Genomic DNA, 57,671 nt, shown 5'->3' on the forward strand with positions numbered 1-57,671 from the left:
TCTGTTAAAATAGATCTATAACTTATCTATTACATTACTTAATCTATCCGTAATTTCGTCAATACCTCCCACTCCATCAACTCCGAAATACTTATCTTGTTTTTGATAATAATTTTTTAGAATTGCTGTTTCGTTATAATATACTTTAATACGATTTCTGATCACACCTTCATCTGCATCGTCAGGACGACCCGATGTTTTTCCTCTTTCTAACAAACGCTCAACCAGTACCTCATCATCTACTTCTAAAGCAACCATAGCACTAACTTCTGATCCTTTAGAAGATAATAGCTCTGCTAATGATTCTGCCTGAGCCTCCGTTCTTGGAAAACCATCAAAAATAAAACCTTTAGCATCTGAATTTTTATCAACTTCAGCATTCAACATATTAATTGTCACTTCGTCTGGCACTAATTGCCCTTTGTCAATATATGATTTTGCTAAGGTTCCTAAATCAGTAGCATTTTTTATATTATATCTAAATACATCTCCGGTAGAAATATGTATTAGATTATATTTTTCTTTTAAAACTTCAGCTTGTGTTCCTTTTCCTGCTCCCGGAGGTCCGAATAACACTAAATTTGTCATGTTGTTTTGTTTTAATTGGTAAACTTCTGTAAGATTGCGACCTAAACCATCATAATCTAGTCCGTATCCCACAATAAATCTATTTGGGATCTCAATCCCTATGTAATCTATAGTATGTTTTTTAGTATATGCTTCAGGCTTAAAAAATAAAGTAGCAATTTTCACCTCTTTACACCCTTTATCTCTGAATATTTTCAATAACTCTACAACCGTATTTCCAGTATCTACAATATCTTCTAGAATTATAACTGTTCTATTGGTAACATCTTCCTTTAATCCAATAAGTTCTTGAACAGAAGAAGTAGTTTCGATCCCTTCATAAGAAGCTAATTTCACAAAGCTTACTTCACAATCATGATCAAATCTTTTCAACACTTCGGACACAAACATAAATGCACCATTAAGAACCCCAACAAAAAGAGGCCTTTTATCAAACAAATCTTTATTAAGTTCATTAGATAATTGATCTATTGCTTTAGTTATTTTATCCTCTGCAATAAATGGCGTAAACTGTAAATCATGTAGTGTAATCATTGCTTTATAAGATTATCACAGTAACCGTTTCGTTTTCAAAGGCGCAAAGATAGTGATTACAAACAACACTTATAACAGATATCTACTGCATTTGCCATACAATATTGAGGTTTTTACTTATTAAAAATTTATTTTTGTCCTTTAAGGCAAAATAAGATACTCCAAAAAATGACAAACTATTTTTCGTCAGACTTTAAGTTAGGTATCCTGGGTGGTGGTCAATTGGGCAAAATGATGCTCTACGAAACTCGGAAATATGATATCTGTACATATGTTCTGGACCCCAACCCCGATGCTCCATGTAGAATTGCATGTGATCACTTTCAACAAGGTGATCTAATGGATTATGACACTGTATATAACTTTGGCAAGAAAGTAGACGTACTCACTTTTGAAATCGAAACGGTCAATACGAAAGCATTAGCCAGACTAGAACGAGAAGGTAAAAAAGTGTATCCTGATTCTAAAACATTAGAAAAAATTCAAAATAAAGGCAAGCAGAAGTTATTCTATAAAGAACAAGAAATACCTACTGCTCCTTTCGTTCAGTTTTCTAACAAAGCACATTTAACGGAAGGGATTACTAGTGGAAAAGTAAAACTTCCTTTTGTTTGGAAAAGTACACAAGGTGGATATGATGGTAAGGGAGTTTCTATTATTAGAACAGGCGCAGACATTGCAAAATTACCAGACACAGAATGTATTGCAGAAAAACTGATTGATTTTAAAAATGAACTAGCAGTAATCGTAGTTCGCAATCCTCAGAATGAGATTAAAACTTATCCTGTAGTAGAAATGGAATTTCATCCAGAAGCTAATCAAGTAGAGTATGTTATTTGTCCTGCAAGAATAGATGATGAAATTGCCGATAAAGCAAGAACAATTGCGGAAAATGTTTCTAAAGCTTTTACACACGTTGGTTTATTAGCTGTCGAAATGTTTCAAACAAAAGATGATGAAATTTTAGTTAATGAAGTAGCCCCAAGACCTCATAATAGTGGACACTACAGTATTGAAGCTAGTTATACAAATCAATTCGAACAGCATATACGAGCAATTCTTGATTTGCCTCTTGGGAACACAGAAAGCAAGGTGGCTGGAATTATGGTAAACCTAGTAGGAGCCGAAGGATATACTGGGAATGTGGTGTACGAAAACATAGATACCATTATGAAGATGAAAGGAGTTACTCCTCATATCTATGGTAAAAAACAAACACGCCCATTTAGAAAAATGGGGCACGTAACCATTATCAATGAGGACATTTCTGAAGCCAGAAAGATTGCTGAAAAAGTAAAAGAAACAATAAAAGTAGTCAGCAAATAGATTGGTACGAAAACCAAGTGTCTTGTATAAAATAACTGGATAAATACTAATCAAATATTTACAAATAAAACAATAACAAGAAGAAATAAACATAAGCAATGAGCAAAGTAGGAATCATCATGGGAAGTACAAGTGATATGCCAGTGATGGAAAAGGCAATCGAAATTCTTCAAGGTTTTGATATTGAAGTAGAAGTTGATATTGTATCAGCACATCGTACTCCTGAAAAATTATTTGATTATAGTAAAAATGCTCATACCAGAGGGATTTCTGTTATTATCGCTGGAGCTGGTGGCGCTGCTCACCTTCCTGGAATGGTGGCTTCTTTGTCTCCACTACCTGTTATAGGTGTTCCTGTAAAATCAAGAAATTCAATTGATGGATGGGACTCTGTTCTTTCCATATTACAAATGCCTGGAGGAGTACCTGTGGCTACTGTAGCACTAGATGGCGCGATGAATGCAGGTATTCTCGCTGCACAGATCATCGGAGTCTCAGACACTTGTGTATTGGATAAAATCTTAGTTTATAAAGAAGGGTTAAAACAAAAGGTAATAGAAGGAGCTAAACAGATAAAAAAGTAAAAAATATAAGGACACAAAAAAAAGAGTCGCTCCTCAGCGACTCTTTCCAATATCAGGTCTTACAATAGAATATAACAATATTTATTAACCAACTTAAATATATTACACAAAAAATTCATCGTAAGACCATACTCTTAAAACCTGATACAAAGGTAATCCCTTACTTTAATTACGCAATAATTATCTGTCAAAACTTATTAACATTTTCGATAAATTACATATTTTACCGTTAAAACGCTTAAAAACTGCTTTTATTGCATGGTTTTTTTAGAAAAAACATACATTTTTCAATATTCTCTATCTAAATAGTAGGTTGTAAACCAAAAATCAACAAAAAAGAGCTACAATAATTGTAGCTCTTTCAATATATTTGGTCTTCACAAAGCATATTATTGATATCCATACCCCTGATTACAATAATGCGTTTATTACTTTGTTTAGACCATTACTAATAAACCTAGACAAATGTAATTGTATCACAGATGTGGATATCAAAAAATTAAACAAATAGAACAGCATTTATCGACAACGAACACAGTTTTTCGACAAAAGCACACATTATTCATAAAAAATATAGATAAATAATGAAAAACCCATTATTAGAATTATTCGACCTAGCTCCTTTTTCTAAAATAAAATCTGAACATTTTTTACCAGCTATTAAAAATGCAATTTCAATTGCTAAGGAAGAAGTAAACACCTTAGTTAAAAACCCTGAGACCCCTTCTTTTTCTAATACAATCGAAAAATTAGAATATAGTGGCGAATTATTAGACAGGGTTACTAGCATATTTTTTAACCTAAATAGCGCGGAAACTAATGACGAGATTCAACAGATTGCGCAACAAGCTTCTCCATTACTTTCTGAATTTAGAAATGATATTGCGTTAAATGAAGATCTTTTCAAAAAAATTGAAGCTGTATATAATACTAAAGGTAAATTAGATCTTTCTTCTGAGCAAACTACTTTACTCGAAAAAAGATATAAGTCCTTTTCTAGAAACGGAGCAAACCTTCCAACTGATAAAAAAGAACAATTAAGAGAAATTGATAAAGAACTCTCTCAGTTAAGTTTAAAGTTTGGAGAAAATGTACTAGCCGAGACGAACAGGTTCGAAATGTTATTAACCAAAGAGTCTGATCTCTCTGGTTTACCAGAAGGAGCAAAAGAAGCAGCAAAAGCTCTTGCAGAATCAAAAGAAAAGCAAGGATGGATGGTCACTCTTGACTACCCTAGCTACATCCCTTTTATGACATATGCCGATAATAGAGAATTACGAAAAAAATTATCATTAGCATTTGCTTCTAAAGGATTTAATAATGATGAATTTGATAATCAAAGTACTGTTCTTAGAATAGCTCAATTGAGGCATGATCGTGCGCAAGTTTTGGGATACTCCTCTCACGCTAATTATGTTTTAGAAGAACGCATGGCAGAAACTCCAGAAAGAGTGTTCTCTTTCCTAAATGAAATTCTTGATAAAGCTAAACCAGCTGCAGAAAGAGAATTTAAGCAATTAGAGAACTTCGCCAAAGAATTAGACGAAATAGATAAATTACAAAAATGGGATGGAGCTTACTATTCAGAAAAATTAAAACAAAAACTTTTTGATTTAGATGATGAAAAGCTAAAACCGTATTTTAAACTAGAGAATGTTATTGATGGTGTTTTTCAAGTGGCTTCGAATTTATTCGGTCTACAATTTGAAGAAACAGATCAGGTAGATACATATCACGAAGAAGTAAAGACCTATAATGTAACTGACAATCAAGGTAATTTTATTTCTGTTTTTTATGCAGATTTCCATCCTAGATCTGGAAAACGAAATGGAGCTTGGATGACTTCTTATAAACCGCAAATGAAAAAAGATGGTAATAATGTAAGACCACATATCTCTATCGTTTGTAATTTCACAAAACCTACCCCGAGTAAACCATCTTTATTAACCTTTAATGAAGTTACCACTTTATTTCATGAATTTGGACACGCGTTACACGGAATGTTAGCTGACACTACATATCCTGGTTTATCAGGAACTAGTGTATACTGGGATTTTGTAGAATTACCAAGTCAAGTTTTAGAAAACTGGTGTTATGAAAAAGAAGCTCTAGAATTATTTGCTAAACATTACGAAACAGGAGAAGTGATTCCGATGGAGCTAGTACAGAAAATAAAAGAATCCTCTACTTTTATGGAAGGAATGGCTACGATGAGACAATTGAGTTTTGGGCTATTAGATATGTCATGGCATTCGCAAGATCCTAGTAATATCAAAGAAGTAAAAGCACACGAAAAGAAAGCCTTTGAAGGAACTTCATTATATCCGGATGTAAAAGAAAACTGCATGAGCACTTCTTTTTCGCATATTTTTCAAGGAGGTTATTCAGCCGGATATTATTCTTATAAATGGGCAGAAGTTTTAGATGCAGATGCTTTTGAATATTTTAAAGAAAATGGAATATTTAATACAGAAGTAGCTACTAAATTTAAAAATCATGTATTATCACAAGGAGGCACAGAAAACCCAATGACCTTATACAAACGCTTCCGAGGACAAGAACCAAAACCTGAAGCTTTATTAAAGCGTGCTGGTTTAATTAAATAACAATTTTTTCGCAAATTAATCATAAAAAAGGTGCTTCAAAATTCATAGAAGCACCTTTTTTGGATTAAGGTTCTGAGGGTATATATCTCTTTATTTTATACTTATTGAATTACTAGTTTACGAACAGCTAACTTCTCTCCTGCACCTTCTACTTTAATCAAATATATTCCGGAGCCTAAAGATAGATTACTAGCAGAAATTGTATTCACTCCGTGATTTAACTGGATGCTAGATGCTTTTTTCCCTAAAATCGTATATATAGTAGCTGTTATATTTTTATTAGTAGCACCAATAACATTTAAGGTAAAACTATCCTTGGTAGGATTAGGAGTTATTGTAACCATTGATGTCCCTAATTCATCTTCATCACCTAAAACTGGAGTTTTAGTACCAAAAGCTATTACTGAACTAGCCGCTCTATTACATGACCCTTCATAAATTTTTACATTAGAAAAAATAGAAGTATTTCCGCTACCGGCATCATTGTCGTTAACAAATACTAGTCGATCCATAGCTCCGGTATAAAAATCTCCAACTGGGATTACATAAGATGCTGTACCTCCAGAGTAATTATCATAATTAGTCACTCCATAATTCTGAGTACCGTGTACTTTAAAATACCTACTAGAAGTTAACGTATTATCATTTTCAAAACCAATTCCGTGAATCTCACCTTCTGAACTACTACTAAAATCAAATTCTAAAACTGTAGAAGATGTTACCGTATAATCTAATAGTATATATTTCCAAGTATTATTTTCCATAGAAACTCCAGCTCCTGAATTTACAACAGTAAAATCACCAACTGAATCTTGATTAGAAAAAGCAGTAATAGCATATGTATTAAAGTCTAAAGCTACACATACATCTGGATTAGGATCCGAACCAGTTTCTCCTATTATAAAATCATCTATCGCCACATCTCCCTGCCAACTAGAGCCTGTTACTGTATTAAATCTGATTTGTATCCCTATTCCATTATAAGCTCCCAAATCTATATCTGCGGTATTCCAATCACTACCTTGAGATCCAGATTTACTAAAAAGACTTGTCCAATTAGCACCATTATCTGTACTGAGATCTAATGATAAGTTACCGATGGCACTTCCTTCCATATGATATTTAAAACTGATTCCTGGATTTGTCAATCCACCTAAATCATAACAAGGAGAATTTAATATTGCTCTTTTATTTGGAAACCCTGTTCCATTTCCCGAAGCTTCTACAAAAATATAAGACGACCCTGCTGCTGCTGCTGCTGGCCCAGTACCATTAGAAGGTGTACCATTAGAATCAACTGTCCAATTAAGATCTTCAGTTGTAGATTGTGTCCAAGCCCCAATAGATCCTTCAAAACTTTCTGTATTAGGGAAACTAGTAATACTGATATTACATTCATCTCCGCCACCTCCAGTGTTTACTCCATTACCTATCTCAATTAAGTATTCTAAAGCTAGCTTACAAAACTTAGCCGCGTGTGTAGCATTTGGTGTCGGTGATCGATCAAAAGTATCTCTGGTAGTATGAATATTAGGGTTGCTTTGATTAAAAGTTGCTTCAAACGGAAAAGTTACATCATATCCTTCCTGTGCCCAACTATAATGATCTGAACAACCATAATTACATCTCGATGTCCCATAAGTAATTTGATGAGCTCCCGAAGCATTGTAATAATCCATTAGCTCAATTAAGAAATCATTTAATGTCTCATCATTATATGAATCGGTAGAAACATATACATCATTAGTAGATCCTTTATAATTAGTCATATCTAATTGCATGTAACTTACTACGTTCACATTTCGGCTACGATAATCTTCTGCAATTTCTTTCGAACCTCTTAGTCCAACTTCTTCTGCAGCAAATGCCATAAACTCCATGGTTCTTTTAGGTCTAAAATTCATCTCAAATAATACTCTTGCGGCTTCCGTAATCGTAGCAATACCGGATGCATTATCATCTGCACCGGGAGCATCGTCATTGTTTCCTCCAGAGGTAGAATCTATATGTCCTCCGATAATAACAAATTCATCTGGATTATCTGTTCCGGTAATAGTCATAACCACAGAAGGCATATTTGTACTAGTATGATTTACTATTCTTACAGATACATCGCTTCTGCCGGCCGCAAGATTCTCCCATTTTGTTTGCAGGTCTAAAACCGCTTGTGTAGCGTTGCTCTTGGTATGATATCTAGTACCATAATTTTCTAGCTCTTGGATTTGATTTGCAATATTAAGATTATTCACCAAATCAAGACTTTGTAGTACCAATTGATCCTGAGTAATAGAAAATCCTCCTGCAAGTTTCTGAGACAACCTTCTTTGTTGAATTGAAGACAATGCCTTCTTTTTAGAACTCTGATAAATAAAACCAGGACCGTGAACTAATACTTTATGATGAAGTTCGTGCGCAGCTTCATCACTTAACATTACGGCACTATACCCGTTTTTTGATTCGATAATTTGTATATCTTCTGGATGATCTTTTTGCAACTCAAAAGCATCTTTTGTTTCCATTGTGGCATAAAACATATCGGATGTTTCTTGTGCATTAACGATATTTATAAAAAGACATAAGAATACCGATGAAATGATTAGGTTAATTTTTTTCATTTTTAAGAGTTTGTGTTAGTGATATAACTTACACAAAATCATATCATTATAAAAGCGGCTTCTCCGCAAAAAAATAACTGTACTAACATCTGTTAGTTTATGGTTTTAGCATAATGAAAAAATTAAACTTTCAAAAATTACTGAAAGTTTAAAATTTATTATATATTTGCTATATGAATTATACAGAAGCAAAAGATAAGTTTATATCCACTTGGGGATCCTTAGGAACTTTGTGGGGCATTAATAAAGCAATGGCGCAAATCCATGCATTATTATGGATCTCACCAGAACCTCTTTCTATGGAAGATATTATGGAAGAATTACATATTTCTAGAGGAAACACAAGTATGAATCTACGTCAGCTTATGGATTGGGGTATTGTTTTTAAAGAAAGTAAACCTGGTGAAAGAAAAGAATATTTTGCTTCAGAAAAAGATGTACAAGAACTTGCAAGACAGGTAGCAAAAGAACGAAGCAGACGAGAAATAAAACCTGTAATAAAGGTATTAAGAGAAGTATCAGCCATTGAAGGTGATGGAACCAAAAAAACTGAAGAGCTTATCAAGCAAACCAAAGCTTTATATGAATTAGCAGATAGCGCAGATACGATGATGAATAAGATAGTAAATCAAGAATCTAATTGGATTACTAAGACCCTAATGAAACTGATCAAATAAAAATAAAAAAGCACTGACTAAGATGAAGGAAGAAATTCCTTTTCTTTTTCAAATTATATTTCAAAAATTATTGAAACTTTAAAACTATTAGAATTATGAAAACAATACATAACATTAACAAATGGAGTTTTATTATCACGTTAGTTCTATACATAACAATTATAGGCGGCTTATTGGCTCAGATAGCGCTTGGTGCTATTCAAATTGTCCTAGGAATAATAATATTATTTCATTGGAAAAAACTTAATATCAAAACAAAACGACACCTTCTACTGTATTGGTTCATAGTTTTGATGTATGGGCTTTTATGGGCGACTGATACATTTAATACTTGGAAAACTAGTTCTATGGTTTTGGATCCTTATATTTTATTTATCTGTATTACACCTATGTTAATTGCCTCATACTCTGTATACATTACTCACCAAAGCAAAACAATCATTTATGAACTTAAACCTAGTTACTTATAGCATATACATATTGATAACTGTTTTTATCATTATAAAAGTAGGATTAATTTGCTATCGAAACGGAAACATTTTTGTAACCCATTTGGTTCCTAATGATGAAGATTTTTGTTTACGAGTAAACAATATACTATTAATGGGATACTATCTGATAAACATAGGATATACAATAATTACTTTATCAGATTGGACCACTATTAATTCCATCCCTCAAATGATAGAAAGCTTATCTAGAAACACAGCTACTATAGTTTGCATATTAGCAATTTTGCACTATTTCAATCTATTTTGGATTACAAAATTTATCAAAAACATTAAATAATTATAAATATAACTTTATGGAAACTTCTAAAATTTTTATTGGATATATCATCTACCTACCTATTGTAATTGCTCTTACTTATTTTGTATCAAAAACGCTTTTTAGAAACGGAAAAACTTTTATGATTGATATTTTTAAAGGTAAAGATGATATAGCAATTGCTACCAATCGCCTTTTTGAAGTTGGATTCTATCTTTTAAATATTGGTTGGGCACTACTAATTCTAAAAATTGATGGCTACCATTTTAATGATACCTATCAGAATCTAGTAGAAATATTGAGCTCTAAAATCGGTGGATTCTCAATTTATTTAGGCCTAATGTTATTCTTAAATATGTATTTGTTTTTTAGAGGAAGAAAAAAATCTAAACAAAAGCCACAAGTTGTAACTCAAGTTATAAGACCTCAAGGTCCACAAGTCTAACAATTAAATCAAATCGTTATGAGTACTACATTTCCATTATTACATAAAATTAGATTTCAAAAATCAAACAAAGAAAACCTGATTGAACTTTATGATGAAGCTACAGAAGATTATGAATTCTGGAGCAAGGATTTCAATATGCATTTTGGATATTACATTCCTTTTAAAACAACACTGTTTAAAAGAGATACTATGCTTAATGAAATGAATAATCAAATATTTAATCGATTAAGCTTTAACAAAAAGAATGGTCTTATAGCAGATTTAGGTTGTGGAATTGGTGGTACAATGAGATATGGTTTACGTAAGTATCCAAGAGTTAATATCCTGGGCATAACACTTTCTTCTTTTCAAGTAACCCAAGGGAACAAAAGACTTGAAAACATGAATGGTTTAATTCTAAAAGAAAACTATAATCATACTTCTTTTGCTTCTAACAGCTTTGACAGCGCATATGCTATAGAAAGTTACTGCCATTCTGGTCATAGTAAAAAAGTATTGAACGAAGCTTACAGAATAATAAAACCTGGAGGTAAACTTGTTATCGCAGATGCTTTTCTAAAAAAAGATGAAGACCAATTATGCCCAGGAAGTCATTATTGTTATGATCAATTATGTAAAGGATGGAGTTTAGAAGGCTTAGGAAGTATACATCGAGTAAAAAAGTCTCTAGAAGAAGTTGGCTTTAAAAATATAACTATAAAAGATGTATCTTTTAGAGTTGCTCCCTCTGTATTACATGTTCCATTCGCTATCACCGGTTTCATCTTAAAAAAATTATTTAAAAGAGAAACCCTAAAGCCACAAAGTTGGAAAAACCTTAAAGGCTCTTTATTTGCATTATTATCAGGACTGCATATGAAAAGTTTTGGATACTATATAATAACAGCAGAGAAATAGAACTATGAAAAAATCTATACTATATCAATGGACATATATTCTTTTTGCTACGGCAATATCAACATTAGTATTATATCAATATGCAAAAGAACTTCCTGAGCTAATCTCTAATGATAATTTAACGAAAGAAATAGCTATGTGCTCTGGTCAATTATTATGGCAAGGAAGTATCATTATGATTTTTATAAAGAAAAAAATTCATACTTATTTATATAATATGATTTCAGTTTCTTTATTAGGATCTTTAGCATTGATTCCATTGATATTAGTATATAAACAAGAAGTAATTATTCCAGAAATTAAAATCTTACTTTTTCTATTTGTTGTCTGCCTTATGATATTAGATCATACTAGAAGAGTAAAGAAACTTAAACTACCTGGGTATCTAACCATTACTTGGATAACGTATCGACTATTATGGTTGCCCATATTATTATTTTAAACAGAAAAACATGAAAAAAATAGTTATAGCTGCAGGAACCGGTTTCTTAGGAAACGTATTGGTTAATCATTTTAAAACTAAAGTGGAAACCATAGTAATCTTAACCCGTGGAGAAAGCAAATTGATTGACAACATTAAATATGAGCACTGGGATGCTCAAACCATCGGAGCTTGGAAAAACGAATTAGATGGATCAGATGTTTTAATTAATATGACAGGAAAATCTGTCGATTGTAGATATCATCAAAAAAATAAAGATCTTATTCTTTCTTCAAGAGTAGATTCTACAAATATTTTAGGCCAAGCAATATTGAAGTGTGAACATCCACCAAAAGTTTGGCTTAACTCATCCACCGCCACTATTTACAGACATTCTTTAGACAAAGAAATGGATGAAATAAATGGAGAGATTGGAACAGGTTTTTCTGTAAATGTGGCAACTAATTGGGAAGATGCTTTCTTCTCTCATAAAACAAAAAAAACTAGAAAAGTAGCACTGAGAACTTCAATTGTTTTGGGAAAAGACGGTGGAGCGTTACAACCTATCCTTAGTCTAGTAAAAATTGGTTTTGGAGGAAAACAAGGAAAAGGAAATCAAAAATTTAGTTGGATTCATGAAACTGATTTTGCAAGAAGCATAGAGTTTGTTATAAAAAATGAAGAAGTTGAAGGCCCTATTAATATCGTTGCCCCTAAACCAACAGACAACAACAATCTCATGAAAACATTACGAGAAATGACAAAGGCTCCATTCGGAATTCCATTACCCAAACCACTTTTGGAAATTGGTGCACGAATCATCAATACCGAAACGGAATTAATTTTAAAAAGTAGAAATGTAATTCCAAGAAAACTACAACAAGCTGGTTTTCAATTTACATATTCAGATTTGACCACGGCTATTGTTCAATTAACTTCTAAATCATGACTATAATTCAATTGCACACTTTCATTCACGCGCCAATTGTAACCGTGTTTGATAACGCTAGAAATATTAATTTACATATGGATTCTGCATACAAAACAAAGGAGATCGCCATTGCAGGGAAAACTTCTGGATTGATAGATATATATGAAACTGTTACATGGAGAGGAAAACATTTTGGAATTTATCTAAAACACCAGAGTAAAATAACATCTTTAAGACACCCTACATTCTTCATTGATGAAATGATAAATGGTCATTTTAAGAGTTTTAAACATCAGCACATTTTTAAAGAGACGTCAAATGGAACAGAAATGATCGATCTTTTATCATATGAAACTCCGTATAGCTTATTTGGAAAAATATTTGATCGAATGATTTTAAAAAATCACTTAACCAAATTTCTCTTGACACGAAATAAATTCATAAAAATGAAAACAGAACAATCCTCGGTAAAATAAATAAGAGTTTACCCAAAAAGTAGCACTATAATATACTGAACTCACCATCATGGGCAGTTTTGGTAGAGTCTAATTATGAACGTCATTAATCACAAATAGTTTTTACTCATTCAGATATATAGATACTAACTTCTCAGGCAAACAACTCCCAATTCAATTTCTATTCATCGATACCAAAACAATAAATACGAACTTCACCAGATGTCCCCATAATATTATTAGCTTCAGTACCTTTATATATAGGTTGAAATGCATATTCACCAGGAGCTAATGACGGCATCATAACTTCATAAAGATTTTTGTTTATTTTTTTAAGTTCTGGAATAATCAGGTGTTGACTTATATCCTTGCTACCGCCTCCCATAGAATTTCCTTTCTGTATAAATCTCCTGTACTTTTTTCGTTTCTTCACAACATCTGCCTTAGAGATGATTATGATATCAAATGGATCGATACCTTCGTCTAGAGACATAACGAATTTAGGAACTGCATTAGATTGAAATCTAACACTAGAATATTTGCTATTAAAAATAGTTAAGTATTGATTTACGCCTCCATAACCAAAACCTATAGCTTTAGCCTCAATTTTAGCACCTTTGCGCTCAAATAATGCCACCTCTCCATCTTTCATATAATATGGAACAAAGTTTTTTTCGACGTCTTGTGCTTTTACTCCACTTAACAACATAAATTGAATAATTAAAAGAAATGTAATTTTTTTCATCTGTTTTTTGTTTAATTGCACGAAATAATGAACTATCATATCTGATTATTTCATGTGATTGTTTTTAAAAAATGATCTAAGCAAACATAGAATCATATTCATATCAAAAAAATACCCAGTTACTGGTATATTGTTAGCTTTCTAAAACAACTTTCCGTTAATTCAATGGTTTAAACTTATTTAAGATTCAACTTTTTATCCTATTTTTGGAGAAAAGAGCAGATAAACTATGCCTACAAACACGATAGACCCTAATACGTGGATTGACAAATACAGTGATTATTTATTTAATTACACCATAGTAAGAGTCGACGACAGAGAAATTGCACAGGATTTGGTGCAAGAGACCTTTTTTGCAGGTCTTAAATCAATGAAAAATTTTAAAGGAGAGGCTAGTGAACGTACTTGGCTAATTTCGATTTTGAAAAGGAAAATCATTGATCATTACAGAAAAATAAACAGTAACAAAGGAAAGGCAGAAGTACGCATCAATTATACTAATGATGGTGAAACGGAAGGAGATTGGCTAGAAGAAAGAGTAGCTGACCCTTTTGACCAGAATGCTGAAGGCAAAATTGAAAATACCGAATTAGGAGTTGCTATACATAATTGCATTGGTAAATTACCTGAAAAACAAGCTCGTATTTTCTCTATGAAAACGATTCAAGGATTTGATACAGAAGCGATCTGTAATGAATTTGATATTACTGCGTCTAATCTATGGGTTATCATTCATCGCGCTCGTACAGCGATGGCTGAGTGCCTTGAAAAAAACTGGTTTTAATACACATGAGTAAGGAAAACAAAATATTTGTAAGTTGTGAGAATGCAAATCACATTTGCGATAAAAATCAATATAAAGAAGCCTCTTTTTGGGAAAAAGTAAAATTAAATATTCACTTAATTTATTGTAAGGCTTGTAGAAAATATTCGGCTAAGAATACGAAACTAACTAATTTATTTAAAGATCCTAAGGTCATAAGTATCAATCAATCGGCTAAGGATGTAATGAAAGAACAATTAAAGAAAAAAATGTCCGAACAAAAATAAAAAGAGTTAAGTAACCCCCGAATAATAGTATTTTAAAAATGTAATGAAAACAAATAATAGTTTATTAGTATCCTGCGAACAGGCAAAATTTATCTGTGATAAAAATCAGTATGGAGAAGCGTCTATACTAGAAATTATCAAATTAAATATTAGATTAATTTATTGTAAAGTAACAAGAGCATATTCTAAAAGGAATACCAAACTTACGAAGGCAATGAAAAAATCTAATGTACAAATAATGGATTCTTCTATAAAAGAGGAAATGAAGGAACAACTGAGAAAAAAATTAGCCAAATAGGCTTTGCATCAGAACCAATATAAACAACCACATAATCGGAATACTTTCAACCCAAAAGGAACAAAAGTATTCCGATTGTTTTTTTTCAGTACCCCATAAAAACAATAAACTAATAATTGTAATCAATACGGTAGTTAAAATTTCTGTAAAAGAAAGAGCATCTTTAAATACAGTTAGTGATAAAAAAAAGACTAACAAAATACTACCAAAAACCTTTGTCCTGGTAATTCCAATTTTTTGAGGAATGGTTTCTAATTCTTTATTATCATATTGCAAATCTCTTATCTCAAAAGGTAGCATTATAACTACTATAAATAAAAAACGCTGGATGATTTCTATAATCATATCAGAACCCAAATTTCCTTCAGCATAAAGGATCGGTATCAAAACTGTAATTCCAGTCCAGGTAACTCCAATAATAAAAATCTTTATCCCAGCAACACTTCTTAAATTCTTTTTATTCGGAAAAACTGGAACTGTATACAGAACAGTTAGTGATATAAAAGGGATCATATACATTAATGTATCAATAGATACCTGAAACGCAAAATATACAAACACTATAAGACAAGCTCCAGTTAAAATTTTGATTCCTGTCATTGATTTTGTCAATCGCTTATGGTATAATTTGGAAATAGTAGCATACTTCACAAAATTATATGCTACAATAGCACCAACAAAGCTGAAATAAACATATGTATTGTCCTCTAAAATTTCAAACTTCAAAAAGGTGAGTTTTACTAACGCAGCTACAGCTAACGCTACATGAATACTACCGTTTAAATAAAAATTAAATATACTTTGTATGGTTTTCACGCTGCTAATTTAGGGGAATCTGTTAATAACACTCTAAGTTGGTTAAAAACTTGCTAGTGTTAGGTTAATTTATTGTGAAAATTTTATGGATTAAATATGTACTTTTGCGCTTTCAATCTCAACTGTTTTTTCGCTATGAAAACTGACTCATTTAAACTACGTCATATTGGACCTTCAGAAAAAGATCTAAATGACATGTTAAGTACCATCAAAGCTGATTCTATAGATCAACTTATCTTCGAAACGGTCCCAGATGACATTTTATTAAAAGCACCATTAAAGCTAGACAAAGCTATGAGCGAACAGGAATATTCTGCTCATATACAACTGCTAGCTGCTAAAAACAAAGTTTTTAAAACCTATATAGGTTTAGGATATCACGAAGCAAGTTTACCAGCAGTAATACAACGTAATATTCTGGAAAATCCAGGTTGGTATACTGCTTATACTCCTTATCAAGCAGAAATTGCACAAGGTAGATTAGAAGCTTTGTTAAATTACCAAACGATGGTTTGTGATCTTACAGGAATGGAACTGGCTAACGCTTCATTGCTTGATGAAAGTACTGCTGCTGCAGAAGCTATGACGATGCTATTTGCTGTTAGATCTAGAACACAGAAAAAAGAAAACATTCATAAGTTTTTTGTTTCTGAAGAAATTCTACCACAAACTCTTTCCTTATTAAAAACAAGGGCGATTCCACTAGGAATAGAATTAGTGATAGGTGATCATACTACATTTGATTTCTCTACGGATTTTTATGGTGCAATTTTACAATACCCAGGAGTATCTGGTCAAGTATATGACTATGCCTCTTTTGTAGATAAAGCACATCAATCGGAAATTAAAGTAGCCGTAGCTGCAGACATTCTTAGTTTAGTTAGTCTTAAATCTCCGGGTAGTTTTGATGTAGATGTAGTTGTTGGTACTACGCAAAGATTTGGAATTCCACTAGGATACGGAGGACCTCACGCAGCATATTTCGCAACTAGAGAAGCCTATAAAAGAAATATTCCCGGAAGGATTATTGGTGTTACTCAAGATACGAACGGAAATAGAGCGTTACGTATGGCGTTACAAACACGTGAACAACATATTAAACGAGACAAAGCAACCTCTAATATTTGTACTGCACAAGTGCTACTTGCCGTAATGGCTGGGATGTACGCTGTATATCATGGTAAAGATGGACTGCAGTATATCGCAAATAAAGTAAATAGCTCAACAGATAGTTTAGCAAACACCATAGAGTCACTAGGATACCAACAGCTGAATACTGTATTTTTTGATACTATAAGAATCAAAGCTGACGCAAACAAGATTAAAGAAATCGCTGAAGCTGCAGAAGTAAACTTCTTTTATCCTGATTCTGAAACAGTATCAATCTCTTTAAACGAAGCTACTACAACAGTAGATCTAAATGCTATCATATCTATTTTTGCAAAAGCCGCTGGAAAAGAAAACGCTGAAATTGGTTCAATCAATCCTTCTACAAATATTCCTGATAACTTAAGACGAAATACCGAATTCTTAACGAATGAAGTATTTAACACTTATCATTCTGAAACGGAACTGATGCGTTATATCAAGAAGTTAGAACGTAAAGATCTTTCTTTAAATCATTCTATGATTCCTTTAGGATCTTGTACAATGAAACTAAATGCAGCTTCAGAAATGCTTCCATTAAGTAATCCGCAATGGGGGAATATACATCCATTAGTACCTATAACACAAGCTACAGGTTACCAAGAAGTATTAAAAAAACTAGAAGATCAATTAACAGAAATTACCGGTTTTGCAGCAACTTCTTTACAACCTAACTCAGGTGCTCAAGGAGAATTTGCTGGATTAATGGTAATACGCGCTTATCACGAATCAAGGAATGATCATCACAGAAACATCTGTTTAATCCCTTCCTCTGCTCATGGAACTAATCCTGCATCTGCAGTAATGGCTGGAATGAAAGTAGTAGTAACAAAAGCTACAGAAGAAGGAAATATAGACATAGAGGATCTGAGAGAAAAAGCAGAAAAATATAAAGACAATCTTTCCGCATTGATGGTTACCTATCCTTCTACTCATGGGGTGTATGAATCAGCTATTAAAGAAATTACTCAAATCATCCACGATAATGGTGGACAAGTATATATGGATGGTGCCAATATGAATGCTCAAGTTGGATTAACACATCCTGGCGCAATTGGCGCAGATGTATGTCACCTGAATTTACATAAAACATTTGCTATTCCTCACGGTGGTGGTGGACCAGGTGTTGGTCCTATTTGTGTAGCAAAACAGTTAGTACCATTTTTACCCGGAAATCCTGTAATCACCACAGGAGGAGATCAAGCAATTACTGCTATTTCGGCAGCTCCTTGGGGATCTGCGTTAGCTTGTTTAATATCCTATGGTTATATAACAATGTTAGGAACAGAAGGTCTTAAAGAATCGACAGAATATGCAATTCTTAATGCTAATTATATCAAAGAGCGATTAGATGGTCATTATAGTACACTATATTCTGGAGAACGCGGTCGCGCAGCTCATGAAATGATTGTAGATTGTCGTCCTTTTAAAGCACATGGAATCGAAGTGACTGATATCGCAAAGCGATTAATGGATTACGGATTCCACGCGCCAACAGTTTCTTTTCCTGTTGCAGGAACTATAATGATTGAGCCAACGGAAAGTGAAAGCAAAGCAGAGTTAGATCGTTTTTGTGATGCAATGATCAGCATACGTCAGGAAATTGCAGAAGCAACTGCTGACAATCCTAACAATGTGATGAAAAACGCTCCTCATACAATGGCAATGTTGACAGCAGATACTTGGGATTTCCCTTATACAAGAGAACAAGCAGCTTATCCACTATCATATGTTGCAGAAAATAAATTCTGGCCAACAGTTAGACGTGTAGATGATGCTTATGGTGATAGAAATCTAATTTGTACTTGTGCTCCTATTGAAGAATATATGGAAGAAGTATAAATCATAATATCCTAACCGACAATTAGTTGCCTGATACTTAACCGTAGTATCAGGCAATTTTATTTTAAATCGTTTTTAAAAAACTTTTTACTGCTTTCCAATAACTGTCATTATCAGAAAATCTATCCCAAAGCGCTCTAGATCCATGATTACCTTTAGTTTCCGGAAGAAAGAATTGTTTTTTTTCGGTGGTAATAGCATCATATATTCCTATCCAATTATTTTTCTCCTTTTTAGCAGAAGTAATAAAAACCGGAACCTTTATATTAGCAGCACTAGCAGTAATGAAGTTCTTTTTACCAAAGTATTCTCCAGGGGAAAAAGATAATACTCCATTCACAGCATCCGTATACTCTCCAGCATATTTTAGCACTAAAGATGAAGAGTAAGAACTCCCCCAGATTATAATCTTCTCTGGATTATATGTCTTTTTTACATATGCTACAGCTGCTTCTACATCCTGATATGCATCAATAAAATCGGTTTTTTTACCTTTCTTTTCAGCCTCTCTAGCCGTATTATTAACTCTTTCATTTACTGTTGCACCAGATCGTTGATCAACTGCAAAACAATTATATCCTATTTCATTTAGTTTTGGAGCTATCTCCATATATTCTCCTCTACTCCATCCAGCCTGATGAAAAAGAATAATAAACTGATTACTTTCTTTAGCTTCATATAAGTCTGCAGTCATCATTAATTCATCTTTAGATGGAAAATCAATAGTTTTTTGAGCATATATAGATACTGTTAAAAATACGATTACTGAGGTAAGAATACTTTTCATAGAAAACGAATAATTAGTTAAAACAATAAGGTCGTTAAAATACTAAATTACTTACTTTATTGATCTTATTGTTTTGTTATAGTTTCTAGTGATATTATATCGGGACAATATTTCTATCTCCATTTTTACGGAGATAACTTTTGATTATTTTGGTAGTATGATAAGTATGCTTCTGAAGATTCAAAAAATTATCAAAATCTTCTACAGAAACAATTTGTTCATCTTCTTGGATGTACCCAAACCCTTTATACACTCCATCTTGTATCATCACAAAACTTTGCTCACTAAAGGTTCTTCCTTTTTCTTTAATAAAATAACTCTTTTGATCTCTTTTCAGAGTAGATAATGCTTTTTGTACTCTCATGTTATACAATGCGACAGACTCATCTCCTATACAAATACCCTTACAATTCTTAATTTTATAATGAGAGCAACGCTCTGTAGTACTCTGTAAACTGCAGTATCTAGGACATAATTGAAACATTTCGCAAAGCTGTTCTAATCTCTCTATTGCTTCTGGTCTACTATAAAAAATCTCCACGGAGTGATCAAACGTTTGTGATCTATCTATAGCTAATTGAACAACACCTTTTCTATTCGTATAAAACATAATACAATATGGAGCTACTGGCTTTTTTTGAGCTCTATTAAACTTTGGATAATGCTTTTGAATTTTTTCAGACTCTAGCAATAAAGCCACTAATTCACTACCTGTAACCTCATAATCTATGGTATATGTTTCCTGACCTAAGGCATATTCCTTATTTTTTTTGTCATAAAAATGACTAATTACACGTTGTTTAATATTTTTAGCTTTACCAGCATATATCACCTTCCCTTTTTGATCCTTAAACAAATAGATACCTGTTTCTTCAGGTAGTACTTCTATGTTTTCTGCTTTTAGATGTGGAGGCAATGTTGCTTCTTTAGATCGTACATTCAAAAATTTATTAATAATTTTAAATTCCGGATCAAGATTAAGAATTCGCTGAAACAATATAACGGTTGCATCAGTATCACCTTCTGCTCTATGTCGACCTTCTAATGGAATATTAAGTGATGAACATAACTTACCTAAACTATAGGAGAACATTCCTGGAATTAACTTTCTGGATAAACGAACAGTGCACAATTTCTTTCGAACAAAAGAATATCCTAAGTTTTTAAACTCTCCTTTGATAACATTATAATCAAAATTTACATTATGAGCTACAAAAACAGCACCTGTTGTCATTTCTATAATTCGTTCTGCGATCTGATGAAATCTTGGTGCATTTCTCACCATATCATTATCTATACCTGTTAATCCAGTTATAAAAGGAGTAATATGACATTCAGGATTCACTAAAGAGGTAAATTTATCTACAATCGTATTACCTTGTAACAATACAATACAGATTTCTGTAATGCGATTACCATTAATGCCCTTACCTGTGGTTTCGACATCAATAACAGCATATAATTTTTCTGACATTACATTTCTTTTGGAATACAAATCTAAAAGAAATATTTGATATTTGGAATTTTTCCTGTTAAGATGGAATTTTTCCTAAAACAACCGTAGCTCTAGTTACATCCTTTAATAACAAATAATAATTATTACCTAAGAAGGTATGCAGCTAGTCGGGTTGCATTTTCTTGATATGCATTATCATAAACAATAGGAAGTTCATTCTTTTTATAATAAGCAGTCAATGTTTGCTTAGAAACAAAACTCATTGGAGTCTTAGAGTAACACTGAATCAGTGCTTCTAGTTTAAAAGAAACTGCAGCTGCGGCGAACTTACCTTTAGTTTGTCTAGTAATAATTGCAATATGATCAGGCTGTATACTATCAAAAAAATCATGAATCTTCTCTGCAAAAACCTGGATATCATGATTATTTTGATCATCCTTAATTTCCACATATTTGTTGGTACCTGTAAGATTTACATAATTATTCTGTTCATCCTTAGACAATACCATACAGATAGCTCTTTTTTTATCTATTTCGATCCCGATTACTTTCATTTTACCAAAGTTACTGTATAATTTCTAAAAAAAATCAGTTATCGAACTACTAATATTTCCTCAGCTAATTAACAAAATCTATACAACTATACTATTTAAAACTATACAAGATTAATATATCAATAAAAAACATTAAATTGGTCAACCAATTTAATTTAACATTATAAAAACTAATCCTCGCTTTTAAAACCTAAACATAAGAATCAAACCAGAACGCGAAGACTAGCTCATTTCGAAACTAACTATTTAACACATTTTATATGAAAAATCTTCACGAATTTTGGCGTTTTAAAAAACATAATTCACACGTTTTACCTTATAAAAAACAATCAAAAAAAAAGAGGTTAAAAGAATTATTCCTTATTTTCTTTCTTTTTTCCACTCACATTTTCGCTACAGAATACACGGTTAATTCAATAGAAAGTTTTAATAACTTGAATTTGTTACCAGGTGATGTGGTTATATGGGAAAATGGTACTTACAGCGAGGACGAAAGACTCGTATTCAATGCCAACGGGACCTCATCAAACCCTATTATCTTAAAAGCCCAAACTCCTGGGGGTGTAGTTTTTAATAATGGGCTACAAATGAATATTGCAGGAAACCATCTAATAGTCGAAGGGTTTCATTGGAAAGGAGGCTATGGCGCTAGTAATTTTATCCAATTTAGAAATGGGACTACCTACGCGCAAAATTCAACAATTCAGAATTGTGTAATTGATGGTTTAGGAGTTGAACCTGGAGATGCTGCAGAGGCTGAACAGGATGGTGCAATTGTGAAACATCGATGGATTGTATTATATGGAAATAATAACAATGTATTAAATTGTTCTTTTTTGAATAAATCTACTGCCGGAGCCTTAGTTTTGGTTGAATTAGAATACAATGCAGAAGATAACCGATGCGCCATTGTTGGACACACTATAAACAACAATTATTTCTATAAATACGAAAAAATGGATCCTTCACTATCAAACTCTGGTGATAGCGAAACAATCCGAGTAGGAACTAGTGAATTTCAAAACGTAGATTGTAGAACAACAGTTAGCAATAATTATTTTGTTGAAGCCGACGGAGAAAATGAAATTATAACTAATAAAAGTGACAATAATGTATATCAAAATAACACTTTTAGAAGATGTAGAGGATCATTAACTCTACGCCACGGTTCTGGTGCAACCGTCGAAGGGAATTATTTTTTAGGAGAAAACGTTGATGGAACGGGAGGAATTCGAATAGTAGATAGTGATCATACAATAAGTAATAATTACATTCAAGATTGTATCACCGTTATTAATCAAGCAAAATGGAATAACGGGATTACATTTATGGGAGGTTCTACCAATTCTCAAGATAATTGCACTTCTGCAAGTGTTTCTAATGGCTATCAAGAATCAGAGGACATTACCGTTTCAAACAATACTTTAATTAATACCAATGCTCCATTATTCTTTAACGGAGATAAAGGTACTAATAACAACACTGGTAACGTTTCTGATAATGTTATTTTCTTTTCGAGTAATTCATCCAATATCACTAATGTTATTACAGAAGATGATAATGGAGATTTCTCAGATATTGGATCATCATTATCTTATTCAGGAAATATATATGATAATACAAATTTAGGCGAAACAATAAGTGGTTTCTCTTCAACAAATTTAACAACAACGACTAATGGCGAAATCTTCGATATTTCGGGGACTACTGCGGGGGCTAACATTTCTCAATCTCCTTACTCTGATAGCGATGTAGCTATAATCGTTGGAGCCTGTTTCGTTAATTATATTGGGAATTCTTTGAATTCTTGCAGTAATACACCTCCAACAGACATATTAAACGTATCCACTCTTAGTGATTTTAGCGCAAGCGCAAGCAGTAAAACACTGAACATTACATCTAATGTAAACTGGGCTGTATCAGATAATAGCTCATGGATTTCAGTAAATCCTACATCCGGAGTTAATAATGGTAATACAATTATTACAGTCACTGCTAATACACAAACCTCAACAAGAACTGGTATCATAACGATAACTGGAGGTTCGATAACCAGAACAATCGATATCACTCAATTAGGCATTACACAGGATATTTCAGTAAATTCAGTAATTCTTACGCCCAATGATACTTCTCTAGAGATTGGAAACACACAACAATTAACAGCTACCATATCACCTACTAACGCTACCAATCAAAATGTAGTTTATAGTAGTAATGATAGTACTATCGTTACCGTTGATGCTAATGGATTGATCAATGCCGTAAACATTGGAGAAGCTATTATAACAGTTACTACAGATGATGGAGGGTTTACAGATACAACGACCGTAGTTATAACTCCTTCTTCTACAGGAAATAATCTAGCCTTAAACAAACCTGTAACAGGTATGGGGACTCCTGACGGAAACAATATTGTCTCTAATCTAGTTGATGGATCCACCAATTCTCGTTGGTCTGTTAATGGTTTTCCAAAATCCTTTACAGTAGATCTTGGAGATATTTTTGACATTAATAAAACAGAACTAATTTTTTATCAAGATCGAGCATATCAATATAAAATAGCAATAGCTACTGAATCTAATGGTACTTACACCGAAATAATTGATAGAAGCAATAACGCTACACCTGGAACTGCTACAAATCCAGTAACCGATAACTTCTCACCTATAAATGCTCGTTATATTAGAGTAACTGTATCAGGCGCGTCAGTTTATTCTGGATCTTGGGTAAGCGTATCAGAGTTTAGAGTTTTCGGTAACACTGTTGATATTTCAAATTGTGCTACAGGAAGCAACCTATCTTTAAATGCAAATCTTTCTTCTTATAGCGATCAACAAACTACAAATCCCGCAAGTAATCTAATAGATAACAACACAGATAGTAGATGGTCTGCTGAAGGTTTTCCTCAAAATGCAATAATAGACCTTGGAGATGAATATACTATTAACGAAATAAATTTATATCCATATAACAATAGAGCATATCAGTTTACCATAGAAGGTTCTAATACTTCTGCTAGTTCTGGATTTTCGATGTTAAATGATGCTTCCAATAATACTTCTGGCGGTTCAGCAATTAACAGAAGTTTTTCCGCACAATCTGTCAGATATATCAAACTAACAATTACAGGTGCATCTGGATATTCGGGCAACTGGTCTTCTATTAACGAATTTGAAGTGATTTGTTCTGGCGCTCAAAATTTATCCAATAGAACTGGAAATAAAGAATTTGCAAATATTTTGATCTATCCAAACCCTTTCACCACAAGTTTAACAATAGAGTTACCTAAAAACAATACAGAAATCACTAGCGCACAACTTATAGATGTATTTGGTAGAGAAGTTTATAATACAACTGTTTTGAAATCATCTAACAGCATCAATTTTTCTACAAATCTACCCAAAGGTATTTATTTCCTTAGGCTATTAAACTCTGCTAACAAGGTAATTAAAACGACTAAAGTCATTAGCAATACTGATTAAAATTTTGGTTTTATAAATTCTATAAACTAAGGTTGAATTTAAAGTAAAAACTAAAAATTCAACCTTAGTTATTTCTAATGAGATGGTAAGAATTATAGGTTTTTTTCTTCATGAGATAACAACCATTTTTTTCGTTCTATTCCGCCGCTATATCCGGTCATACTCCCATCTTTTCCGATCACCCTATGGCAAGGAATTAATATAGCGATCCTATTACATCCATTGGCAGAAGCTACAGCTCTGATCGCAGTCGGCTTATATATTCTTTCTGCCTGTTTTTTATATGTACTTTTTTCTCCATATTGGATTTCCAGTAAACTATTCCAAACTATATTCTGAAACTCGGTTCCTGGGGTTTCTAGCAATACATCAAAGACTTTTCTTTTCCCTTCAAAATACTCAGTAACTTCCTTTTTTGCTCGCTTAATATGTTTATTACTTCCAGCTAATATCGTTGCATTTAACCTCTTTTGTAAATCCTCAAATTCGGCTTCTAACATTCTTCTATCCACGAATTCTAAAAGACAAACTCCATTTTCGGTTGCGCAAATAAACATTGGCCCCAAAGGAGTTGTTAATCTACTTATGAGTATCACAGTATTATCTGTACTTTTTTTCGGAGAACTTCCAATCACCTTTTTAAAGGTATACCCAAAGCCACTCAAAGATTCATACCCCATATCAAAGGCAGTATGTGTAGCATTTTTACCCTTCTTTAACTCCTGAAAAGCATTATTAATCCGGTACATCCTTTGATAACTTTGAAATGTCATCCCATAGTTTTTATTAAACCACCTTCTTACAAGTTCTGGACTAATTGCTAGTTCACGTAATTGATCATCTGTAATTTTCTCTTTTGGATTTTGCTGAACTAAAGCTATTGCTTTTTCTACCTGATCAGGAGCTTCATTAGCATTCTCAGTTGGCTTACAAATTTTACAAGGTCTATACCCATTATCTAGTGCTTCTTTAAATGAAGTATAAAACTCTACATTTTGTAGTTTAGGTTTCCTTGCTCTGCACGTAGCTATACAAAAAACAGATGTTGTTTTTACACCTACAAAAAAAATACCTACAAAGCTTTCTTTACGCTCTAACAAAGCTTCATAATACAGTTCTATCGTTGAGTTTTCTGTAATTAACATATCTAAAAAATAGATTGGAATGATCGCTGATCTATAATATCTTTAGTGATTCTTTCTAATTGACTATACATTGTATCAAACAGAAAATTACCCATACTAATTCGTTGTACTCCTAAGCTACTCAATGTATTAAAATCAGGTAAGTTAGGCATACACATCACATTGATTGGTAAGGAGGTACAATTTACAATTTCCCTGATATCTGATTCATTTTCAATACAAGGTGTAAAAATCCCATTAGCACCTGCATTTTCATATAATTTAATACGTTTTTTGGTTTCTTCTATAACATCAGAATGTTTTAGCAAAAAAGTATCTGTTCGCACATTTATAAAAACATCAATATTTTCTTTCGATAAAACATTTATTACATCAATCAAGGTACTAGCAAACTTTTCTCCATTTAATAATATTCTTTCATCTTTTACAATACTATCTTCTATATTTATCCCTACTACTCCCAAAGCTACCAATTCTTTAATATGCTCTGCAATGATTATTGGGTCTCTGCTATAACCTGATTCTAAATCAACTGATAATGGAAGATTGGTATTTGTGACTATTTGTTTTACAAAATAAATTAATTCAGAAAAACCCATTTGCTCTCCATCTTGATATCCTAACAAGGCAGCAATAGCAGAACTAGAGGTCCCTATAGCCTGGAAACCTAATTTTTCTGCAGTTTTAGCACTAGGAACATCCCAAACATTCCCCAAAAGTAAAGGTGTTTTTTGATTATGTAACTCTTTAAAATTCATTGTCTTTTGTTTTACACAAAAGTACCGCTGATGATACTTAGTGAACAACCGAAAATTGGACAAGTATTTTTATTCTGAAGAATTTATTTTTCGGAAAACTGAAGAATCATATCCAAATTAGACTGTAATTCATTAAGTTGCCATTGTCTTACCTTAGCTTTATTAGCCAATACAATAGCACGGCGGATTGCCTCTTCAGCTTCTTTTATTTTTTTTCTAGCAGTATATATTTTTGATAAACCATCATAAGCACGAAATGAATTAGGGTGCTTTTCGAGACTCTTTCTAAAAGTTACTTCCGCTTCATTATACTTTTTGTCTTCCAACTGATATCCTCCTAATACACTATAAAAAATATCTAAAGAATTTGGAAAATGAGAGGTGATTTCAGATTCTAATATTGTAATATCTGCTTTTAAATTATTGCGATAATAATAGTTCATCATATTACCAAAGTTATAAGCTGGTAAAGAGAACTGCGTAGTAAATTCTGTGTTCAATTTTTTATAATAATCTATCAAATCTTGTGAAGATGAAAATGAATAAAATGTATCTCGATCAACTTCCCAGTCTTTAAATATTTGAAATAATGCTTCTTTTAATGCTGTCATATGTACCGACCCATGATTCTCATTCTTATAATAGGTAAAACTCCATCTACTATCATAAGGAAAATATTTATCTAACACTCCTACAAATCCTCTGACACCCATTCCTGGTGAATTAGCTAGTGATAAAAATAAGTTAGAACTTAGTGCTTCTTTATCTTTAAAAACAGTATCTGCTGTTTTGGTAAGCGCATAGTCATTCCACCATAAAGAAGGATCAATAGCTATAAAACTATCAAAAACAGTAGGTTTTTTTATATAATAATTAGCTACAAACAAACCTCCCATAGAATGTCCTACCAAAATATCATAAGAGGATGTTCTATATTTCTTATTTACTAAAGGCTTTAATTCTTTTTCTAAAAAAGACATAAATTTATTGGCGCTTCCGCCTTCTGATCCTCCTGAATTGGGGCGACAATATTCTCGATACTTGGTGCTGCCTTTATCAGAAATTCCAACTACAATCATTTCTGGAATTTTATCCGCTACGCTCGACAAAAATTCAATCAATCCAGAATCATGATAAAAATTATAATCTCCATCCATTAAATAAATAACTGGAAAATTACCTTGGTCACTATTAAAATAACTAGGTGGCAAATACACCTGAAAACTTCTTTCTTCCTGTAAAATACTGGAATCGAAGGAATGTCTTTCTACAGGAATCAATGCGTTGTTTGTATGCTGACCAAACGTACTAGCTGTAACAATTAATAGAAGTAAGAATATATAATGTTTCATAATTGTTATTTAAAAACCCAGAGAAGAGTCTTTGTATTGCAAAATAAGAAACATCAGTTATGATACTTTAAAAATTATGGTAAATTTAAATCAAACTATTATGAATTAACCAACCAAGATGAGTAATAAAAAGACTCTAAGTATTGTTAAAATAATTATTCTATGGATGCTATATATTCTAAAAACAACTTACAACCTGCTATAGCCCAAGCATAAGTTTCGGATAATTGTTTTTCGTTATTAGCTTGAGAACGTTCTCCTTCTTCTAAACAGATATTGGTAATACGATGTATTGCAGCTTCCATTAAATTATAAAGTCGATCATCAGATTGTTTGATAACAGGAGATTGATTAGCTATCTCTAATTTATTCTTTATGTCTGCAATCTCACTTCCTACACCGATCTTCATGACCTGCATCATAGACACTAAACGTATTAATTCTGATAAAAAATCTCTTGGCTTACACAAATAACCAGATCGCGCAGGATTAGGAATTGCATCCGTACCGCCCTCACTTATAATTTGCTTAACCATCAAAGAAAACGTGGTTGACATCTTGATAGTCTTTAAATTTGTTGGTTATCAGATTGTTATAAAGTTCCAAAACTACAGAACTAAGCGCTCATAAAAAATGGGTAAAATCCCCCGTTTTTTAAATATGCAATAATAGGGAATTTTCCCTATTATTGGTTGATTTAAAAATTACAAGTAGTTTACTCCTTCCTTACCGAAATGAGTTTAGTAGAGTTACGTTAAAAAAAGGAGTTTAGGAACACTTGGATATCAGCAGAATACGGTATCACATATTAATATTAGTAATTAAGCAACTATTAACTTAGTTAAGATAGCGTTTAATTTGGGTTTTTATCGCTGTAACAACTTTACAATAAAACCAAAGCTTATAAACTTTCTGGATTTAAAGCTAAGTTTTTGAATAATTTAGCTTTTGTATCAAAATATTTGTTTTGTAGTTTATTTCGTTTTAATTGAGCATCTATGAGCTTACTTTCTCTAGAATTAATCAAAAACAAAGAACTTTCTCCAAAACTAAACTTTCGTTCTTCAGCTCTTAATAATGTGGTATAATCGCTAACAATATCTGCTATCAATTTGTTTTGAACTTTAAAAGAATCCAGTTCGTTGTTAATAGCATTTACCTTATTTTCAATTTGCAATTGTACGCTTGCCAGCTCATATTGACTATCTTGGATTTTATACTTAGCTAATTTTACGGCACCACGTTCTTTTCGTAAAAACAATGGAAACTGAAATGCTACTCCACCTTTATAGTCAGCGGTATTAAAGGAGTTCGCTACTTCTGGTGAAGGAGTTAGAAAATTATATTCTAAATTGATTTTAGGCAATAACTTATTTGCTTTTAATTTACGGTCTACTTCTAAACCTTCTATTTTATAGTTTAAAGATCTTAATTTAGGATGATTTACCAAATCTACTTCTGTAAACAATGCTTGCTGTATTTGCAAAGTTTCATCAATTACTACATCAACCTCATTATCCGGAATTACATTAGGTTGCAACTCTACCGGAATACTATTTCCGATCCATAGATAATTAGATAACTCTAGACTTGATTTCATGAATTTTACTTTAGCTTGCTCTAAACTTAATAGACGATTCTGAACAGTAATCTGCGCTTCTACTGTATCTATTATTGCTTTATCTCCTGCCAAAGCACTCTTTTTAACACCGTCAAAACGTGTTCTAGCATTAATCAAAAAACTCTGATAAATCTCTTTTTCGTTATAAGCTTCTAACCAATTAAAATAAGCTAGAGATGCATTATACAATATTGTATTTACCAAAATATCACGATCCACTTTCGTTTGCTCTCTAAATAATTTCGCTTTTTTAAGTGCAGCCATACGATCATTAATCAATAACCCTTGTGCAATTGGGACAGATATCCCAGCACTATATAAGCCTTCATCTGGAACTGTTCTTTCTGGATTTAGAAATATTCCTTCATTCTGTTCAAAATTAGCTTTCAATTCTATTCCGTACCAAGTGGGTACTTTAAAAGTAGCGTTCAGCAAATCATAATATTCTGAACCTTTGAATTTTTTTCGATCATAATCAACTTCGATCTTAGGGTCAAAACCTCCTCTAGATTTTAATAGATTTGCCTCTCCTACACTTATATTTAATTCTGCTTGTTTTGCAACAGGATGATGTTTCTTTACAAAACCTAAATATTCTCTAAAATTTAGTGTAACCGAGTCTTGTTCCTGAGCATACAAAACAGTAGTCAAAAAAAGAAAACTGTACAACAAAAGTTTGTTCATAGGTTATTTCTTTTTGGTAGTTGCTATTTTATCTTCGGGTTGATAATAATTAGGTGGAAAACCATTTAACTGTCTCCACAATTCGAACCAAATTGGTACGTCTTCGAGTAATGCAATTGTATTAGCTCCTGATCCCACACGCACACCATCTGGCCAAGGATGATCTTTAGTATCTGGCGAAATTAATACTCTATATTTCCCATTCGGACTAATAAATGTTTCAACAGCAACTATTTTTCCTCCATATGTCCCATATGACACATTAGGCCAACCGCTGAAAATGATCGCTGGCCAACCATCAAATTGTACCCTCACCTCTTCACCAATATGCACTAATGGCATATCAATAGGTTTTACAAATGTTTCTACTGCCATATCATAATCCGAAGGCATAATTCCTACTAACCTATCTCCTTCTTTGAACGTCTCTCCAATACCAGATTGAATAGCTTTGTTAATATATCCATTTTGAGGTGCAGTGATGAAATACAAGCCATTTCTTATTTCATAATTGGTATATTGATTTTCTAATTTAGTCACTTGCGCCTCTGCATCAAATTGACTGGACTGAGCAGTAAATCGATCACTCTGAGATTTAGATATCTTCTCCGCATATTCCGCTTTGATTCTATTCATTTCGATCTGAGCGTTAATTACATCATTTTTACTCGCTAGTAACTTATTTTCTTGTGAGATTAATTTTGCCTGAGTTTCTTGTAATTTTAAGCGTTTTGTCTCTACATCAGTCAATGATTTTAATCCTTCACTTTCTAATTGCTCTGTTCGTTTAAATTGTCTTTCTGCTATTGATATATTAGTCCTTGCAGCTTCGAGGTCAATACTATCACTTTTTACTTTCAATCTAGATTGCAATAGTTTATTATCCGCTTGCTTTAATTTTAGAATACGTTCCCTAACTAATGCATCAGCTTGATTACCTAGGGCTTTTACCTTTTCTCCATAAGAGGTAACAGCCATAGATTTTGCTTTAATTTGTTGTCCAGTTCTAGCAACTAGATTAGGATCAAAGTATTCATTTTTAATCTCTGAAATTCTTAAAATAGTATCTCCTTTTTTCACAAAATCTCCTTCTCTTACATACCATTGTTCAATTCTTCCAGGTATTGGAGATTGTATTGTCTGGGGGCGCTGATCTGGTGTTAACGTAGTTACAAAACCTGTCCCAGAGATATTTTGAGTCCAAGGAAAAAATAAAATAATGAAAGTGATAATAGTAAATGCTAATAAAAAACGATTAAAATATTTATAATGGTCTTTACCAAACACTTTCTGTGATGCTTTATACCCTAAAATATCCACAGTTTTATTCAGTTTATTATTTGAAATATTTAGCATACTTTCTATTTTTCACTTATTATTTTACCATTATCAACAGTAATAATTCTACCGCAGCGAGATGTCCACTTAGTATTTTCACTAACAACTACCAATGCCCATGGATTTGCAGGTTCTACTAGAAAATCCATAATTCTTGTTGCCTCAGTTTCATTAAACTGATCTAACGGATCTTTCAAAATCAATAGTTTTGGTTTTGTTACAATTCCTCTAGCCAATACGATTTTTTTAGAAATTGTATATGGTATTTGTTTCCCCTCTGGATATAACATTGTTAATAATCCTTTTGGTTGCTCTTTTACGAATTGTAATAGCCCCACTTTCCCTAAAGCCCAATACACTTGTTCACTTGTAATACTGTCATCTCCAAAAGTGATATTCTCTAGAATTGTTCCTTCAAAAGGGGATTCTTCTGTAAGGGATTGCCCTATATATCCTCTGTAATAATTAAGATTTACACCTTTTAATGAAACATTATTAATGTATATACTTCCAGTATCAGGTTCTAATAAACCTGCAATTAATCTTAAAAGAGTAGACTTCCCGGAACCATTAGGTCCTTGTATTAGAATAGTGCAACTCTCCGAAATATTAAGAGAAACATTGTCGATAATCTTTTTGTCTCTATCTGGTACAGCATAAGAAACCTGATCAAGTTCTATAACGAATCCTTCATCTTTTTTAAAAGGTTTTTCTCCCTCTTGTGGTTCTAATTGTTTATCTACTACTTGTCCAATTTTTTCTAATGATGTTAGTACATCATAAAAAGACTCTAATCCAACGATAAGTTTTTCTACAGAAGTAATCACTAATAAAATAATAATTTCTGCTGCTACAAACTGACCTATATTCATTTGTTGATTTAACACCAACACTCCTCCTATTAATAAAAGACCGGCAGTAACTAATACCTTAAAACCAATCATTTGAATGAATTGCAATACAAGTACTCTAAAATGACTCTCTCTAGAATCTAAATAATCTGCTACCAACGCATCATTTTTACTAAGTGCCAGACTAGTTCTTCCTGATAATTTAAAACTTACTATAGATCTAGCTACTTCTTGAATCCAGTGTGCTACCTTATACTTACTTTTTGATTCACTAAGACTAGTTTCCAAACCTTTGGTTGCTGTATACTTAAACACTATGTATATCAAAACCAATAATAAAAGACCGTAAATAATAAAAAATGGATGGTAAAAGGATAATAGCAATAATCCAAATATTATTTGTACCAAAGCCGTTGGAAAATCCACAAGTATCTTTGATAATCCTTTTTGTATAGTTAATGTATCAAAAAAACGATTTGCTAATTCTGGCGGATAATAGTTACGTAATTCACTCATTTTTATCTTTGGAAATCTATAAGTAAATTCAAAAGAAGCTCTAGTAAAAATCTTTTGTTGCACGTTTTCGATGATTCTAATTTGCATAAACTGCAGAATACCCACGAATAGAACACCCGCTGTTACTAAAATTACCAGAATCACCCAAGAAGTACTTACCTGCGCACCTTGTAATAAATTGATAATAGCCTGTATCCCCAAAGGAAGAGACAAACTTACTAGTCCTGCAAAAATTGCATAATAAAATATCTGTAGGATATCTCTTTTATCAAGTTTTAAGAGGCCCATAAGACGCTGCCAAGCGGTCAGTATGTTTTTAGACATTCTTTTTATAGTTTAAAGAATTAAATACTAAGTCAATAAAATAAGTAGTTGGGGTAATTTTATCATCGCAATCCGTTAAAGAAGAAAAATGATCCCTTAAGAAATGTTGATGTAAAGTACCTTCTGTAACAGTGCTTGCCAAACTGGTTGGAAAACGATATGCACTATCTACTTCAATAATTATATCTTTAATTCGGTTCACCAATCTTTTGTATATCGAAAAATAGCCTTCTTTATTCTCATTATCAACCTCTTTAGTTAAATATGATTTCGAATATTCATTAATAACAATTTTGTTTAATAATACTTCATTGATATGAGAAAAAGAAGAATCTTCCTTTGTTGTTCTAGTAATAATTTCAACAGCTTTAGTCAACTTTTCTTTAGAATCAGAAATACTATTAGTAGTAAATACTAACTGGTATTCTAACCATCCCCAATACCAAGAAGTAAGATATAATAGGAGTTTATGTTTATTCTCGAAATACCTATATATAGAACTCTCATTAGACCCTATTTTTGCCCCTAATTTTTTGAATGTAAAACTATCAAAACCAATTTCATCAATTAATAAAATACTATGCTCTACAATCTTCTTACCCAAAGTAGAAGATTCTGGATCCTTTAGATATATATTATTGTTGATATTAACTTTTAAGTCTTGAAGTAAATATTTCATAACTAAAACTATTTTGCTCAAAAATAATAGTATTACTATTAATGTGTAATACATTAACTATTATTTAACCAAAATTTATGTTTTTCTGTTAATCAAATAAATGTAAATTTAGTCCATCATCTCACTCAATTAACTAAATATACGAACACATGAAAAACTTATTATTCATTGCATTTTTATCAGTATTAACAATAAATGCTCAAGAGACCATAGTATTATCTCCCAATACAATTACAATTGGAGATATTCTAACTTTAGGAAAACCTTCAGGAAAAACTTATAAGCATATTATATTTCCGCGATCCAATTTTATTATTAAAAAGGGAGGAACTACTAACTTTAAAAATTTAGAAGGATTGCCAGTTATCATAACCAGTACAGAAGTTAGAGACGAAAAAACAATTATTTCTATTAAAAGAAAAGACGGAAAGCAATTCCTAAACAGTATTCGTATTGTAAACGTAGATTTTAAAGCTGCGTTAAACGCAAAAGAAATTTTTCAGTAAAGCAAAGCGAGTAATAGTCAAATAGCTTATGGTAACAATATTATTTATTAACTATTTCCAGAAGTTTATCTTTGATATCCTGATCATCTAAATATTGTAGTAAAACCTGTTTAAAATGATCTTTTTTACCGTAGGTAACTCCAGATTCTTGAACGAGAAGCTCATCTTTTAACATATCCCCTTCTCCAGTTACTAACCAAACAGGATTAATTTCTGTATACAATTGTATAATCTTTTCTATAAAATCACCTCCAATATTGCTATTAGCGGACTGTAATCGATGTAAATACCCAGCACTTGCTCCGATAGAAAGACTAAAGCTCCTAAGACTTATGCCTAAATGAGCGGCAAAAACAATAACTCTATCTAAAATTTTATCTTTTTTATCCAAAATATTGATTGTTATTTGCGTATATCTAATATTTTATATAATATTGTATACCAAAACGATAACATTACATTCACAAAGATACTTATACCTAAAACATTAGCCAACTTATTTATGATAACACCTGAAGAACGTACAGCGATCTTAAAGGTTATTGGAAGCAAACACGTAAAGAAAATACAAGCTTATCTAAACCAACACAAGATTTATAGTTCCCCTGAAAAACCATATTCGAAAACAAGTATATCCTACATTCTTTCGGGTGAAAGAGAAAATGAAATTGTAGAGAATGCCATCTTTGCCTATGCACATCAAAAAATGATAGAAAAAGAAAAACAACAAGAATTACGAGATCTGATTGTTTCAAAACAAAAATTATAACTCAAAACCAGAATACTTGTCTAGATACCTTGTAATTTTGCATCTATACTCACGTAAACCAAGGTATTTTGGACAAGGATAATTTAAGAGACATAAAGGATCGAAAAGATATCGAACAAATTCTATGGGCTTTTTATAAAAAAGCATTGAAAGATTCTAACATTGGTGTATTCTTTACAGAAATAGTAAAGGTTAACTTAGAAACTCATATGCCTCATATTTCAGACTTTTGGGAACAACAATTATTTTACTCAGGAAACTACAAAAAAAATGTATTACAAATCCATCAAAATCTACACCTAAAAAAGGCAATGGAGAAAATTCATTTTGACATTTGGCTAGCTCTATTTACTACAGTAGTAGATAATAACTTTAACGGCGAAAAAGCTGAACTTATGAAAACACGTGCCTTATCTATTGCAACAGTAATTCAATTAAAAAGCAAATAATACTCAACATATTGTATATTAGGCATCGTATAATTTATTATGCTTGCATAGTAAATTTCGTTTTTAATAATTATCTTCTATAAACACAAGCTAAAAGAAGAAGGATGCACATCAAAATAACAGGCTCAGGAAGCTATATTCCTACAGAGGTTATATTAAATGAAGATTTCAAAAACCATCATTTTTTTAACTCGGGAGGTACTCAAATCAATAATTCTAACACTGTAATCATTGATAAATTTAAAAAGATTACAGGCATTGAAGAGCGTAGATATGCATCCAAAGAATTAAATACATCAGATATTGCTTTTCTAGCAGCAGAAAAAGCTATTAAAGATGCTGATATAGATAAAGAAACTCTAGATTACATTATAGTTGCTCATAATTTCGGTGATGTTGATAAAAACTCTTCCCAAGCGGATACGGTTCCAAGTCTTGCGGCAAGGGTAAAACACCTTTTAAAAATTAAAAATCCTTATTGTGTTGCGTATGATGTTTTATTCGGATGTCCTGGTTGGATAGAAGGGGTAATACAAGCTGTTTCCTTTATAAAAAGTGGTATGGCGAGAAAGTGTTTAGTAATAGGAGCAGAAACATTATCACGTGTTATAGATAAGTATGATAGAGATTCTATGATTTACTCAGATGGATCGGGCGCAACTGTTATTGAAGTAACTGATAAACCTGGCGGAATATTATCTTCAGTTAGTGCTTCGCACACCCTAGAAGAGGCTAATTTTTTGTTTTTTGGAGACACTTACAACAATACAATGAATGATCCAACAAAATACATTAAAATGCACGGTCGTAAGATTTATGAGTTCGCCTTGACTCATGTGCCGTTAGCAATGAAAAAATGCATAGACAACACTAAAATTGACATCTCCGAAGTTGATAAAATTCTTATTCATCAAGCCAACGAAAAAATGGATGAAGCGATTATAAAAAGATTCTATGAATTATATGAAAAAGAAGTTCCGGATAACATAATGCCGATGAGTATTCAGAAACTTGGAAACAGTAGTGTAGCTACTATTCCAACATTATATGATATGATCCTAAAAGACAAAATTAAAGATCAGTCCATACATCACGGAGACTTGTTATTATTTGCCAGTGTTGGTGCAGGCATGAATATTAATGCATTTCTTTATCAATTCTAATCTCTTTTACAAAATTCTCTAAAGGAACCCAAGGTAATGTCTGTAATTGTCTATTTTTACAACTTATAATTATTAGACAGTAACTATTTACAGATGTACGAAGGGACTTTTCCTCACAAAAGGTATAAAGAAACATTAGAATTTTTAAGAGAGCACATTGCTGCTCCAGCAACAATACTGGACTTAGGTGTACATAATCCATTTGTAGACTTTATGCAAAAAGAAGGATATACTGTAAGCAATACATCTGGCGAAGATCTCGATCTACATACCGAAGCTGTACAACAAAGTGAAGCTGAAATTGTTACCGCATTTGAAATTTTTGAACATCTGATTGCTCCGTTTAATGTATTACGTGATATGAAGGCAACTAAATTAGTTACTTCTATTCCATTAAAATTATGGTTTGCACCAGCTTACAGAAGTAAAACAGATCCTTGGGATCGTCATTATCACGAATTTGAAGATTGGCAATTCGATTGGTTATTGGAAAAAGCTGGATGGGAGATAAAAGCCAAAAAGAAATGGACACATCCAATCAAAAAAATTGGTTTTAGACCTTTGCTTCGATATTTTACCCCCAGATACTACATTGTGTATGCAGAGAGAAAATAGATTATATTAATTACTATACTTTTGAACATCTATATCGTCATACCGGCTCATAATGAGGAATTATTAATTTCTAAAACCTTAGAATCTTTAGTATTTCAAACATTTCTTCCAAAAAAAATAGTTGTAGTTAATGATAACTCTACTGACAATACAGAAAATGTAGTCCAAGAATTCATTAACCAATATTCATATATCTCAGTAGTGAATACAAATTCTTCTCAAGATCATATGCCCGGAAGCAAAGTTATTAATGCTTTCTATCAAGGATATAAAACTCTAGATGACCAGTATGATGTGATTTGTAAGTTTGACGCAGATCTTATTTTCCCAAAAAACTATCTAGAAACTCTAAAAAAACACTTCCAAGAAAACCCAAAAACAGGAATGTTTGGTGGTTTCTGTTATATTCAAAAAAATGATAGCTGGATCTTAGAAAATTTAACTAATAAAGATCATATAAGAGGTGCACTAAAAGCTTATAAAAAAATTTGTTTCCAAGACATTGGAGGACTAAAACCTGCAATGGGATGGGATACTGTGGATGAATTATTAGCGCAATATCATAACTGGAAAATCAAAACTGATGAGTCTTTAAAGGTTAAACACTTAAAACCAACAGGAAACACCTATAATCCAAAAGCCAAATACAAACAAGGGGAAGCATTCTATAAAATGCGTTATGGTTTTATTATTACGCTAATCGCATCCATCAAACTAGCTTTACTTAAAAAACAACCTAAATTAATCATTGATTATTTAGCAGGTTTTTTTAAAGCAAAAAAAGCTCAACAACCATATATAGTCTCTCAACCAGAAGGAGATTTCATTCGCAAACTAAGATGGGGAAAAATCCTCCAAAAGTTATTTAAATCTTAAAAAACACCTCCTATACTTATTCTAAATAATCCTTTTTTTAAATTAAGTAATTATTAATTTAAAAACATAAGAATATGTTACACAAAATCTTAAGCCTAAAAGGAGTAGAAATCTTAAAAAAAGAGCAGCAAAAAACTCTTAAAGGTGGTTATCAATGCGATTATTGGACCTGTCTGCATTGGGATCAACTTATTTTAGCACCTGCTTGTGACTGTGACTCATAAACAAATTATTAAAAAAGCTACAATGTTTAAAACACTGTAGCTTTTAATTTACTATTTAATTTTATGCATTGTTTAAGACTTGGTTATTATAAAAAATAGGACTAAATTGCTCCCACACACAACTTACCGGTATTCACTTCTAATGAAGCATTAAACGATTTAGTAGTTTAATGGGAAATGTTTAGTACAAATATTTCAAAACAAACTAATGAAGAAAAGTAGGCTCTTTAGCTACCTAATAGCTTTGCTATTTACTGTAAGTTCTTGCTCAGAAGCAAGTAAGACAAAACAACAAGATAACGACTCTCTTGTTACCACAACTCAAGAATTTCAAAACGCAATTACTAATGCAAAACCTGGAGATGAAATTATACTTCGTAATGGAACTTGGAAGGACACACAATTAATAATTGACGCCACAGGAACAGAAGAAAAACCAATTACCATAAAAGCTGAAGAAAAAGGTAAAGTTATATTTTCTGGTAATACTTCTTTAAAAATTGGAGGTAAACATTTATTGATACAAGGGTTCGTGTTTACCAATGGTTTTACTGAAGAAAATGCGTTAATTATATTTAAAACCGATGAAGGAAAACTGGCTGAAAACTGTAGACTTACAGAAATAGCTATTGATCACTTTAATCCAACGAATAGGTTTGACAAATCTGAATGGATTCATTTACACGGAAAAAATAATCGTGTAGATCACAATTATTTTGGTGGAAAATTAAATGCTGGTGTTACACTAGTAGTTAGATTGAATAATAAAAATAGCCTAGAGAATCATCATAGGATTGATCATAACTATTTTGGTTATAGGCCAAATCTTGGATCTAATGGAGGAGAAACACTAAGAGTCGGTGTCTCCACCTATTCCCTAAGTCCATCGAGAACACTAATTGAGAATAATTACTTTGAGCAGTGTGATGGTGAAGTAGAAATTGTTTCGTTAAAATCAAGTGACAATATCGTTCGTAATAATGTTTTTTATGAATCTGCAGGAGTGTTAGCGTTAAGACATGGAAACAGAAATTTAATTGAAAACAATTTCTTTATTGGAAATAATAAACCAGGAACTGGTGGTGTAAGAGTTATTAATGAAGGGCACACCATTAAGAATAACCATTTTCAAGAATTAAAAGGGAAACGTTTTTTCGGAGCTCTTCCTGTAATGAATGGAGTTCCTAACTCACTCATCAATCGATATCACAGAGCCGAGAATACAGATATTACCGGAAATAAATTTTTAAAATGTGATCATGTCCAATTTGGAGTTGGGGCTGATAACGAACGAACTGATCCTCCTCAAAATATACGATTTACAAACAATATGTTTTACCATCCAGAAAGGGAACAAGTTTTTGAAGCAATTTCAGATTATAGTACCTTCTCCTTTTCAGAAAATCAAGTAGTATCGAAAGATTCAAAATTCAATCATAAAGGATTTAAAGTCACTAATACCACTTTTGCTGAAGACCCCAAAGATGGTTTACTAAAGAGTGAAGACTACCAACCTAAACTTCCTTTTGCCAAAAATGAAATAGGACCAAACTGGTATACTCCCCAACAGAAATATTTTGAAATCACAAATAAAAATTCAAACGCAACCCAAGTCTCAGGAAATGAAAATGATGCTTTATTTAATACAATAAAAAGCGCAGTTTCTGGTGATACCATATTATTAAAACCAGGAACATATACATTTACTGAGCCTTTGATTATAAATAAAACACTAACACTAACAACACCCAAGAATAGTAACCCAATTATTTTTAAATATGATCAAAATGAATCCCAAAAACCATTAGTTATTATTGAAAATGGAGGAAGTCTCTCTATTCAAGGTGTTCAATTCGACGGCTCCTCGGAAAATGGAATTGCACAATCTGCCATCGCAACCTCATCAAAACCAATGATAGCACATTACAAATTAAAAGTAATGTCTTGCGAATTCAAAAATTTTGACGCCAGTCGTAAAACAGCTTTTAGGGCATATAAAAACACATATGCGGATACCATAGTATTCAAAAATTCTACTTTTCATAATATTTCTGGAAACGCTATTAGTCTAGATGGAGAAAATGAAAACAGAGGGCGTTATAATGCTGAATACGTCAAAATAGATAATTGTCATTTTAGCAAAGTAATGGGTAATGCGATCTCTTTATTGAGAATGGGTAATGATGAAAGTACTACAGGCCCTTATTTAGAGCTAAAAAATTCCACTTTTATAAACGTGAATAATAAAGATTTAGGAAGTGTAGTCTTACTATGGGGAGTCCAAAAATTAAATGTTGACAATTTATTGTTTATTAATTCCGGCAAAGGGGGACGAACATTAAAATATGAAGATCCTGGATGGGCTATTAGTTCAATAGACCGTATCAGTTTGATCAATTCTGGACGGATTGAATCCTTTGGGAAACGTACAGGTCCAAATATTCAAATCATAAATACTCAAGATCCAATCCAATATCCAGCAAAATATAGTGGATACAAACAAGTAAAATAAAATTCTTTGGGTTAAAAAAATCAAAAAACAGACAAGTCTGTCTGTTTTTTGATTTTTTTTTATATCTTTGTCATATGAAACACTCGAAGATAAGAGATCATATCATACAAACTGCTTCTAGCCTGTTCTACCATAAAGGATATAACTTAACCGGAATTAACGAAATTATTAAAGAAGCTGGAATAGCAAAAGCAACACTGTACAATCATTTTCCATCTAAGGAAGATATTTGTATTGCTTATCTTCAATTTAAGAATGATACTTTTACTAAAGACATAAGAGAATTTGTATACAACGCTCCAGTTGGAAAAAAAAGAATATATGCTTTATTTGATTTTCTAAAGTTATTCTTTGATCAAAAAGATTTTAATGGATGCTGGTGCTTAAACACTTATGCGGAAATGCCAAAAGAAAATGAAACAGTGCGATTCGAAATTCAACAACAAAAGCACGATTTCATAAGTTTTATACAAGAAGTAGTTGCAGAAAATTACAATCAGGACACTGAGAACGAAAACAAAATGCTAGCAAGAAAAATTTACTTATTGTACGAAGGAGCAATTTCTGAAAGCAAATTACATCAAAATACTTGGCCTATCGAGGCTTCATTATCGCTTTGCGAAAATATTATAGAATAAAAAAATTTATTTCAACAAAGACAGACTTGTCTGTCTATATTTATTAATTAAACATAAAAATAAAATGACACAATTTAAAAACAAAACAGCTTTAGTTATTGGCGGAACTAGTGGAATTGGCAAAGCAACAGTAACATCTTTAATTAATGGTGGTGCAACAGTTCACGTAGTAGGGAGAAATACATCTAAAATTGAAGATGGCGAGAACATCATTAAACATCAAGTTGATATAACCGACAAAAATAGTGTTGATCAACTTCGAAATACTATTTCCAATTTAGACAGCTTAGATTATTTAGTAAATGCATCTGGGATTTTTGGCCCAAAAGCATTTCTAGACCACACTGTAGAAGATTATGATTCCTATCAAGACCTAAATAGAGGTTTCTTTTTTATTACACAATCAGCAGCTAAGAAAATGAAGGAAAACAATACTGGAGCTATTGTTAATGTAGGTTCTATGTGGGCAAAACAAGCAGTAAAAGCAACCCCTTCTTCTGCCTACTCTATGCAAAAAGCAGGATTACACTCACTAACACAACATCTAGCTATGGAATTAGCAGATCATGGGATTAGAGTAAATGCAGTATCACCAGCTGTAGTCGAAACTCCTGTATATGATGGGGTCTTTGGAGGAGCCGATGAAGCTAAAAAAGCACTTGTTGGATTCAATAATTTTCATCCAATAGGAAGAAATGGAACTGCACAAGATGTTGCAAATAGTATTACATTTTTACTATCTGATCAAGCATCGTGGGTTACTGGAGCTATCTGGGATACTGATGGTGGTGTAATTGCCGGAAGAAATTAATATAAAAAGTTTGAATATGTATGATATGAACCACCTAAAAAAATTAGGTACGCTTAGTAAAAACGCCTCCGAAGCTATGAAAGCTTTCCAGGCTTTTGATAGTATTGCTTTACAAGAAGGCGTTATTCCTGTAAAGTATAAAGAATTAATGGCCGTTGCTGTAGCATTGACTACTCAATGCCCATACTGTTTAGAAATTCACAAGAAAAATGCAATTAAAGCAGGAGCTACCCAAGAAGAGTTAGCAGAAGTTACATTTGTTTCAGCTGCTCTTAGAGCAGGAGCTGCTGTAGTACACGGAACTCACTTAATGGATGAATAAACTTTTTTTAATACCGTAAAACTCCTATTAATTTAGGAGTTTTACTTTTTATATTTACTTATTATATGAAATCAGAGGTACTTATCATTGGAGCTGGTTTAACCGGTTTACTAATCGCTTATAAACTAAAAAAAGCCGGCATATCTATAAAAGTTATTGAATCTAGAAATAGGATCGGAGGAAGAATTCATACAATCCGCTCTGCAAAAGAGACTCCAATTGAAATGGGCGCAACTTGGTTAAGTCTTCATCATCAAGAATTGATTAAACTACTAAAGGAATTAAATCTTCCTGTTTTTGAACAATTTATGCAGGGAATAGCACTTTTTGAACCTTTATCAACCGCTCCTCCTCAACAAATTCAATTACCGAAAAATCAACAATCAAGCTATAGAATACAACATGGAACTATCTCTATTATACATAAACTTGCTGAATTTCTGGATTCCAAAGATTTAATTCTTAACGAAAAAATAGAACATATTGACTATATCGATAATGGTTTTAAAATTCAATCTTCTGAAAATCTATATCAAGCAGAAAAAGTAGTTTCTACTATACCACCTGCACTCTTAGTAAATTCCATAAAACTACATCCAGCATTACCTACAACTGTAGTTAAAATCGCAAGTAAAACTCACACCTGGATGGGAGATTCTATTAAATTTGGAGTATCTTATAATAAGCCTTTCTGGAAAAATAAGAATTACTCTGGAACTGTTTTTAGTAACGTAGGTCCTATTACAGAACTGTACGACCATTCTAATTCAGAGAACACTTGTTTTGCGCTTAAAGGCTTTTTACAAAGTGGGATGAATAGTTACACTAATGAACAACGAAAATCTAAAGTTTTCAGTCAACTCCATAAGCTGTTTGGAGATGATGCGCTAGCATATTTATCTTATGAAGAATTAGTATGGAAACATGAGTCCTACACTACCTTACCATCAGAAGAATTTATATTCCCTCATCAAAATAATGGGCATAAAATATACCAACAAGGGTATTATGATAATCGTTTTTTTATAGGAGGAACGGAAACAGCTTCTCAACAAGGAGGATATATGGAAGGCGCCGTACTTAGCGCACAATCTATATATCAAAAATTATTAAGTGATTGATTAATCTAAAATAAAAGACAATACATCACCAGTAGCGCCATTAGGAAAAGTAATTCCTAATAATGCTGAAATTGTCGGTGCGATATCTGGAATTGTCGTTTTCTCTGTAGTACTTCCTTGCTTGATTCCTTTACCCATAAATAACAAAGGAGCGTGTGTATCATAGTTTAAACCACTACCATGTGTAGAACCTGTTTTAGAATACACAATTGTTGCTGGATCCATTACCATCACAACATCACCACTTCTTTTCTGATTATATCCTTTTTGAATCAGCGCCGCTAATCCAGATGAATATTCTGCACCTTCTAATTGAGTTCTTGTAAATACTTTATCAATACTTTTTTCTTGCAATGCGAAATGAGCAATTGCAGATTCTAGTTCTTTTGCATTTATTTTATTTTTCTTCAAAATATCATAAGCAAAAAACACTTGACCATTAGAGATATTCTCTATTAAGCCATTAACGCTAAATGTATCTTTTACAAATTTTTCAATAGTATCTACAAAAGCATCTCTATTAAAATAACCTGCTGGGATTTTTACTTCTTCTAAATATGATGGCACGTGAACAGCTCCATGATCGGCTGTTAAGAAAACTGTATAATTACCTTTTCCAACCTTAGTGTCTAAAACTTTAAAAAAACGCTCCAGATCCTTATCTAATCTCAAATATGTATCTTCTATTTCTTTAGAATTAACACCAAAATTATGACCTACGTAATCTGTACTTGAAAAACTGACAGTAAGTACATCAGTAATATCATCTTCTCCTAGAGATTCACCGTCTATAGAAGCTATTGCAAAATCTGTAGTTAAACTATTTCCATAAGCGGATCCTTTAATAATATCATATCCTGCATTTTGCTCTTTCAATTCCGCTAAATTGTAAGGAAAAGTAGCCTTTTCTTTTCCTGTAAAACCACGTTCGAAATTATTTTCATCGTTACCACTTTCCGTATATGTACTGATATCATACAAAGTATTCCATTCCTTAAAATAAGATGCCGCCTTATCAGAATCATTAAATTTTTGTACCCAATCTGGTAATTCATTTCTGTAATATGTACTTGTAATCCATTTACCTTCCTCTTTACCTCTAAACCAATAAGCACCATTAGCAGAATGTCCTGCTGGCAATATTGCTCCCCTATCTTTTATAGCAATACCAATACTCTTACCTTTTAACTGGGTGTGCAATCTGTTCTGGTCAGCAAAAGTTGTAGTCTTCATTCGACGTGGAGACATTCTTTCTAATTCACTATCAGAGCCAACAGCACGTACTAATGAATCACTTGCACAATACACCATATCTTTACCAAATTTATCATACCAATTATTAGAAATAATCCCATGATTCTTTGGTGTTGTCCCTGTAAATACTGAAGCATGGCCTGGTCCAGTATATGTTGGGATATAATTAAAATGATTGTTTTTACAATTAAAACCTTCATTAACCATTCTTTTAAATCCTCCTTGACCAAAACGATCATAGAATCTGGTCAAATAATCATATCGCATTTGGTCTACAACAATACCTACCACTAACTTTGGCCTTACAGAAATTGTCTCTTCAGAATTAATCTTTATCGATGATGAATCTTTCGTAGTACATTGAATAGCACTTACAATTAAAATAATTGCTAAAAATATCTTCTTTATCATTATCTGTTTAAATTTTAATTGGCTAAAATACCATTTATGCAAATGTAAAACTTTAATAGAAGGTTAAATGCTGTCCCTATTTTTTTTTCTATTTTAGCCCTTCTAATGTAGAACATATGTTTTATCTCGACGATATCGGTCGCTATTTTTTAATGCTTAAAAAAGTTTTTAGTCGAATGACTAAAGGATCAGTCCTTAGAAGCTTAATATTCAAAGAAATAGACGACCTTATTATTGGTTCTTTAGGAATTACCGTATTTCTTGCTTTCTTTATTGGAGCGGTAATCGCGATTCAAACGGCCTTAAACTTGACAAACCCATTAATTCCTAAACAATTAATTGGTTTTGCGTCTAGACAATCTATGATTCTCGAGTTTGCTCCAACTTTTCTTTCCGTTATTATGGCTGGAAAAGTAGGATCCTTTATTACATCAAGTATCGGAACGATGAGAGTTACAGAACAAATCGATGCTCTGGAAGTAATGGGGATAAATTCACTAAACTATCTAGTATTCCCTAAGATTGTTGCTATGTTCATGTATCCATTCGTAATAGCGATTGCAATGTTTGTAGGTGTATTCGGAGCTTATATTGCTGGTGTATATGGAGGATTTGTTTCGGGCTCAGAATTCTTAACAGGTTTGCGAGAAGAATTTATACCATATCATTTAACATATGCATTTATTAAAACGTTCATTTTCGCCTTTCTATTGGCAACAATTCCATCATTTCATGGATATTATATGACAGGTGGTGCCTTAGGAGTGGGTAAAGCGAGTACTTCTGCTTTTGTTTGGACAACAGTAGTTATAGTAACTTCTAATTACATATTAACTCAATTATTGTTAAGCTAATGATAGAAGTAAAAGATATACATAAAGGTTTTAATGGTGAACAAATTCTTAAAGGAATCACTACTACATTTGAACGAGGAAAGACAAATTTAATCATCGGAACAAGTGGTAGTGGTAAGACTGTTTTTCTTAAATGCATGTTAGGCTTGTTTACACCAGAAAAAGGTTCTATTTGCTATGACGGAGCAACTTACTCGGATCTTTCTACGGAAGAGCAAAGAGATTTAAGAGAACAAATGGGTATGGTGTTTCAGGGGAGTGCTCTATTTGATTCTATGACCGTAGAAGAAAATGTAATGTTTCCTCTTATGATGTTTACAAAACAAAAAAAAGAAGAAATGCTCGTGAGAGTAAATGAAGTTTTAGCTCGTGTTAATCTTGAAAACTCTAACAATAAACTTCCTTCAGAAATTAGTGGTGGTATGCAAAAACGTGTTGCTATAGCAAGGGCTATTGTAACCAGACCAAAATACCTTTTTTGTGATGAACCTAATTCTGGATTAGATCCAAGAACTGCTATAGTAATTGATAATCTGATTAAAGAAATTACTGAAGAATATGATATTACTACCATCATTAATACTCATGACATGAACTCCGTTATGGAGATTGGTGAAAAAATCGTTTTTCTAAAATTTGGTAATTTAGAATGGGAAGGAGATAAATCACAAATTTTTAAAACTGATAATGAAGCAGTAACTGAGTTTGTCTATTCTTCTAACTTATTCAAAAAAGTGCGTGATGCACAATTAAAAGGGTTATAATATTTATAACCCCATAAAACTTATAATATACTCATACATCAATTTTCTTTTGATTGAAACAAAGGATAAAATGGTTCGATCATTTTTGTCGGATGATTATCCCCAACATGACTTACCATAAAAGATCCTCCCCAAATAACATTGGGATATTTCATGATTTGTTGTGTAATTTCTTTTATTGAAGTTACAGAGTTTTTCTCAATAGCTTGATCAATTGGAATCCACTTTGCATCATCCATACGATTCGGAGTTTTTAATTCTCCGCTATCATATGTAGCGACAAAATAATTTCTTAAGGTAGCATATGGATGGTAATCATACTTATAACTAAATTGCCCTCTTAATTCTAGGTTCTTTATTTTTACTCCATATTCGTTTAACAAACTATCAAGTCCCTCTTTTAAATATTGACGTTTATTATAAACTAATGAAGGAGTTGCCCAAACATTCTCCTCTCTACTCATTAATATTTCATTTTTTTCGTTTAAAATAATAATACGTTGTACCACAAAATTGTGTGTTGGATCTTGATGACCATCATTGTTACAAGATAAGAGACACAGCATTACCACGCATAATGTTACTATTGTTTTCATAAATAATTTGTTTATAATGATAGGCTAAATTGTGGTTAAAAGGAGTAAAAACCTACCAACATCATAATCTTGGCAATACTATTTTATAAAAAATCACCTTACTATTGATTTACGATATTCAATAGGAGTCATTTTAGTATGCTTTTTGAAGGAACTATTAAAAGAAGAAATACTATTAAAGCCACTATCATATGCTATTGCGCCAATAGTCATATCGACATACGTAGACATACTCATCAGGTTCTGCGCTTCGCGAACTCTATATTTAGATATAAATTGTGAATAATTAAGTGATTCTGTTTGATTGATGATTTGTGATAATTCATTTGTAGACATCTTAAATTGCCGACTCAATTTTGGCAATGTCATTTCTGGGTTGAGGAATGGTTTTTCTTCCTCCATAAACACCTTTAATTTCTCCATCAGCATATAAGCTTCATCATGATTAAATGTTGACTGTTTATATTTTTCAATTGGATTTGTAAATAAAAATGGGCTGTTCAAGGCCCAAAAAGATAAACAAATAATAACTAGAGAAAATAAAAATGAAATACCAATATAAAATGGGATGATTAATTCCGAAATCAAAAAATACATCACCACAAATATCAAATTGATGAATAAGAAGTAAAATAACCAAGCTATAATTTTCGCCTTTCCTTCTGCTCTACCTTTAATTTGCTTATTCCTTAACCATAATAAAGAAAATACAATATAACCTGCCATATGGACTATTAAAAAGTCATAAAACACACCAAATAGCCGAGATCCATTATTAGGAATCAACCAACATATACTTAGTAACACAAAAAAAAGTAAAAAGTGAAAAAGATTTCTACTTTTTTGTTTAGTTTCTGGACCTATAAGATATAAGACATACAACCAAATAGATGGACCTATACAGAGTAAAACTGTTAAAAAAGCCGTTCGTAATGTTGCATTGATTTCAAAATAATTATGAAAAAGAGATTTTCCAATTCGGAGACAAAATGCCACTAAATAGATAACAAGAAAAACATTTGCGACAGGAATATTTTTTGAATTTACAATCAAAAATATGGCAAAAAACATACCTAAAATAACTCCAATACTTCCTACAAGCAATTCTATATGTTGAACTATTTCAGTATCCATATTTTTATCAAAACCTAGACATTTTCATCTTTCTTTAGTCTACGTAAACACCTTTTAAAAAACTAAAAAACAGCAAGTTATATTTACGTTAATTAATAATTTTAATTTAGAATTAAAAAACTTATAATCGGTAAAATGAAAAGCTCAAAAAGATTTAAAAACAATGTTTAAAATTAAAGGTGGTAACAATCAAAGTCGAGGAACCGTATCCTAAAATACAACCAATAATATCTGGTTAGGAAACTTTACAGAAGATTAACATATCATTTGATTATTAAAAAAATCTTACTGTACTAGTAAAGTATCAGCCTTCAATTCACCGGTAATCCACTCGCGGAGATCTTTGTTTCTAACATCATTAAGGCTGTCCGATACCTGAAACTTCCATTGAGGAAAAATCACTTTTACTGTATCCACTTTTAAGAAATTAGATTGCAAAACCTCTCCATATCCTAATAGTGACAAATCAGGGAAACGGATTTTAGCATCCTTGGCAATGTTATTATAAGGCAATATATCTATAGGAATAACCTTCTGAGCTTCTGCTAACTGGGTTTCTATCAATGCCAATCTAATCTTTAGATCTTCGACCTTATCTAATAGTGCTTCATTTTCTGTTTCTAATCGATTTAACTCCACAATATACCTGTCGTTCGCTTTAGAAATTTGATCTATTCCTCTAGCCTTATTACCTCTTATGATAAGATTAAAATCACTTATATTTTCGTATTTGAGAATTTCATTTTCGAGATCACTTTTAGTAGCTTCGGTTATCTCTCCATCAAAGAAAAGTTTAATTGTTTTTTTATCATAATCAGGTATAGGTTTCCTAAGATATAGATCTGGGTTTTCATCAATTTCTTCCGCTATAAAACGATCATAATCTCCTTCCATCTTACTTTGATTAAGCGTAATAACAAAAGTGTAAATAGCAGGTATCATTACTAATACTGCAGTAAAAGAAACTAATCTAGCAATTAGTTTACGTTTTGCAGAATTCGCATACCGAAGCATCGGGAACCTTAATAGTTTTAATACAATAAATGTAGCTAAAGCGATAAAAATAGTATTAATTGTAAATAAAAACATCGCTCCCAAGGCATATTCATATTTACCTACCGCAAGCCCAAAACCAACAGTACATAGTGGCGGCATTAAAGCTGTCGCAATTGCTACACCAAATATCACACTGGCAATAGTTCCTTTTTTTGTTCTAGCGATAATCAATGCTAATCCTCCAAAAAATGCAATTAACACATCTCTAATATCTGGTTTTGTTCTAGCTAATAATTCCGAAGACTCAACTTTTAATGGAAATAAAAAGAAAAACAACCAGGCTGTAAGAATACTTAGAACCACCATTACAGTGAAATTAACTAAAGACTTTCTTAAAGTATCTATATCATTAACCGCGATAGACATACCTATTCCTAAGATAGGCCCCATTAATGGCGATATTAACATCGCTCCTATTACTACAGGAATTGAATTAGCATTTAAACCAATAGAAGCAATAAATATAGAACATATCAAAATCCAAGCAGTAGCACCTTTAAATGGTATATCCGCTTTTATTAATTCAATAGTACTCTCTCTATCAGTATCGTGACGGAAATCCAACAACTCTTTCAAAAAAGTAGAACCACTACGAAACAATCCTTTGGCATCTTTTTTTACTGCCTTTTTTTGTTCTTCTACTTTTTCATCTTGAGACTTCCCTAGAGGGTTTTGTGTATTTTCTTCCATCAATCTTATCCGTATTTTTCTCCGTAAGTATCTTTTACTTTTTTAAGTACTTGCTTAATATCCTGTTCTTTCTTCTTAGGATATATCAGTAATACTTCTTCTTTATCTACTATAATATAATCTTCTAACCCATCGACAACAACAATTTTATCTCCAGAAGTTCTAATCATATTTCCAGAAGCGTCTTCAGATAAAACTCTAGCATTTACAATAGCATTTTTGGCTTCTGTTTTATCCAATTTATCATAAAGTGATCCCCAAGTACCTAAATCATTCCAATCAAAAGTTGCCGGAAGTACATATACATTTTCTGCATTTTCCAAAATAGCATAATCTATAGAAATATTCTCAGCCAAAGGGTAGTTTGCTTCTATAAAATCACTCTCTTTTGTGGTATTATACATTTCTAAACCTTTATCGAATAAAGCTGTCATCTCTTTTTGAAATTCAGAAAAAGCTTTCACAATACTTTTTGTACTCCAAATAAAAATCCCTGCATTCCAAAGGTAATTACCTTGATCTAAGAATTGTTTAGCGGTTTCGTAATTAGGCTTTTCTGTAAATTGAGCTACTTTTTTTATTGCATCAGTTTCTTTATTATATTGTATATACCCATAGCCCGTATTCGGGAAAGTGGGTTGTATCCCTAAAGTCATCAATATATCTTTTTGCGAACAAGCTTCAAAACTTTGCCTTAAATTCCGGATAAATGCATCTTCATCTTCAATCCAATGATCACTTGGTGCTACTACCATGACCGCATCTGGATTTTCTTTTTGTATTTTTAAAGAAGCATACAGTATACAAGGAGCTGTATTACGCATCGCCGGTTCTGTCACAACTTGTCTCTGTTTTGCTTCTGGTAATTGCTCTAGTACTAAATCATTATATCTCTCATTAGTTAAAATAAAGATATTTCCCTTCGGGATTATCTTTGATAATCGACTAAACGTTCTTTGGATCAGTGTCTCTCCAGTTCCTAACATATCGTGAAATTGTTTTGGAAACTCTGTTGTACTAACAGGCCAAAATCTAGATCCAACTCCCCCAGCCATTAAAATAGCGTAATAATTTTTTTCCATAATTAATTTAATAATTCGACTTCTGCATTGGGGTTAAACAGGTACACCCTGCCTGTGCTTATTTCGATACATTCATAACGTTTTACTCTTTTATTTCCTCTCTGGAAAATCTTTCCATTATATAATCTAAATCGACCTCCTAATGGTATTTCAAAGATATAATTTTTATCATTCTCTGGATCATATTGTTTTAATGCAAGTGATAATTTTGCATCGGTATCACTACTCGCTCTCGGATTCTTAAAGTGATTTGCAATTACTGGCAATAATTTAGATGGAAAAACATCTGGATTGATGTAGGGCAACATTAACTGCTGAAACGTTCTCTTCCACTCTATACCGTGAGGTTTGATATAACGTCCATACTTTTCAAAAGCTACTAAATGAGCAATCTCATGAATTAAGGTTATTAAAAAACGATAAGCATTTAAAGATGAATTTACCGTAATTAGATGCCTCCCATCAGGCATTTTACGATAATCTCCGTGACGCGTAGCACGCTCATTCACAATTTTAAGATGAACATTACATCTAACAATCAAATCGAATGCTGGTTCTATAGCTCTTTCAGGGATATATCTTGCCAAGATTTCCTTCATTACCGCAAAATACAAAAATAAGCGCACCAGAAGGATGCGCTTATTAAAGAATTCTCTTCAAATAGTTTTAATTCACTTTATCGTAACTTTTCATTAATCGCACAAATTCTGCTCGATATCCTTCTTCATCATCCCCTCTGCTATTTTTTGCTAAGGCGATAACATTTTCAATATCTTGATTTTGTATGTATTTTGATTCTCTTAGTATCATTCCATACCAAGCTACGGAAGACGCAAATCTAAAATCACTTGACACTTGCTCATTATCATCTGTATTATGTATATGAACCATTTCTATACTTTCATATTCTTTTGGTTTCTTATATCTAAATTTCACCGTGAGTAGTTCATCGCCAAATTCCGTATTATTAATTTTATTAGAATATTTTAGATCTGAAACATTTTTAAGATATTTACTTTTTACTCCAATCGGTATCACTTCATATAAGGCTGTAACTGTATGTCCGCTACCTAGTTCTCCTGCATCTTTAGTGTCATCTACAAAATCTTCATCATTTAGCAATCGATTTTCATAACCAATCAAACGATAAGCCTGCACTTTAGTTGGATTAAATTCTACTTGGATTTTTACATCTTTTGCAATTGTATATAATGTTCCGCCTAACTCAGTTCCTAAAACTCTTTGAGCTTCTTGCATCGAATCAATATATGCATGATTACCATTACCCGTATCCGCAAGGGTTTCTAGTTTACTATCTTTATAATTACCCATTCCGAAACCTAAACAAGTTAAAAATACTCCGGACTCTCGTTTTTCCTCGATTAATTCCTTCATCCCTTTATCACTTCGTATACCAACATTAAAATCACCATCAGTTGCTAAAATAACTCTATTGTTCCCGTTCTTTATAAAATGTTTTTCTGCAATTGTATAGGCAAGTTTAATACCTTCTCCTCCTGCTGTAGAGCCTCCTGCTTCTAAATTCTTCAGTGCGCCCAGTATTTTTTCACTATTGTTACCAGAAGTAGGTTTTAAAACAACTCCGGCTGCACCGGCATATACCACTATAGAAACTTTATCTTTTTCTCTTAATTGATTTACTAATAATTTAAACGCTTTTTTAAGCAATGGAAGCTTATTAGCATCATTCATGGATCCCGAAACATCTATTAAAAAGACTAAATTGGAAGCAGGAAAACTTTCTACAGGTATTTCTTTGCCCTTTAATCCAATTTTAACTAATTGCGTGTTTTCATTCCAAGGAGTACTACCTGATTCTGTATGGATAGCAAAAGGATGTTGATCCTGCGGTTGTTTATAATGATATTTAAAATAATTTATCATTTCTTCTATCTTAACCGCATCTTTTGGGATTTCCTGACCATTATTAATCATTCTACGAATATTACTATAAGAAGCTTTATCTACATCAATAGAAAATGTAGACAGCGGAGCCAAACTTGTTCTTTTAAATGTATTCTCCACTACCTCTGCATATGATTCATTATTGGTTTCTTTAATAAAACTACTAGGACTTGCCATAATAACCTCATCAGTTTCCACTTCCATCATAAACGCCACTGGTTCCTCAACTTCTTCAATTTCTAGAACTTCTATATCTTCAACCACAAGCTCTTCTTCAAAAACTTTCTCTTTCAAAATAGGCGGAGCATTATCTTCTTTAACAACTGCATCCGTTTCCTCTACAATATCCGGTAATGCAGCAGGTGTTTTTGTTTTAGGATCACAAGAAATGATCAATAATATGGATAACCCTGCCATCCATAATCTGCTTTTTTTAATACTCATTGTTTTCATACTATTTAGTTTTGTTACACTGAATACTGAAACAAACATAATACCACAATGGAGTCTTGATACTGCCAATATCATTCCACTAGTACTACTATCTAATGTCTTAGCATATTGTTAATTGGTATTTTAAAATATTCTGAAAAGTTTATTACTATTTCCTAATCCATTTAAAGTAAATAAGAATTAACACTCCTAATAGTAATAATGGCCAAACATAAAACAGTACCAAAAACAAATGTTGTAGCAGATTCCAACCAAAGGATAATCCATCCTTAGCTCTATCTATAAAGCTTTCAACATACTTTTCTGGTTCATCTTTAGGACTTACTGTTTCATACATATCCAATTGAATAGTACTGAACGATATTTTATTAGACATATACTTCAATTTGCCCTGAGCAGCTTCAATTTCTTCCTGAAGTTCCCTCAATTTATCTTCTGCTAATAAAATATCTTCTACATTCTTAGCCTTTGTCCTAAGAATTGTTTCATAACGCTGCTTTACTTCTAGTTTTGTTTTTAACCTAGAACTTACATCTATATACTCTTCCGTAACATCAATAGTAGATATGTTTTTATGATCAACAAACTCGGCTAAAGCACAAATACTGTCCAATACTTGATCGAATTTATTCTGAGGAATTCTAATAGTAAACCTATTTTCTTTAGAGTAATTAGTGTTTGTAAAACGCTCATCGGAAACATATCCTTTATATGCTGAAGCTATATTTTTAGAAAGTATGGTCGCTTCTTCTACATTTCTTACCTTGATACGGCAACTCGCATTTTTAATAATTTTAAGCCTATCATTGACACTTCCTTTTTCACTTATTATATCGGTATCACTTTCTATTTCAACAGCATTTAAAACTGGTGTCTCTCCAGTATCTTCCATTATGATGTTTTCTGTCGATAATTCATAATTTTTTTCTGCACGTGAGCAAGAAAAACTAATTACCAAACAACTTATACCAATTAATTTTAAAATATTTGTTTTCATGTTTATTGTTTTTACCTTGTTAAACTCAAAACAAACATAGTGTCGCTTCAAAGAGTATTCTTGTATTACCTTTGTAAAACGATTGTAAACTATTTTACAAAGCATAACTAACTAAAAATCAAAATAATAAATTATTACTCCTGAAGAATACATAGCATTTTCTCACCTAAAAAAAGCAGTTGCTCAGCAGTTTCTAAAGGAGAATACTGCTTCAAATGATGATATTTCTTTATGGAAAGGACAAGATATTATATTGTTTCAGGAGGATTTACAGAAGCAAGTAAAAAGTAGTATTAGTGAAAAATCCTTTTATAACTATTTTAAAAATACAAGTAACAAATTACCCCGTGTAGATGTTCTAAATATGTTATCTGAATATAGTGGTTATAAGAATTGGGTGCATTTTAAAACCTCAATTCCGCAGAATAAAATTCAAGAAAAGAAAAAACTAAAACCAAAATGGTTTGTTTTTTTATTGCTAGGAGTTTTATTTGTTACTTCCGCTTATTTCCTTATTCCTAGAACCCATACTTTTACTTTCTGTTTCATTGATCAAGATAGAAATGAACCGATTGTTAAAACACCTATTGATATTATTGTGCTAAATAATGAACAATCACCTTTCTATGCTAAGAGCGATAGTTTAGGATGTTTTAGATGGAGCACAAAAGATGATTTTATTCGTTTTGTAATTAGATCACCATATCATAAGACAGATACCATTTTTAGAAATATATCTACAATTACTAATGAGAACATCAAAGTAAGCACAGATGATTACGCGTTAATGCTACATTATTATGCTAACGGAAAACTCGAAGACTGGAAAAACAGAAAAAATGAATTATCAAGAATGATTGCCGATAATGCAATTATATTTCAGGTTTTACCATCCGGTTTAGGAATCGAAGTATATTCTAAACATGAATTTATCGCTAAACTCACAACACCAACAAAAAGTTTAAAAAGCATTGAAATTATAGAATCTAAAAGATCAAAAGGGCAAATTGTTAAACTAAAATTTAGGGTAAAATCATGAAACAGTTTGTATATATTTTATTGTTGATTCTAATTTCAGGTTGTGCAAACAATTCATATAAAAACATGGAAGCCATTAGTACTGATGAATCAGATGTCTATATTGAAGAAGAAACTTCATTTACTTCCTTAGAAAATTCATATCTAATTTTAGTTGAAGAAAAACTACAGGATTATATAGATAAGCAAAAATTGATTAAAAAACATCCTGAGTTCAAAATAGAAACAGATACTAAACCATTATTTGAATTAAAAAATCAAGAAGAAATACAACAAATTAAATTCTTGAAACAACCAGAGATACTTTCTGATTCTACTACTAAAATAATAACTCAAATACGCTTTAACAACGATAAAACTGACACAATTATATCCTACATAACAACCTCTACTACAATAATTGACGGTGTACAGTTTAAAACATCCAAAGCCAGTTTTAAAAGAAAAAACAATTCAAAAAACTAGAATAAAACTATTTTTTACGTTCAAATTACGGTTTACCCCCTTTAAAACAACCTAAAAACCATTGAGTTTTGCGTTTTTGATCGAAAAAAAATTAACATTTATCGAGTTTTCACTACTTTTAACTTGTTGTTAATCAATAATTAATATTTTTGACACCCTGTTTTTAACATTTCCTATGGAAAATTTAAAGGTGAGAATTATGAGAGTTTTTACAATTTTAATACTATTTTTTATCAGTGCCTCAAGCATAGCGCAAACGCAAATTGAAGATCAAACCCAAGATCAACAAGAGGTTACTGAACCAACAAAAGAAGAATTAAAAGCTGAAAAAAAACGATTTGCGGATCTAGCTGAACAAAGAACAATTTTATTACAACAAGAACTTAATCTTAGTAATTACACCAGTGACCGAATTAAGAGAGTTATAATAAAATATTCTATGCAAGCAAGCAAAGTAATTCAATCAAATGCTTCCGAAAAAGAAAAAACAAAGGACTTAAGCAATATAGTTTACTTCCAAAATGAGGAATTTAAAAAGGTGCTAACCGTTCATCAATTCTACAAATATCTTAAACTGACTAATATTTAATTTGTCGAAAGCATCTATTTTAAAAGATCTTTAATCTTTATAATCTTATTATAATCTAA

At 32.0% G+C, this 57,671-nt stretch carries 57 protein-coding genes (1 of these 57 only partly in view); 32 read left to right on the forward strand and 25 right to left on the reverse strand.

The genetic code is table 11. From position 1 onward, the window contains the following. Positions 1–15: 15 nt before the first annotated feature. The gene (locus tag BMY33_RS18980; RefSeq protein WP_091411448.1) at positions 16–1,122 is read right to left on the reverse strand and encodes an adenylate kinase; all 1,107 of its coding nucleotides are present in this window, start codon (positions 1,120–1,122) and stop codon (positions 16–18) included. Between the two features lie 168 nt (positions 1,123–1,290). Between BMY33_RS18980 and BMY33_RS18985 the strand changes: the two genes are divergently transcribed. From BMY33_RS18985 to BMY33_RS18995, 3 genes are all read left to right on the forward strand, one after another. Further along, positions 1,291–2,448 carry a 5-(carboxyamino)imidazole ribonucleotide synthase gene (locus tag BMY33_RS18985; protein ID WP_091411450.1) on the forward strand — a complete coding sequence of 386 codons (1,158 nt, stop codon included), beginning with the start codon at positions 1,291–1,293 and terminating at the stop codon, positions 2,446–2,448. A gap of 98 nt (positions 2,449–2,546) precedes the next feature. Continuing rightward, on the forward strand, positions 2,547–3,032 hold the full coding sequence (gene purE / locus BMY33_RS18990) for a 5-(carboxyamino)imidazole ribonucleotide mutase (protein WP_091411452.1): 486 nt from the start codon (positions 2,547–2,549) through the stop codon (positions 3,030–3,032). A gap of 584 nt (positions 3,033–3,616) precedes the next feature. Continuing rightward, positions 3,617–5,638 (forward strand): M3 family metallopeptidase, encoded by a 2,022-nt coding sequence (locus BMY33_RS18995; RefSeq protein ID WP_091411453.1) that lies wholly within the window; start codon positions 3,617–3,619, stop codon positions 5,636–5,638. Positions 5,639–5,739: 101 nt separating this feature from the next. On the opposite strand, the gene BMY33_RS19000 is transcribed toward BMY33_RS18995, so the two are convergent. Then, complete coding sequence (locus tag BMY33_RS19000; protein ID WP_091411455.1) at positions 5,740–8,253, reverse strand: M20/M25/M40 family metallo-hydrolase; 2,514 nt, start codon at positions 8,251–8,253, stop codon at positions 5,740–5,742. 173 nt (positions 8,254–8,426) lie between these two features. On the opposite strand from BMY33_RS19000, the gene BMY33_RS19005 reads away from it, so the two are divergent. From BMY33_RS19005 to BMY33_RS19040, 7 genes are all read left to right on the forward strand, one after another. Further along, positions 8,427–8,930, forward strand: a complete 504-nt coding sequence (locus tag BMY33_RS19005; RefSeq protein WP_091411457.1) for a GbsR/MarR family transcriptional regulator — start codon at positions 8,427–8,429, stop codon at positions 8,928–8,930. Positions 8,931–9,025: 95 nt separating this feature from the next. Continuing rightward, positions 9,026–9,400, forward strand: a complete 375-nt coding sequence (locus BMY33_RS19010) for a hypothetical protein (protein WP_091411459.1) — start codon at positions 9,026–9,028, stop codon at positions 9,398–9,400. 335 nt (positions 9,401–9,735) lie between these two features. Next, positions 9,736–10,143 carry a hypothetical protein gene (locus BMY33_RS19020; protein WP_091411463.1) on the forward strand — a complete coding sequence of 136 codons (408 nt, stop codon included), beginning with the start codon at positions 9,736–9,738 and terminating at the stop codon, positions 10,141–10,143. Positions 10,144–10,161: 18 nt separating this feature from the next. Beyond that, positions 10,162–11,043: a methyltransferase domain-containing protein gene (locus BMY33_RS19025; protein WP_091411465.1), complete on the forward strand. Its 882-nt coding sequence runs from the start codon at positions 10,162–10,164 to the stop codon at positions 11,041–11,043. 4 nt (positions 11,044–11,047) lie between these two features. Beyond that, positions 11,048–11,485, forward strand: a complete 438-nt coding sequence (locus BMY33_RS19030; protein ID WP_091411467.1) for a hypothetical protein — start codon at positions 11,048–11,050, stop codon at positions 11,483–11,485. A gap of 10 nt (positions 11,486–11,495) precedes the next feature. After that, positions 11,496–12,413, forward strand: a complete 918-nt coding sequence (locus BMY33_RS19035) for a TIGR01777 family oxidoreductase (protein ID WP_091411469.1) — start codon at positions 11,496–11,498, stop codon at positions 12,411–12,413. Next, entirely contained in the window at positions 12,410–12,871 is a 462-nt protein-coding gene (locus BMY33_RS19040; RefSeq protein ID WP_091411470.1) for an SRPBCC family protein, read from the forward strand. The genes BMY33_RS19035 and BMY33_RS19040 overlap by 4 nt, the downstream gene beginning before the upstream one ends. Positions 12,872–13,031: 160 nt before the next feature. On the opposite strand, the gene BMY33_RS19045 is transcribed toward BMY33_RS19040, so the two are convergent. Next, positions 13,032–13,595 carry a hypothetical protein gene (locus BMY33_RS19045; protein ID WP_139195700.1) on the reverse strand — a complete coding sequence of 188 codons (564 nt, stop codon included), beginning with the start codon at positions 13,593–13,595 and terminating at the stop codon, positions 13,032–13,034. Between the two features lie 229 nt (positions 13,596–13,824). Here BMY33_RS19045 and BMY33_RS19050 point away from each other — a divergent pair, with 229 nt between their 5' ends. From BMY33_RS19050 to BMY33_RS19060, 3 genes are read left to right on the forward strand one after another with little or no spacing between them, the layout of a single operon-like run. Beyond that, on the forward strand, positions 13,825–14,379 hold the full coding sequence (locus BMY33_RS19050) for a sigma-70 family RNA polymerase sigma factor (protein WP_027392615.1): 555 nt from the start codon (positions 13,825–13,827) through the stop codon (positions 14,377–14,379). Positions 14,380–14,384: 5 nt separating this feature from the next. Continuing rightward, positions 14,385–14,645: a hypothetical protein gene (locus BMY33_RS19055; RefSeq protein WP_091411473.1), complete on the forward strand. Its 261-nt coding sequence runs from the start codon at positions 14,385–14,387 to the stop codon at positions 14,643–14,645. A gap of 43 nt (positions 14,646–14,688) precedes the next feature. Further along, positions 14,689–14,943 (forward strand): hypothetical protein, encoded by a 255-nt coding sequence (locus BMY33_RS19060; RefSeq protein ID WP_091411475.1) that lies wholly within the window; start codon positions 14,689–14,691, stop codon positions 14,941–14,943. Here BMY33_RS19060 and BMY33_RS19065 read toward each other — a convergent pair. Then, positions 14,932–15,759 (reverse strand): UbiA prenyltransferase family protein, encoded by an 828-nt coding sequence (locus BMY33_RS19065; protein ID WP_091411476.1) that lies wholly within the window; start codon positions 15,757–15,759, stop codon positions 14,932–14,934. The two genes, BMY33_RS19060 and BMY33_RS19065, sit on opposite strands and share 12 nt — an antisense overlap. A gap of 135 nt (positions 15,760–15,894) precedes the next feature. Here BMY33_RS19065 and gcvP point away from each other — a divergent pair, with 135 nt between their 5' ends. After that, positions 15,895–18,747, forward strand: coding sequence for an aminomethyl-transferring glycine dehydrogenase (gene gcvP, locus BMY33_RS19070; protein ID WP_091411478.1), 2,853 nt, complete (start codon positions 15,895–15,897; stop codon positions 18,745–18,747). A 64-nt stretch (positions 18,748–18,811) separates the two neighbouring features. Here the strand turns inward: gcvP and BMY33_RS19075 are convergent, their stop codons facing one another. The 3 genes from BMY33_RS19075 to BMY33_RS19085 all read right to left on the reverse strand — a co-directional run bounded on the left by BMY33_RS19075 (position 18,812) and on the right by BMY33_RS19085 (position 21,544). Beyond that, positions 18,812–19,534 (reverse strand): alpha/beta hydrolase, encoded by a 723-nt coding sequence (locus BMY33_RS19075; protein WP_091411479.1) that lies wholly within the window; start codon positions 19,532–19,534, stop codon positions 18,812–18,814. 94 nt (positions 19,535–19,628) lie between these two features. Continuing rightward, positions 19,629–21,008, reverse strand: a complete 1,380-nt coding sequence (locus tag BMY33_RS19080) for an exonuclease domain-containing protein (protein ID WP_091411481.1) — start codon at positions 21,006–21,008, stop codon at positions 19,629–19,631. 125 nt (positions 21,009–21,133) lie between these two features. After that, positions 21,134–21,544, reverse strand: a complete 411-nt coding sequence (locus BMY33_RS19085; RefSeq protein ID WP_091411483.1) for a DUF3010 family protein — start codon at positions 21,542–21,544, stop codon at positions 21,134–21,136. A 260-nt stretch (positions 21,545–21,804) separates the two neighbouring features. Between BMY33_RS19085 and BMY33_RS19090 the strand changes: the two genes are divergently transcribed. Further along, positions 21,805–25,029: a chondroitinase-B domain-containing protein gene (locus BMY33_RS19090; protein WP_091411484.1), complete on the forward strand. Its 3,225-nt coding sequence runs from the start codon at positions 21,805–21,807 to the stop codon at positions 25,027–25,029. A 92-nt stretch (positions 25,030–25,121) separates the two neighbouring features. Here the strand turns inward: BMY33_RS19090 and BMY33_RS19095 are convergent, their stop codons facing one another. The 8 genes from BMY33_RS19095 to BMY33_RS19130 all read right to left on the reverse strand — a co-directional run bounded on the left by BMY33_RS19095 (position 25,122) and on the right by BMY33_RS19130 (position 34,297). Then, positions 25,122–26,174 (reverse strand): bifunctional transcriptional activator/DNA repair enzyme AdaA, encoded by a 1,053-nt coding sequence (locus BMY33_RS19095; RefSeq protein WP_091411486.1) that lies wholly within the window; start codon positions 26,172–26,174, stop codon positions 25,122–25,124. 2 nt (positions 26,175–26,176) lie between these two features. Further along, positions 26,177–26,932, reverse strand: coding sequence for an isocitrate lyase/PEP mutase family protein (locus BMY33_RS19100; protein WP_091411488.1), 756 nt, complete (start codon positions 26,930–26,932; stop codon positions 26,177–26,179). Positions 26,933–27,015: 83 nt separating this feature from the next. Beyond that, on the reverse strand, positions 27,016–28,284 hold the full coding sequence (locus BMY33_RS19105) for an alpha/beta hydrolase (RefSeq protein ID WP_091411490.1): 1,269 nt from the start codon (positions 28,282–28,284) through the stop codon (positions 27,016–27,018). Positions 28,285–28,439: 155 nt separating this feature from the next. After that, entirely contained in the window at positions 28,440–28,841 is a 402-nt protein-coding gene (locus BMY33_RS19110; RefSeq protein WP_091411492.1) for a hypothetical protein, read from the reverse strand. A gap of 344 nt (positions 28,842–29,185) precedes the next feature. Continuing rightward, complete coding sequence (locus BMY33_RS19115) at positions 29,186–30,589, reverse strand: TolC family protein (RefSeq protein ID WP_091411494.1); 1,404 nt, start codon at positions 30,587–30,589, stop codon at positions 29,186–29,188. A gap of 3 nt (positions 30,590–30,592) precedes the next feature. Further along, complete coding sequence (locus BMY33_RS19120; protein ID WP_091411496.1) at positions 30,593–31,945, reverse strand: HlyD family secretion protein; 1,353 nt, start codon at positions 31,943–31,945, stop codon at positions 30,593–30,595. A gap of 5 nt (positions 31,946–31,950) precedes the next feature. Continuing rightward, positions 31,951–33,618 carry a peptidase domain-containing ABC transporter gene (locus BMY33_RS19125; RefSeq protein WP_091411497.1) on the reverse strand — a complete coding sequence of 556 codons (1,668 nt, stop codon included), beginning with the start codon at positions 33,616–33,618 and terminating at the stop codon, positions 31,951–31,953. After that, complete coding sequence (locus BMY33_RS19130; RefSeq protein ID WP_091411499.1) at positions 33,611–34,297, reverse strand: TetR/AcrR family transcriptional regulator; 687 nt, start codon at positions 34,295–34,297, stop codon at positions 33,611–33,613. The genes BMY33_RS19125 and BMY33_RS19130 overlap by 8 nt, the downstream gene beginning before the upstream one ends. Positions 34,298–34,446: 149 nt before the next feature. On the opposite strand from BMY33_RS19130, the gene BMY33_RS19135 reads away from it, so the two are divergent. After that, entirely contained in the window at positions 34,447–34,803 is a 357-nt protein-coding gene (locus tag BMY33_RS19135) for a hypothetical protein (RefSeq protein WP_091411501.1), read from the forward strand. A gap of 40 nt (positions 34,804–34,843) precedes the next feature. Here the strand turns inward: BMY33_RS19135 and BMY33_RS19140 are convergent, their stop codons facing one another. Beyond that, a complete protein-coding gene (locus BMY33_RS19140) occupies positions 34,844–35,194 on the reverse strand; it encodes a hypothetical protein (RefSeq protein ID WP_091411503.1) in 351 nt (116 codons plus the stop codon). A 111-nt stretch (positions 35,195–35,305) separates the two neighbouring features. Here BMY33_RS19140 and BMY33_RS19145 point away from each other — a divergent pair, with 111 nt between their 5' ends. The 11 genes from BMY33_RS19145 to BMY33_RS19190 all read left to right on the forward strand — a co-directional run bounded on the left by BMY33_RS19145 (position 35,306) and on the right by BMY33_RS19190 (position 44,303). Further along, complete coding sequence (locus tag BMY33_RS19145; RefSeq protein ID WP_091411505.1) at positions 35,306–35,572, forward strand: hypothetical protein; 267 nt, start codon at positions 35,306–35,308, stop codon at positions 35,570–35,572. A gap of 68 nt (positions 35,573–35,640) precedes the next feature. Next, positions 35,641–36,021, forward strand: coding sequence for a group III truncated hemoglobin (locus tag BMY33_RS19150; protein ID WP_091411507.1), 381 nt, complete (start codon positions 35,641–35,643; stop codon positions 36,019–36,021). Positions 36,022–36,125: 104 nt separating this feature from the next. Further along, complete coding sequence (locus tag BMY33_RS19155; protein WP_091411509.1) at positions 36,126–37,184, forward strand: 3-oxoacyl-ACP synthase III family protein; 1,059 nt, start codon at positions 36,126–36,128, stop codon at positions 37,182–37,184. A gap of 93 nt (positions 37,185–37,277) precedes the next feature. After that, positions 37,278–37,799, forward strand: a complete 522-nt coding sequence (locus BMY33_RS19160) for a class I SAM-dependent methyltransferase (RefSeq protein WP_091411511.1) — start codon at positions 37,278–37,280, stop codon at positions 37,797–37,799. A gap of 21 nt (positions 37,800–37,820) precedes the next feature. Beyond that, positions 37,821–38,675: a glycosyltransferase family 2 protein gene (locus BMY33_RS19165; protein WP_091411513.1), complete on the forward strand. Its 855-nt coding sequence runs from the start codon at positions 37,821–37,823 to the stop codon at positions 38,673–38,675. Positions 38,676–38,749: 74 nt separating this feature from the next. Then, a complete protein-coding gene (locus BMY33_RS23585; RefSeq protein WP_170837129.1) occupies positions 38,750–38,899 on the forward strand; it encodes a hypothetical protein in 150 nt (49 codons plus the stop codon). A gap of 208 nt (positions 38,900–39,107) precedes the next feature. After that, positions 39,108–41,411 carry a chondroitinase-B domain-containing protein gene (locus tag BMY33_RS19170; protein ID WP_091411514.1) on the forward strand — a complete coding sequence of 768 codons (2,304 nt, stop codon included), beginning with the start codon at positions 39,108–39,110 and terminating at the stop codon, positions 41,409–41,411. 74 nt (positions 41,412–41,485) lie between these two features. Then, on the forward strand, positions 41,486–42,049 hold the full coding sequence (locus tag BMY33_RS19175) for a TetR/AcrR family transcriptional regulator (RefSeq protein ID WP_091411516.1): 564 nt from the start codon (positions 41,486–41,488) through the stop codon (positions 42,047–42,049). A 64-nt stretch (positions 42,050–42,113) separates the two neighbouring features. Next, a complete protein-coding gene (locus tag BMY33_RS19180; RefSeq protein WP_091411518.1) occupies positions 42,114–42,860 on the forward strand; it encodes an SDR family NAD(P)-dependent oxidoreductase in 747 nt (248 codons plus the stop codon). A 25-nt stretch (positions 42,861–42,885) separates the two neighbouring features. Beyond that, complete coding sequence (locus BMY33_RS19185) at positions 42,886–43,182, forward strand: carboxymuconolactone decarboxylase family protein (protein WP_244543057.1); 297 nt, start codon at positions 42,886–42,888, stop codon at positions 43,180–43,182. Positions 43,183–43,247: 65 nt separating this feature from the next. Further along, the gene (locus tag BMY33_RS19190) at positions 43,248–44,303 is read left to right on the forward strand and encodes a flavin monoamine oxidase family protein (RefSeq protein WP_091411521.1); all 1,056 of its coding nucleotides are present in this window, start codon (positions 43,248–43,250) and stop codon (positions 44,301–44,303) included. Here the strand turns inward: BMY33_RS19190 and pafA are convergent, their stop codons facing one another. Further along, on the reverse strand, positions 44,304–45,968 hold the full coding sequence (pafA, locus tag BMY33_RS19195) for an alkaline phosphatase PafA (protein WP_091411523.1): 1,665 nt from the start codon (positions 45,966–45,968) through the stop codon (positions 44,304–44,306). 116 nt (positions 45,969–46,084) lie between these two features. On the opposite strand from pafA, the gene BMY33_RS19200 reads away from it, so the two are divergent. Then, positions 46,085–46,822 carry an MlaE family ABC transporter permease gene (locus BMY33_RS19200; protein ID WP_091411525.1) on the forward strand — a complete coding sequence of 246 codons (738 nt, stop codon included), beginning with the start codon at positions 46,085–46,087 and terminating at the stop codon, positions 46,820–46,822. Then, positions 46,822–47,586, forward strand: a complete 765-nt coding sequence (locus BMY33_RS19205) for an ABC transporter ATP-binding protein (RefSeq protein ID WP_091411527.1) — start codon at positions 46,822–46,824, stop codon at positions 47,584–47,586. The genes BMY33_RS19200 and BMY33_RS19205 overlap by 1 nt, the downstream gene beginning before the upstream one ends. Before the next feature lie 38 nt (positions 47,587–47,624). Here BMY33_RS19205 and BMY33_RS19210 read toward each other — a convergent pair whose 3' ends face one another. The 7 genes from BMY33_RS19210 to BMY33_RS19240 form a co-directional block, all read right to left on the reverse strand. Beyond that, positions 47,625–48,182 (reverse strand): NUDIX hydrolase, encoded by a 558-nt coding sequence (locus tag BMY33_RS19210; RefSeq protein ID WP_139195701.1) that lies wholly within the window; start codon positions 48,180–48,182, stop codon positions 47,625–47,627. A 93-nt stretch (positions 48,183–48,275) separates the two neighbouring features. After that, positions 48,276–49,316, reverse strand: coding sequence for a helix-turn-helix domain-containing protein (locus tag BMY33_RS19215; RefSeq protein ID WP_091411530.1), 1,041 nt, complete (start codon positions 49,314–49,316; stop codon positions 48,276–48,278). Between the two features lie 285 nt (positions 49,317–49,601). Then, positions 49,602–51,062, reverse strand: a complete 1,461-nt coding sequence (locus BMY33_RS19220) for a DUF389 domain-containing protein (protein WP_091411532.1) — start codon at positions 51,060–51,062, stop codon at positions 49,602–49,604. A 5-nt stretch (positions 51,063–51,067) separates the two neighbouring features. After that, a complete protein-coding gene (locus BMY33_RS19225) occupies positions 51,068–52,144 on the reverse strand; it encodes a mannose-1-phosphate guanylyltransferase (protein WP_091411533.1) in 1,077 nt (358 codons plus the stop codon). Positions 52,145–52,146: 2 nt separating this feature from the next. Beyond that, on the reverse strand, positions 52,147–52,743 hold the full coding sequence (locus tag BMY33_RS19230; protein WP_091411535.1) for a SprT-like domain-containing protein: 597 nt from the start codon (positions 52,741–52,743) through the stop codon (positions 52,147–52,149). 67 nt (positions 52,744–52,810) lie between these two features. After that, entirely contained in the window at positions 52,811–54,523 is a 1,713-nt protein-coding gene (locus tag BMY33_RS19235; RefSeq protein WP_244543058.1) for a vWA domain-containing protein, read from the reverse strand. A 148-nt stretch (positions 54,524–54,671) separates the two neighbouring features. Then, the gene (locus BMY33_RS19240) at positions 54,672–55,520 is read right to left on the reverse strand and encodes a DUF4349 domain-containing protein (protein WP_170837130.1); all 849 of its coding nucleotides are present in this window, start codon (positions 55,518–55,520) and stop codon (positions 54,672–54,674) included. Positions 55,521–55,884: 364 nt separating this feature from the next. Here BMY33_RS19240 and BMY33_RS19245 point away from each other — a divergent pair, with 364 nt between their 5' ends. The 3 genes from BMY33_RS19245 (at position 55,885) to BMY33_RS19255 (ending at position 57,612) form a co-directional block, all read left to right on the forward strand. After that, complete coding sequence (locus tag BMY33_RS19245; protein ID WP_139195702.1) at positions 55,885–56,559, forward strand: hypothetical protein; 675 nt, start codon at positions 55,885–55,887, stop codon at positions 56,557–56,559. Then, positions 56,556–57,023: a hypothetical protein gene (locus BMY33_RS19250; RefSeq protein ID WP_091411541.1), complete on the forward strand. Its 468-nt coding sequence runs from the start codon at positions 56,556–56,558 to the stop codon at positions 57,021–57,023. The genes BMY33_RS19245 and BMY33_RS19250 overlap by 4 nt, the downstream gene beginning before the upstream one ends. A gap of 175 nt (positions 57,024–57,198) precedes the next feature. Then, positions 57,199–57,612: a hypothetical protein gene (locus tag BMY33_RS19255; protein WP_139195703.1), complete on the forward strand. Its 414-nt coding sequence runs from the start codon at positions 57,199–57,201 to the stop codon at positions 57,610–57,612. A gap of 14 nt (positions 57,613–57,626) precedes the next feature. On the opposite strand, the gene BMY33_RS19260 is transcribed toward BMY33_RS19255, so the two are convergent. Then, on the reverse strand, positions 57,627–57,671 hold the 3' portion of the coding sequence (locus BMY33_RS19260) for a copper homeostasis protein CutC (RefSeq protein ID WP_091411544.1). The gene runs 678 nt beyond the window's last position; the window shows 45 of its 723 coding nt (coding positions 679–723); its start codon lies off the right edge, out of view; the stop codon is at positions 57,627–57,629.

The organism is Aquimarina amphilecti, from assembly GCF_900109375.1.
In the GTDB taxonomy this organism is placed as follows: Bacteria; Bacteroidota; Bacteroidia; order Flavobacteriales; family Flavobacteriaceae; genus Aquimarina; species Aquimarina amphilecti.

Bases quoted from the DNA above. Each gene is read 5' to 3' on its own strand.
- BMY33_RS18980 (WP_091411448.1), bottom strand. From the start codon at position 1,122: ATGATTACACTACATGATTTACAGTTTACGCCATTTATTGCAGAGGAT.
- BMY33_RS18985 (WP_091411450.1), top strand. From the start codon at position 1,291: ATGACAAACTATTTTTCGTCAGACTTTAAGTTAGGTATCCTGGGTGGT.
- purE (WP_091411452.1), top strand. From the start codon at position 2,547: ATGAGCAAAGTAGGAATCATCATGGGAAGTACAAGTGATATGCCAGTG.
- BMY33_RS18995 (WP_091411453.1), top strand. From the start codon at position 3,617: ATGAAAAACCCATTATTAGAATTATTCGACCTAGCTCCTTTTTCTAAA.
- BMY33_RS19000 (WP_091411455.1), bottom strand. From the start codon at position 8,253: ATGAAAAAAATTAACCTAATCATTTCATCGGTATTCTTATGTCTTTTT.
- BMY33_RS19005 (WP_091411457.1), top strand. From the start codon at position 8,427: ATGAATTATACAGAAGCAAAAGATAAGTTTATATCCACTTGGGGATCC.
- BMY33_RS19010 (WP_091411459.1), top strand. From the start codon at position 9,026: ATGAAAACAATACATAACATTAACAAATGGAGTTTTATTATCACGTTA.
- BMY33_RS19020 (WP_091411463.1), top strand. From the start codon at position 9,736: ATGGAAACTTCTAAAATTTTTATTGGATATATCATCTACCTACCTATT.
- BMY33_RS19025 (WP_091411465.1), top strand. From the start codon at position 10,162: ATGAGTACTACATTTCCATTATTACATAAAATTAGATTTCAAAAATCA.
- BMY33_RS19030 (WP_091411467.1), top strand. From the start codon at position 11,048: ATGAAAAAATCTATACTATATCAATGGACATATATTCTTTTTGCTACG.
- BMY33_RS19035 (WP_091411469.1), top strand. From the start codon at position 11,496: ATGAAAAAAATAGTTATAGCTGCAGGAACCGGTTTCTTAGGAAACGTA.
- BMY33_RS19040 (WP_091411470.1), top strand. From the start codon at position 12,410: ATGACTATAATTCAATTGCACACTTTCATTCACGCGCCAATTGTAACC.
- BMY33_RS19045 (WP_139195700.1), bottom strand. From the start codon at position 13,595: ATGAAAAAAATTACATTTCTTTTAATTATTCAATTTATGTTGTTAAGT.
- BMY33_RS19050 (WP_027392615.1), top strand. From the start codon at position 13,825: ATGCCTACAAACACGATAGACCCTAATACGTGGATTGACAAATACAGT.
- BMY33_RS19055 (WP_091411473.1), top strand. From the start codon at position 14,385: ATGAGTAAGGAAAACAAAATATTTGTAAGTTGTGAGAATGCAAATCAC.
- BMY33_RS19060 (WP_091411475.1), top strand. From the start codon at position 14,689: ATGAAAACAAATAATAGTTTATTAGTATCCTGCGAACAGGCAAAATTT.
- gcvP (WP_091411478.1), top strand. From the start codon at position 15,895: ATGAAAACTGACTCATTTAAACTACGTCATATTGGACCTTCAGAAAAA.
- BMY33_RS19075 (WP_091411479.1), bottom strand. From the start codon at position 19,534: ATGAAAAGTATTCTTACCTCAGTAATCGTATTTTTAACAGTATCTATA.
- BMY33_RS19080 (WP_091411481.1), bottom strand. From the start codon at position 21,008: ATGTCAGAAAAATTATATGCTGTTATTGATGTCGAAACCACAGGTAAG.
- BMY33_RS19085 (WP_091411483.1), bottom strand. From the start codon at position 21,544: ATGAAAGTAATCGGGATCGAAATAGATAAAAAAAGAGCTATCTGTATG.
- BMY33_RS19090 (WP_091411484.1), top strand. From the start codon at position 21,805: ATGAAAAATCTTCACGAATTTTGGCGTTTTAAAAAACATAATTCACAC.
- BMY33_RS19095 (WP_091411486.1), bottom strand. From the start codon at position 26,174: ATGTTAATTACAGAAAACTCAACGATAGAACTGTATTATGAAGCTTTG.
- BMY33_RS19100 (WP_091411488.1), bottom strand. From the start codon at position 26,932: ATGAATTTTAAAGAGTTACATAATCAAAAAACACCTTTACTTTTGGGG.
- BMY33_RS19105 (WP_091411490.1), bottom strand. From the start codon at position 28,284: ATGAAACATTATATATTCTTACTTCTATTAATTGTTACAGCTAGTACG.
- BMY33_RS19110 (WP_091411492.1), bottom strand. From the start codon at position 28,841: ATGTCAACCACGTTTTCTTTGATGGTTAAGCAAATTATAAGTGAGGGC.
- BMY33_RS19115 (WP_091411494.1), bottom strand. From the start codon at position 30,589: ATGAACAAACTTTTGTTGTACAGTTTTCTTTTTTTGACTACTGTTTTG.
- BMY33_RS19120 (WP_091411496.1), bottom strand. From the start codon at position 31,945: ATGCTAAATATTTCAAATAATAAACTGAATAAAACTGTGGATATTTTA.
- BMY33_RS19125 (WP_091411497.1), bottom strand. From the start codon at position 33,618: ATGTCTAAAAACATACTGACCGCTTGGCAGCGTCTTATGGGCCTCTTA.
- BMY33_RS19130 (WP_091411499.1), bottom strand. From the start codon at position 34,297: ATGAAATATTTACTTCAAGACTTAAAAGTTAATATCAACAATAATATA.
- BMY33_RS19135 (WP_091411501.1), top strand. From the start codon at position 34,447: ATGAAAAACTTATTATTCATTGCATTTTTATCAGTATTAACAATAAAT.
- BMY33_RS19145 (WP_091411505.1), top strand. From the start codon at position 35,306: ATGATAACACCTGAAGAACGTACAGCGATCTTAAAGGTTATTGGAAGC.
- BMY33_RS19155 (WP_091411509.1), top strand. From the start codon at position 36,126: ATGCACATCAAAATAACAGGCTCAGGAAGCTATATTCCTACAGAGGTT.
- BMY33_RS19160 (WP_091411511.1), top strand. From the start codon at position 37,278: ATGTACGAAGGGACTTTTCCTCACAAAAGGTATAAAGAAACATTAGAA.
- BMY33_RS23585 (WP_170837129.1), top strand. From the start codon at position 38,750: ATGTTACACAAAATCTTAAGCCTAAAAGGAGTAGAAATCTTAAAAAAA.
- BMY33_RS19170 (WP_091411514.1), top strand. From the start codon at position 39,108: ATGAAGAAAAGTAGGCTCTTTAGCTACCTAATAGCTTTGCTATTTACT.
- BMY33_RS19175 (WP_091411516.1), top strand. From the start codon at position 41,486: ATGAAACACTCGAAGATAAGAGATCATATCATACAAACTGCTTCTAGC.
- BMY33_RS19180 (WP_091411518.1), top strand. From the start codon at position 42,114: ATGACACAATTTAAAAACAAAACAGCTTTAGTTATTGGCGGAACTAGT.
- BMY33_RS19185 (WP_244543057.1), top strand. From the start codon at position 42,886: ATGAACCACCTAAAAAAATTAGGTACGCTTAGTAAAAACGCCTCCGAA.
- BMY33_RS19190 (WP_091411521.1), top strand. From the start codon at position 43,248: ATGAAATCAGAGGTACTTATCATTGGAGCTGGTTTAACCGGTTTACTA.
- pafA (WP_091411523.1), bottom strand. From the start codon at position 45,968: ATGATAAAGAAGATATTTTTAGCAATTATTTTAATTGTAAGTGCTATT.
- BMY33_RS19200 (WP_091411525.1), top strand. From the start codon at position 46,085: ATGTTTTATCTCGACGATATCGGTCGCTATTTTTTAATGCTTAAAAAA.
- BMY33_RS19205 (WP_091411527.1), top strand. From the start codon at position 46,822: ATGATAGAAGTAAAAGATATACATAAAGGTTTTAATGGTGAACAAATT.
- BMY33_RS19210 (WP_139195701.1), bottom strand. From the start codon at position 48,182: ATGAAAACAATAGTAACATTATGCGTGGTAATGCTGTGTCTCTTATCT.
- BMY33_RS19215 (WP_091411530.1), bottom strand. From the start codon at position 49,316: ATGGATACTGAAATAGTTCAACATATAGAATTGCTTGTAGGAAGTATT.
- BMY33_RS19220 (WP_091411532.1), bottom strand. From the start codon at position 51,062: ATGGAAGAAAATACACAAAACCCTCTAGGGAAGTCTCAAGATGAAAAA.
- BMY33_RS19225 (WP_091411533.1), bottom strand. From the start codon at position 52,144: ATGGAAAAAAATTATTACGCTATTTTAATGGCTGGGGGAGTTGGATCT.
- BMY33_RS19230 (WP_091411535.1), bottom strand. From the start codon at position 52,743: ATGAAGGAAATCTTGGCAAGATATATCCCTGAAAGAGCTATAGAACCA.
- BMY33_RS19235 (WP_244543058.1), bottom strand. From the start codon at position 54,523: ATGAAAACAATGAGTATTAAAAAAAGCAGATTATGGATGGCAGGGTTA.
- BMY33_RS19240 (WP_170837130.1), bottom strand. From the start codon at position 55,520: ATGAAAACAAATATTTTAAAATTAATTGGTATAAGTTGTTTGGTAATT.
- BMY33_RS19245 (WP_139195702.1), top strand. From the start codon at position 55,885: ATGTTATCTGAATATAGTGGTTATAAGAATTGGGTGCATTTTAAAACC.
- BMY33_RS19250 (WP_091411541.1), top strand. From the start codon at position 56,556: ATGAAACAGTTTGTATATATTTTATTGTTGATTCTAATTTCAGGTTGT.
- BMY33_RS19255 (WP_139195703.1), top strand. From the start codon at position 57,199: ATGGAAAATTTAAAGGTGAGAATTATGAGAGTTTTTACAATTTTAATA.